Raw genomic sequence first — 57,671 nt, forward strand, 5'->3', positions numbered from 1 at the left:
CGCGTGGGTGCGGGACCGGTCGTCTCGACTGTCATCCGTCGACCTCCTGGGGCCGCGCCCAGAGCGGCATCACCCTGACGATCGGCGGCCGGCTGTCGGCCACGACCAGTGCCCTTCGCTCGTCCCTGCCGGCGTCCACCGCTTCGGCCCGCTCCCTGGGTCCGCTCAGCACATCGGTTGTCATGTCCCCACCCCCATCAGCTCGTTGTCACCGTCTCCCTGGTCGCTGTCGGCACCCCCTGGGCCGCCGCTGTCACCGCCGTGTCCGATCCCGTCGTCGTCCAGCCCCAGCAACAGCCGGACCACCGGCAGCACGGCATCCGCCCGCGCTGTATCGAGGTCCCCGGCGAACCCCGGTATGCCGGAACCACCGTCCGCCGCGCTCCCCCGCTGCCCCGGCCCCCGCCGCACCAGCTCGCCGAGCGTCCGCCGCACCCCCGGCTCGTACGCCGAGAACGTCCGCCGCAGCAACGGCAGTACATCCGTGAACGCCTCCGCCGGAACCCCGGTGAGCCACGCGTCGACGAGCCCGAGCAGCCGCTCGTCGTGCACGAGCAGCATCCCGCCCCCGGCCCCGCCCCCGACGAACCCCTCGATCCACGCGGCCGCATCCGCCGGCGGCGTCCCCGGCGACAGCACGAGCCCCATGAGCCGCGCCGCCTCGTCCTGCCCCAACTCCCCGTCATCCAGCAGCAACCGCACGGCCCGCCCCCGAATGACCCCGGGCACGGTGTCCCGCCCCGACAACACCCGCAGCACGGCCCGCCACCGGAGACGGAGATCACCGTGCGGGGAACCGACGGCACCGGCCGGCACGACGCCACCCACGCCCTCCCCTCCGGCCACGGCACCCGCGTCCGGCACGGAACGCCTGGCCGCGACACCCCCGTCCGGCACGGGCCGCCCGGCCACCGCATCCCCCTCCGGTACCGACCGTCCCGTCACCCCCGCGTCCCCGAGCAACCCCACCGCCCCATGCACCGAGTCAACGTGGCGCCGCATCTCCTCCGCCGCCTCCGTGTCGAGCGCGGCGCAGGCCGGAGGGAGGCCGACAAAGACCCGTTCGGCGAGGCCCGCGGCGACCTCCGTCAAGGCGTGGGTGTCCGTGCCGCGCACGTCGCCGTAGCGGAGGGAGCGGACCAGGGCGGGGAGGGCCTGGGCTAGGTGGCCGACGTCGGCGTCGAGGGCGGCACGGTCGGCGAGGACCTGCATCACGACCGGGAGGGCGTCGGGCAGTCCGGCCAGCAGGCAGCGTTCGGCGAGCGCCGTGACGTCGGCGAGGCTCGGGGCGGCGACGGCGTCCGCCTCCGCCTTGGCGGTCGCCGCGGCGAGCACGGTCGTGCCCCACACCCCTGCTTCCGCGATCCGCACGGACAGTTCGGGCTCCCACCGCAGCCGCCATGTCTCCCGGAACGTCCCCGTGCTCCCCCGCGACGCCACCGGCTCGCCCCAGCCGACGCCGAGCAGCCGCAGTCGGTGCAGCAGCCTGCTCCGCCCGGCGTCGGTCTCCTTGCGCAGGTCGAGCTCCAACTCCCTCTCCAGCGCCTCCGGTTTGAGCCGCAGCCGGCGTTGCGTCCGGTCCAGGTCCCGCTGCAACGGCACCGCGGGCGCCGTCCGCGGCACCTCCCCGAGCACGTCCCCCACGACCAGCCGGTCCCGCACCAGCGCCAGCGGCACGTCCGAGCCCTCGCACATCACGGCCCGCACCGCGTCGGTCGTCTCGCTCAGCCCGGCCAGCGGGCGGCCGCGCATCGCCGCGAGCGTCTCCGCCAGCCGCACCGCCTCGATGACATGGGCCGAGGAGACGATCCGGTCCTCCTGCCGCAGCAGCCCCGCCACCTTGGTCATCCACCGCTCGACCGGCCGGTCCGGCGCGCTGAACAGATGCCCGTACCAACCCGGCGAGTCGATCCCGGCCCCGTACCCGCTGACCCGGGCCAGCCGCCGGTACGTCCACGGCACCCACGTCATGTCCGTCTTGACCTTGGGCAGCCCCTTCAGCAACGCCCGGTCGGCGGTGACGGAGCTCTTCCGCCGCAGCGCGGGCACGTGCCACGCCCCGCACACCACGGCCACCCCGCCCCCGAACTCCCGCTGGGCCGCCCGCACCTGGAGCCGCATGTACGCCTCCCGCACGAGATCCCGCTCATGCCCACCGCTCCCGTAGGTCTCGCGCAACGCCCCCATGGCCTCTTCGAGCACGACGAACGGCGCGAACGCATCCCCGTCCCCGATCCCCCGATGCTCGACGACGTCCTCCCACCACCGCTCGGGGTCGTCATAACCGGCCGCGTCGGCGAGCACGGCGAGGGGGTCAATACGGACATCGGCATCGCACGCCGGGTCCGGGGCGGGTCCGTCGGCATCGCGTGCCGGAGCCGGGGCGGGTCCGTCGGCAACGCGCACCGAGACCGGGACACGTCCATCGGCATCACGCGCCGGATCCAGAGCGGCTCCATCGGCATCACGCACCGGGCCCGGGGCAGATCCGTCGACATCACGCGCCGGACCCAGAGCGGCTCCGACGGCGCCACGCGCCGGATCCGGAGCAGGCCCGTCCGCGTCACGCGCCAGGCCCAGGAAGGCTCCCCCGACATCACGCGGCCGCCCCGACGCAACTCCCTCGGCACCAGGCGCCACCTCCGACGCAACTCCCTCGGCACCACGCGCCACCCCCGGCGCGGTTCCTTCGGCATCGGGAGCGCGGGAGGCAGGCGCCCCGGCCAGCTCACCGACCGGCCCGCCGACCGCGACGGAGTCGACCGCGACAGAGCCGGCCCCACCGGCACCCGCTCCCCCCGGCCCACCGGTTCCCCCGGACACCGCCCCGTCGGCCCGCTCCCTCACCGTCTCGTCGGCCGCGCCCCTCTCCCACGCCAGCGAGTGCGTCGCCGGCAAGTCGATGAACCGCGCCGGGACTTCGTGCTCCAGCGCCCAGCGGATCGCCACCCACTCCGGGGAGAACTCGGCCAGCGGCCAGAACGCCGACCGGCCCGGCTCGTCCACGGCATGGGCGAGGAGGGCGACCGGCGGCCGCATGTCCTCCTCGGCGGCCAGCGGGATCAGGCCGTCGGCCTCGGGCGGGCCCTCGATCAGAACGACCCGCGGCCGCGCCGCGTCCAGCGCAGCCCGTACCGCCCGCGCCGAACCGGGTCCGTGATGCCGCACGCCGAGCAGCAACGGCTCCGTGCCGACAGCGTCCGAGCTCGCGCGACCCACGGCCGCCTCGCTCACGTCACCGACGACCGCCCCGTTGCGTCCATCGGTCACGCCCGCCCCGCTCCCGCCGTCGACAGTCGCCCCCTTCCAGCCGCCCGCAGTCCCCCCGGCCGCGTCCTCCACCGCATCCCCGCTTCCCCTGCCCCCGGTCACCCCGCGCGAGTCGCTCACGGGCACCCCAGCCGCGACCACGTCCCCGCCCCTCTCACGTCCCGTCACACCGTCCCCCGCCTCTCCAGAACCACCGGCCGCGACCACCGGCCCGCTGAGGGGCGAGGCCATCACCGCCGCCCCGACGCCCCCGGCCGTCATGCGGGCTAAGCCACCCGCCCCTGACCGCCGCCCGAACCACCCGAGCCGCCGGACCCGCCCGAGCCCTGGCCCCCTCCCGGGCGCCCCCACCCCAGGTCGTCCCCGCTCATACGCTGACCTCCCGGCAGGCGCGGTAGAAGTCCTTCCAGTCGTCCCGCTCCCGCACGACCGCCTCCAGGTACTCCTGCCAGATGACACGGTCCGCCGCCGGATCGCGGACGACCGCGCCGAGGATGCCCGCGGCGACATCGCCGGCCCGCAGCACGCCGTCCCCGAAGTGGGCGGCCAGGGCGAGGCCGTTGGTGACGACGGAGATCGCCTCCGCCGTGGAGAGCGTGCCGCTGGGCGACTTGACCTTCGTACGGCCGTCCGAGGTGATTCCGTCGCGCAGTTCGCGGAAGACGGTCACCACGCGGCGGATCTCGTCGATCCCCTCGGGGACGGCCGGCAGGTCGAGGGAGCGGCCGATCTGGTCGACGCGCCGCGAGACGATGTCGACCTCGGCCTCGACGCTCTCCGGCAGCGGCAGCACGACCGTGTTGAAACGGCGGCGCAGGGCGCTGGAGAGGTCGTTGACCCCGCGGTCGCGGTCGTTGGCCGTGGCGATGAGGTTGAAGCCGCGGACGGCCTGCACCTCCTGCCCCAGCTCCGGTATCGGCAGCGTCTTCTCCGACAGGATCGTGATGAGCGTGTCCTGCACGTCGGCGGGGATACGGGTCAGCTCCTCCACCCGCGCCGTCATCCCCTGTGCCATGGCCCGCATCACCGGGCTGGGCACCAGCGCGTCTCGGCTCGGGCCGTTCGCGAGCAGCTGCGCGTAGTTCCAGCCGTACCGGATCGCCTCCTCCGGGGTGCCGGCCGTACCCTGCACCAGCAGCGTGGAGTCGCCGCTGACCGCGGCGGCCAGATGCTCGGAGACCCAGGTCTTCGCGGTCCCGGGCACGCCGAGCAGGAGCAGGGCGCGGTCGGTGGCCAGCGTGGTGACGGCGACCTCGACGATGCGGCGCGGACCCACGTACTTCGGTGTGATCACCGTGCCGTCGGACAGGGTGCCGCCGAGCAGATACGTCGCCACCGCCCACGGCGACAGCTTCCAGCGGGCCGGGCGCGGACGGTCGTCCTGCACGGCCAGCGCGGCGAGTTCGGCGGCGAAGGCGTCCTCGGCGTGCGGACGCAACTCCTCGGTCGGCTCTTGCTCTTCGGAATCGACGGGTACCGCGGCTACGGACACAGACATGGCTGAGAGCCCCCTCCAGCTCGGCCGGTTCGGATCTGGTGTCCACCGTGCACCACGCCACTGACAACGCGATGTGACCTGCGAAAACGCACTTTCGCGGCCTCGCGCCGTCGCCGCTGCGAGGACGATTGTCAGTGGTGGGTTCTACCGTCGAAGACATGACTCAGCAGGGGGTGCGCTGGAGCGCGGACCAGGTGCTGGCACTGGCGCCTGACGCCGCGTCACGCAAAGCGGGAAGCAAACTCGGGGCGGCGGGGCCGTGGTCCGAGGCGGGGAGTTCCGACGAGGGGACGGTGTGGGGGCTGTGCAAGGGGAGCGGGAGCCGGCCGTATCAGACGGTCGTCGACATCGCGGACGTGTCCGGGCCCGCGTACAAGTGCAGTTGTCCGAGCCGCAAGTTCCCGTGCAAGCACGCGCTCGGGCTGCTGCTGCTCTGGGCGGGGGGAGACGAGGCCGTGCCGCAGGGGGCGGCGCCGGACTGGGCGGAGGAGTGGATAGAAGGGAGAAGGAAGCGCGCGGAGGAGAAGCGGACCGCCCCGACGTCCGGTGGCGGCAACGGCGATCCGGAGGCCGCACGGCGTCGCGCTGAGCGCCGCGCCGGGCTGGTCACCGCGGGGGCGACGGAGCTGGAGCAGCGGCTCGCGGACCTGCTGCGCGGCGGGCTGGCCGGTGCGGAGCAGGCGGGGTACGGGCTGTGGGAGGAGACGGCGGCCCGCATGGTCGACGCCCAGGCGCCCGGGCTGGCCGCACGGGTAAGGGAGTTGGGGGCGATCCCGTCGTCCGGTCCCGGCTGGCCGGTGCGGCTGCTGGAGGAGTGCGCCCTGATCCATCTCCTGGACCAGGGCTGGCTGCGGCGCGAGCAGCTGCCCGCCGGGCTCGCGGCGACGGTCCGTTCCCGGATCGGTCTGCCCGCCTCGGCGGACGGCCCCGCGGCACGGGACCGCTGGTTGGTGCTCGCCCAGTACGACACGTCGGACGCCAAGCTGACCACCCGCCGGGTCTGGCTGCACGGCACCGACTCCGGCCGCACCGTCCTGCTCCTCTCCTACGGCGCCGCGGGCCGCGCCCCGGAACTCGCTCTGCCGGTGGGCCTGGTCCTGGACGCGGAGGTGACCGCCTACCCGGGGGCCGGGCAGCTGCGGGCCGCGCTGGGCGAGCAGTTCACACCGCCCGCGCCCGCGGCGACCCGCCCGCCGGGGGTGACGACGGCCCAGGCTGCGGCCCGCTACGGGACGGCGCTGCGGGACGACCCGTGGCTGGACTCCGTCCCGGTGACCCTGGACCGGGTCGTCCCGGCCCCGGACGGCGACAGCTGGCAACTGGCGGACGCCGACGGGGAGTCGGCACTCCCCCTCACCCCCGCCGCCCGCGCCCGCCCGGGCCTCTGGCGCCTGGTCGCCCTCTCCGGCGGCGCCCCGGTCAAGGTCTTCGGCGAGTGCGGCCACCGCGGCTTCACCCCGCTGACGGCCTGGCCGGAAGGGCCCGGCGAAGGAATACCGCTGTGCTGAACCGCCAGGACCGCGCGGCGCGCCTGCGTACCGCCGCCCGCGCGATCCGGGCCGGGGCCGGGACGGGTCCACCGCGCTCGCCGGCGCCCACTCCACTGTCATCGACCTGGGAGCAGACACGCACACCAACGTCCACGCCACGCGAGCCGACCGAACGGCATACACGGACACGGACAGCAACACGCACGTCACTCGCATCACGGCCAGGAGCAGGCACACGGACACGAACGTCTACGTCACTCAGGTCACTCACGTCACCCGCGTCGGCCGACGTGGCCGCATCGCCTCCACCGCGCACGCCGCGCACATCTCACGCACCGCACACCCCGCCGACGCCCACACCCACACCCACACCCACACCCACACCCACACCCACAGGCTCACCCGCCGCGCAATCCGTCCCGCACTCCGGGGCGCCCTACGGAAAGGACCCGCATGAACAGCATGTCCACACCTGTGGATGCGTCCGCGCAGGGCGTCTGGGAGGAGCTCGTCACCACCGCCCTGCTCGGGACGGAGCGGCGCACCCCGCCAGGTGGTGCGGTGGGGCGGGAGGCGCCGGTCGTGCTGCTGGACGCGGCGGCGGCGGAGACCGTGCGGCGGCGGGCCGGGTTGCGGCCCGCCCGGGCGGCGGCGCTGCCTGAGCCGGCCCCCGAGGACCCGCGCCCGGCGCTGCCCCGGGCGGCGGCCCGCAGGCTGGCGTTGCTGCTGGCCGACCGTCCGGGTGCGGGCGGCGGTGGCCGTCGGGGCACCGCGCCGGATCTCATGGAACTGCTGCCGCAGTGGCTCGCGGCGGCGAACGGGCAGGGTTACGCGGCGCCCGCGGAGGCACTGCCCGCGTTGCTGGACGCGGCGCGGGGGCGTACGGATCTGCGGCCGGCGACGCTCGCGTTCGCAGGGCCGCGGGCCATGTGGCTGGCCCGGCTGAACCCGGACTGGCGGTTCGCCCTGCGGGCGGCGCCGGGCGGGGACGCTGCGCCGCCGCAGGACGCCGAGCGGGTCCGACAGCTGTGGCAGGAGGGCCTGTTCGCCGAGCGGGTCGCGCTGCTCGCCGCGATACGGGCCCGGGAGCCCGCCGCCGCGCGCGAGCTGCTGTCGACGACATGGGCGACGGAGCGGGCCGAGGACCGGCTGATGTTCCTCGACTCGTTGCGGACGGGGCTCGGGGCGGACGACGAGCCGTTCCTGGAGCAGGCGCTGGCCGATCGGAGCCGCAATGTCCGGGCCACGGCGGCGGAGTTGCTCTCCGCGCTGCCGGGCTCGGCGCTCGCCGGGCGGATGGCGGCCAGAGCGGCGGCCTGCGTGGCCGTGGACCGTACGCGGGAGACGCCGGCGATCACCGTTGAGGCTCCGCACGAGTGCGACGCGAGCATGGAGCGGGACGGTGTGGTGCCCAAGGCTCCGGCGGGACGGGGTGAACGGTCGTGGTGGCTCGGGCAGTTGGTGGAGGCGGCGCCGCTCGGGACGTGGCCGGGGCGGCTCGGTGGGCGGACGCCCGCGGAGATCGTGGCGTTGCCGGTGACGGACGACTGGCGGTCCGAACTGCATGCCGCGTGGTGCCGGGCGGCCGTACGGCAGCGGGACGCGCTGTGGGCCCGCGCGCTGCTGGGAGCGCCGGGAGCGCCCGAGGCGGGTGGCCCCGGGGCGGTGTCCCTGGCGGAACGGGCGAAGTTGCTCGGCACGTTGGGCTCCGCCGAGCGGGCCGAGTGGGTGGCCGGGTTCATCTCGGCGCACGGGTTGTCGGAGGCGTTCCAGCTGCTCGGGGGGTGTGCGGTGCCGTGGGCACCGCCGCTCGGGCGGGCCGTGGTGGACGCGCTCAACATCGCGCGGGACGCGGGGAGTTATCCATGGAGTTTCAGTGGGGTGATGGGGCTGGCCGAGCGGTGTCTCGACCCTTGCGAGGCGGGTCGGCTCGAAGGGCTGACAGCGGTGCCGGACGAGTCGGAGGACGCGAGTCCCGGGGCGGGGGGCTACTGGGCGGAGGCGTTCCAGAGGCTGGTCACGACGCTGCGGTTGCGGGCGACCATGGCCGAGGAGCTGGGGGTGTCCTGATCACGCCGGCCGGCGGCCCCCACCGGCCCGTCCGGCGTTTCAGGGCAAGGCCGTTCGGGTCGCAGCAGGGCTCTGGGGGCGCAGCCCCCAGCAGCGGCGGCCTCTGCCCGACCGCACGTCGGAGCGGCCTGAGCGGAGCCGGTGAAGTCGACTGCGGTGACAGCGCCCTGAAGGGGCGCGGGGCCGTACCGGATGTGCGGCTCCGCAGTGTGGGCCCGACCGGCCACGACGGCCCCGCAGCCGACCGACAACCCCTCGCCGTAGATCCGGCGGAGCGCTCAGGCCCCGGCCGGCTCCTGCACGTTCGCCCGGACCCAGTCCACGATCGACTGAGTGGTCGCGCCCGGCGTGAAGATCTCCGCGACCCCCTTCTCCTTCAGGGGCGCGATGTCCGCCTCGGGGATGATGCCGCCGCCGAAGACGAGGATGTCCGCCGCGTCCCGTTCCTTCAGGAGGTCGATCACCGCGGCGAAGAGGGTGTTGTGGGCGCCGGAGAGGATGGAGAGTCCGATGGCGTCGGCGTCTTCCTGGATCGCGGTGTCGACGATCTGTTCGGGGGTCTGGTGGAGGCCGGTGTAGATGACCTCCATGCCCGCGTCGCGCAGCGCCCGCGCGATGACCTTGGCCCCGCGATCGTGGCCGTCGAGCCCCGGCTTGGCCACCACCACGCGGATCGGACCGGCTGCCACACCCATCACTGCCTCCATGAAGCGACTACACACGTCCCCACCGACAAGTACCGCACGGCACGGACGTCCTCACACCCCATCGTGCAAGGAAGTGAACGAACGTTATCTCCAGCATCCCGTAACCGGCAGTTTCGCGGTGCGGACCGAGGGGGAAATCACACGGTGGGACACGTTCGCCGCGCACCGTTCCAAGTCTTTGCGGCACAGGGACCGCAGGAGACTGCGGCACCCGTACCGCAGCGGGAGCAAGCGCAACGGGAGCCGCAACGAGGTCGCCGCACCACCGCGCCGCGAGCCCCGCGTCGTGGTGGTGCGGCGCGTCGACGCCGGCACGAAGGGCACGCAGGGCAGGTAAGGCACGACAGCGGGGAGCCTCGTCGCCACACCGGCAGAGAGCCTCGTCATGTCGGCGGCGCACCACGCTCCACTCGCGCCGCACGCCGCGCTCACCCCACGCGCCCTCCGCATGCCGCGCCGACCGCCTCCGCCGCGGCCTCCCACGAGGGCACACGGGGGACAGAGCAGTCTCCACGTGTGCCGACTGGAGGTCGGCCATGAAGGTCACCAGGGCAATGGCGCCCTTTCTTCCGCTCTGTCAGCGGCTGCTCCCAAGCAGACTCGCGGGACTGTCCGTGGCGCTCCTGAAGGCGACCGCCCTGGAGTTCGCGATCCTCGCCGGCCATCTCCTCCTCTATCCCTCGGGTGTCATGCAGGAACGCCGTGCGCCGGCCGTCCCGCTCCCCTCCCAGGACGGCCCCGCACAGCTCCCGACGGAGACGATGCCGCCCGTCGTGCTGCTGCACGGCTTCATCGACAACCGCTCGGTCTTCGTCCTGCTGCGCCGCAGCCTCCTCCAGCACGGCCGCAGGCAGGTCGAGTCGCTCAACTACTCCCCGCTGACGTGCGACATCCGCACCGCGGCCGAGCTGCTCGGCCGGCACATAGAGGAGATCTGCGAGCGCACCGGCAGCAAGGAGGTCGATGTCGTCGGGCACAGCCTGGGCGGGTTGATAGCGCGCTACTACGTGCAGTGCCTCGGCGGTGACGTGCGCGTCCGCACCCTGGTCACGCTCGGTACCCCGCACTCCGGCACCCGTGTGGTGCCGCTGGCGAACGCGCACCCGATCGTGCGCCAGATGCGCCCGGGCTCGGACGTCCTCGAGGAGCTGACCCGGCCCGCGCCCGGCTGCCGGACGCACTTCGTGAGCTTCTGGAGCGACCTCGACCACTTGATGGACCCGTTGGAGACCGCCTGTATCGACCATCCCGACCTGATGGTGCAGAACGTGCGGGTGAGCGGGATCGGGCATCTCGCCCTGCCCGTGCACCCGGCCGTCGCGACGGGGATACGGCAGGCACTCGACTCGACACGGACAGGAGCCGAAGCCGCCGCCCACGCCGGCGGCCTGACAGTGGCGTGACAACCCTCGGACAGCCGACCGACATCGAACACTCTTCGAACACAAGGCCAAACCCGCGTCCGCAGTCCCCCGAAACACGGCCGAATGCCCGTTTCCTGAAAGCGCGAAACCTGCCGAAGATTGTCGTGCCCGCGTACCGCCGGGTACAGTCGCCGCACTGCTCTGGCAGCCCCTGTTGTCGAGGCGAAAGAGAAGTTGGTGAACGACCCGTACCCGTCGGGGACCATGACGACCCCGGCTCCGGCTTCCGATGCCTCGGCGCACTACGCGTCGTACGGCGCTCAGGAAGCTCAGTACGGTGACCACACCGCTTACGGCTACGACACGGGCGCCCACACCACCACGCACTTCGACACGGACCCCCTGTTCGGCAGTCTCCCCGGTGACAGCACCGGGTCGTACGACACCGGCCACTGGTCCACGGGCAGCCAGCAGACCCTGAACTACGACGCGTACGCGGCCCAGCACCACGCCGCCTACGACACCGGCGCGTACGACACCACGGGCTGGACCGGGGAGCATCAGCAGCTCTCCGCGATCCCCCCGCAGGCCGGTGCCGCGGACGCGAGCGGTTGGGGGTCCCCCCTCGGGGGGAGTGACGCGGGCGCCTGGCTCCAGCCCGACCAGTCCGGCAACGCGGCCGACCAGACCCAGCACTGGGAATGGGGCACGCAGGCCTTCGACACCGGCGCGTACGACGCCACGCAGTGGAACTCCGACGGCGGCACCGCGGCCACACAGCTCCACGAAGAGCCCGTCGACCACCAGTCGACAGCGATGTTCGAGCAGCTCTCGTACGAGGAACCGGCCGGTCACGACACCGAGTTGAGCGCCACCGGTGAGCTGCCCGCCCTCGCCGAGGACGACGTCGACCCTCTCCTCGACGGCCAGGAAGACGCCACCCCGGCCCCCGCCCCGGGCTCGCGCATGGCCACCCGCAACGCGAACCGCTCCCGGCGCCGCACGCCCGCCAAGCGCTCCGCGCTGATGAAGATCGCCGTGCCCTCCGCCTGCGTCATGGGTGTCACCGGGATCGCCGCGGCCTCCGTCGGCGGACTGAGCGACGACAAGGACACCTCGACGACCGCGTCCGACGCCACGACCAAGTCCGTCAAGCCGTCCGCCGCGAACAACAAGCTGGACACCCAGCTCGAGAGCCTCTCCGCGGGCGCCGACGACTTCGGCGACCGGGTCAGCCGTACGCAGGAGCGCATCGACCTCAAGGCGCAGCAGGAGGCCGAGAAGAAGAAGGCGGCGGAGGAGGCGGCCCGCAAGGAGCGGCTGCGCCCCAAGTTCGCCCTCCCGGTCGCGCAGAGGGGCCTCAGCGCCTACTACGGCCAGGCCGGCATCAACTGGATGTCCGTGCACACCGGCATCGACTTCCCGGTCTCGTACGGCACCACGGTGATGGCCGCAACCGACGGCGTCGTGCGCACGCAGTGGAACAGCGCCTACGGCAACATGATGATCGTGACCGCGAAGGACGGCACGGAGACGTGGTACTGCCACCTCTCCAGCTACCGCGTCGCCTCCGGTACGACGGTCAAGGCCGGCGACCCGATCGCGTACAGCGGCAACTCCGGCAACTCCACCGGCCCGCACCTGCACTTCGAGGTGCGCCCGGGCGGCGGCTCGGCGATCGACCCGCTGCCGTGGCTGCGCAGCCACGGCCTGGACCCGACGTGAGCGCCGACTCGACTTCCTTGTGAGCCCCCGCCCTTCACGGCGGGGGCTCACTTCGTACGGCTACAGCTTCTCCACGGGCGCATACCGCAGCAGCAACCGCTTCGGCTTGGCGTCCCCGAAGTCGATGGTCGCCTCCGCGTTCGCCCCCGTGCCCTTCACCGAAGTCACGGTGCCGAGCCCGAACTGGTCGTGGGTGACCCGGTCACCGACGGCCAGCGAGACGACCGGCTTGTCGGAAGCGCGGCTCGTGGCGAAGCCGGACGCGCCCCTGGCCGAGGAGCGGGAGCGGGACGAGGACAGCGAGGCGGCGACACCGGAGGCCGGGCCGCCGGACGAGGGCGCCGGAGCCGTGGCACCCGTCCGCTTCCAGTCGACGTGCTGTTCCGGGATCTCCGACAGGAACCGCGAGGGCGGGTTGTACGACGGCTGCCCCCACGCGCTCCGCAACGACGAGCGGGTCAGGTACAGCCGCTCCCGCGCGCGCGTGATGCCGACGTAGGCGAGGCGCCGCTCCTCCTCCAGTTCCTTGGTCTGGCCGAGGGAGCGCATGTGCGGGAAGACGCCGTCCTCCATGCCGGTGAGGAAGACGACCGGGAACTCAAGTCCCTTGGCGGTGTGGAGAGTCATCAGGGTGATGACGCCCGAGCCGTCCTCGTCCTCGTCGGGGATCTGGTCGGAGTCGGCGACGAGCGCGACCCGCTCCAGGAAGGCGGCGAGTCCGGGGGAATCCTCCCCCTCTGCCGTCTCCTGCTCGAACTCCAGGGCCACGGCGGCGAGTTCCTGGAGGTTCTCGATGCGGGTCTCGTCCTGCGGGTCGGTGGAGGCCTGCAACTCGGCGAGATAGCCGGTGCGTTCGAGCACCGCCTCCAGGACGGTCGCGGGTCCGGCGCCGGACTCGACGATCGTCCGCAGCTCCTCCATCAGCACGTTGAACCGCTTCACGGCGTTCGTCGACCGCGCGGCCATGCCGTACGCCTCGTCGACGCGCTTGAGCGCCTGCGGGAAGCTGATCTTCTCGCGCTGGGAGAGGGCGTCGATCATCGCCTCGGCGCGCTCGCCGATGCCCCGCTTGGGGACGTTCAGGATCCGGCGCAGCGGCACCGAGTCCTCGGGGTTGGCGAGCACCCGCAGGTAGGCCAGGACGTCCCGGACCTCCTTGCGCTCGTAGAAGCGGACGCCGCCGACGACCTTGTAGGGCAGGCCGACGCGGATGAAGATCTCCTCGAAGACTCGGGACTGGGCGTTGGTGCGGTAGAAGACGGCGACATCGCCGGCCTTCGCGTCGCCCGAGTCCGTCAGTCGGTCTATCTCCTCGGCGACGAACTGTGCCTCGTCGTGCTCGGTGTCGGCGACATAGCCGGTGATGCGCGCGCCCGCGCCCGCGTTGGTCCACAGGTTCTTGGGGCGGCGGGACTCGTTGCGCTCGATGACCGCGTTGGCCGCGCTCAGGATCGTCTGTGTGGAGCGGTAGTTCTGCTCCAGCAGGATCGTCGTCGCGTTCGGGTAGTCCTCCTCGAACTGGAGGATGTTGCGGATCGTCGCACCGCGGAAGGCGTAGATCGACTGGTCGGCGTCACCGACGACGCAGAGCTCGGCGGGCGGGACGTCGAACTCGTTGGGCGGGGTGTCCTCGTCGTGCGCGCCCGTCCCGACCAGTTCCCTGACCAGCGCGTACTGGGCGTGGTTGGTGTCCTGGTACTCGTCGACCAGGACATGGCGGAAGCGGCGGCGGTAGTGCTCGGCGACGTCCGGGAAGGCGCGCAGCAGATTGACCGTCGTCATGATCAGGTCGTCGAAGTCGAGGGCGTTGGCCTCGCGCAGCCGCGACTGGTACATGGCGTAGGCCTGGGCGAGGGTCTTCTCGAAGCCGTCGGTTGCCTGGGCGGCGAAGTCCTCCTCGTCGATCAGCTCGTTCTTCAGGTTCGAGATCTTGGCGCTGAAGGACTTGGGCGGGAAGCGCTTGGGGTCGAGGTCGAGGTCACGGCAGACCAGGGCCATCAGACGCTTGGAGTCGGCCGCGTCGTAGATCGAGAACGACGACGTGAAGCCGAGCTTCTTGGATTCCCTGCGCAGGATCCGCACACACGCGCTGTGGAACGTCATGACCCACATCGCGTTGGCGCGCGGACCGACGAGCTGTTCGACGCGCTCCTTCATCTCGCCGGCGGCCTTGTTGGTGAAGGTGATCGCGAGGATCTGGCCCGGGTGGACGTTCCGCTCGGCCAGCAGGTAGGCGATGCGGTGGGTGAGCACCCGTGTCTTGCCGGAACCGGCACCGGCCACGATGAGCAGCGGGGTGTCGGAGTGGATCACGGCCGCGCGCTGGTTCTCGTTGAGTCCCTCGATGAGCGCGGCCGCGTCCAGGACCGGGCGCGGGGCGCCGTCGCGGTAGTACGCGTCCCGGTCCGGCGGCACGTCGAACTTCCCGCCGAACAGATCGTCCGGAACGGGTTCCGGTCCGTGCTCGTCCTCGGGCGGTGGCGGGGGCTCCTCCTCGCGGCCCTTAGGGGCCTGGAGGTCCGCCAGGAAGCTGTCGTCAAAGAGGCTGCTCATCGCTCCCCGAGTCTAGGGCTCCCCACTGACACCCCGCCGCCGCCCCGAGAACATGGCCTCTTTTCCGAGGCCGCATCCCGGGCCGTCTCAGAACCCGAGGATCTTCCAGACCTGGCCGCCCGGCGTCTTCTCGCCCTCCAGAACCGTCCCGTCACGGTCCGCGATCGACCAGGCGGAGACGTACACCTTCCCGTCGTAGGGGTCGACGGTCACGCCCGCCGGGAACGGCACCTTCACATGCGTGCGCTGCCCGCCGGAGACCTTGGTCACGACGCCCTGGAGGAGCTGGCTGACGTACAGGTCACCACTGTTGTTGAAGGCGATCCCGGTGATCGGTCCGAAGCCCGATTTCCAGCCGAGGATCTTGCCGGTCCAGGGGTCGACCTTCCACACGCGCGCGGTGGGCTTCTCGGTGAGGCCGTTGAGCTCGCCGACGTAGAGGCTGCCGTCGGGGCCGAGGGCGAGGGAGGCGGGGACGGACTCGTGTTTGTCGTGGTCGGGGAAGACGGTGAAGGGGCGGGCCTTGCCGTGCGGGGAGACGACGACCAGGTCGTTCCCGGCGGCGTCGGCGACGATCTTGCGGCCGTCGGGGAGGGCGAGGACGGCGTACGGGTTGGATTCGACGTTCGCCTTGTGGGGGTTGTACTTCAGCTCCACGGCGGTGATGTCCGCGGCGGTCCTCGCCTTGCCGTGGGTGATCTTCAGGAGCTTGCCGAGCTTGTTCCAGGGCGGGCCGGTCGGGACACCGGCCTCGGGCGGGGCGAAGGTCTCCACGCCCCAGAGCTCGCCGTAGAGGGCGGAGACGCCGTCCACGCCGGTCGCGAAACCGCCGTCGGGGGCGGCGCCCGAGGGAAGACCCCGCACCACCCGGTAGTGCTTCCACGCGCCCCCGTCCCAGTAGATCTTGCTGACGGCGGAGGACAGACCGATGCAGGTCTCGCCCTCGGGGCCCTCCCCGATGCACTTCTTGCCGCCCCGGCCGGCCTCGGCGACGTACAGGTGTCCGCTGTCGTACGAGAGCTGGCGCGGGTTGTCGAGGCCGGTCGCGATGACGCGGACGGTCGGCTTGCCCGCGCCGCTTCCCCCCGAGGCGGTCGCGGGGGCGATGCCCGCGGTGGCGGTGAGTGCGACTCCGGTAGCGACGACGAGTGACATACGCAGCTTCATGGCCGTGTCCCCAATCCCCCTGGCACACCACGGCACCCGACCGTGGCTCAGCCGGCTCGACTGGAAGTTAGCGTCCGGAAGCGGGCGGACGTCGCCACTCCGGAAGACTCCGGTCGAAATACGTCTAACTCGCCGCAGATCCTTCCGTATTGACCACGACCGGCGAGGCCCTGACCTAAGGTCACGAAAATGTATCGGGCATATCGAACATCAACCTTCACAGGGGCCACACCCGTTGGCTACCGTGCTGGACAGGCCGTACGACCCCCACCGGCGAACATCGCCGGGTCGCGCGGCCTCCGCTCAATCCGGTCCGCCCCTCCAGGCGGCCCGGAGCCGGGGACCCACACCGACCTTGGGGTGAATCGGCCCGACTTCCCTTCGGGGAACGGCCGTAGGGCACACCTTCCGAACCACCCGCCCGAACCCGACAGCTAACTCGGTAGGCGGACCATTGGAAGGAGTCGCCAACCTTGGCGTCGCACCGCAAGTCGCCTCCAGCCGGTACGCGCGTGGCAGGCATACGCACCCCCGCCCTCGCCACTGCCGCCCTCACCTCGGTGGCCCTGCTCTCCCAGACGGCCACCGCCGCCCCCTCCACCGATGACAAACCGAGCATCGAGGAGGTGGAGAAGAAGGTCGGCGACCTCTACCGCCAGGCGGAGTCCGCGACCGAGACGTACAACTCGGCCAAGGAGAAGACCGCCAAGCAGCGCAAGGAGGTCGACGCCCTCCTCGACGACGTCGCCCGGCGCACCCAGAATCTCAACGAGGCCCGCGAGGAGCTCGGCACCTTCGCCGCGGCCCAGTACCGCACCGGCGCCTCCGCACCCGACACGGCGACCTTCCTGCTCGCGGACACCCCGCAGGACTACTTCGACCAGACGCAGCTGATGGGTCGTATGACGTCCCGTCAGAAGGGCGCGGTCGACGACTACATCACGCAGCAGTCCGCGACGATGAAGAAGCGTCAGGAGGCCACCAAGAGCCTCGAGACGCTCACCGAGACGCAGAGCGACCTGAAGACCGCGAAGGCGACCGTCCAGCAGAAGCTGTCCGACGCCCGCGAGTTGCTGTCGAAGCTGACCGCCGAGGAGAAGGCGCGGCTCGCGGCGATCGAGAAGCAGAAGCAGGAGGAAGCCGCCCGCAAGGCCGCCGAACTGGCCAGGCAGCAGCAGGCGGCCGAGCAGAAGGCCGCGGAGGAAGCGGCGGCGGCCGAGGCCGCGGAGAGCAGCACCTCGCCCTCGTCTTCCTCCTCGACGTCCTCGTCGTCCTCCTCGACGGCCACGGACTCCTCGTACGCCACCAAGGCCAAGAAGGCGCTCGCCTTCGCGCGCTCGCAGATCGGCAAGCCGTACGTCTGGGGCGCCACCGGACCCGACTCCTACGACTGCTCCGGCCTCACCCAGGCCGCCTGGAACGCCGCCGGCATCTCCCTCCCGCGCACCACCTACGACCAGGTGAACGCCGGCACCACGGTCTCCCTCGCCAACGCCCAGCCCGGCGACCTCGTCTTCTTCTACGACGACGTCACCCACGTCGGCCTCTACATCGGCAACGGGATGATGATCCACGCGCCGAAGCCGGGGGCGTACGTGCGCGAGGAGTCGATCTACTACGACGGTGAGTCCGCGATCCACAGTGTGGTGCGGCCCGCCTGAGCCGATCCGCCGACGGGTTTTCCAGGGGGCTCCTTGGAAAACCCGTCGGCGGGCAAAACCTGTTGGCGGACCGCGACGGCCGCTGCTAGCTTTCCGGAGGCCGTGCGAGAGAACGAGGAGGTGGTACCCGTGAACGCTGTTTCGACATGGGTGCTCCCCTCCGGGGTCACGGTCGGGCGATAGGTCGTCCGGGAGCGCCGTTCACGCGCACTCCCGAAAGGCACGACCATGCACTCCACTTCGCTGCATTCCACCCCCCTGCACTTCACTTCCGAGCAGCGCCTCGACGACGGCGTCCTCGAACGCGAGTTCACCCTCGGCGAGATCCCGGGCACCCTGTGGACACCCGAATCCACCGCACCGGTCCCGCTGATCCTCATGGCCCACAACAACGGCCTGCCCAAGGCACAGCCCCGGCTGGTGGCCCGGGGCCGGTACACCGCGGCGAACGGCTACGCGGTGGCCACCGTCGACGCCGCCGGATGCGGGGACCGGCCCCGTTCCGCCGCCGAGGAGCAGGCCCGCGCCGACATCCGCCGGGCGTTCCAGACCGGCGAGCCGGTCGAGCACATCGACGACATCTTCGAGTCCCTCGTCGGCCCGCTGGTCCACAAGGCGGTCCCGGACTGGCGGACCACCCTGGACGCCCTCCTCGCGCTGCCCGGGATCGGCGGCCCGGTCGGGTACTCGGGGTGGATGGCCCTCGGCGTCCACCTCGCGGCGATCGAGCCGCGCATAGTCGCCGCGAGCTTCTACGCCGGGGGTTTCGTGCCCCGCGCCCAGCGCGAGGAGGCCCGGCAGGTCACCATCCCGCTGCTGATGCTGCTGCAGTGGGACGACGAGGGGAACCCTCGGCAGCGCGCCCTGGACCTGTTCGACGCCTTCGGCAGCAAGGAGAAGACGCTGCACGCCAACATGGGCGGGCACACCGGTACTCCGTGGTTCGAGGGGGAGGACGTGAACCGGTTCTACGGCCGGCACCTGAAAGCGGTGAGCGGTAAGCCGTAGCGGAAGCCGTAAGCCACAAGCCGTAAGCCGTAATTGAGCGCACACGCGCGTGCGCGTGCGTCGGCGTCGGCGTCGGCTCGGGGCCCTGGGTCAGTGACCTCCCCGGTTCTCGACACAGGGCCCTTCGCCGGGCTGGGGCTCGGCGTAGACGCCGTGCACCTCGGAGGTCAGCTCGTCCTTCGTGACCCGCCCGGACACACACGCGATGCCGGTGTAGACGGCGTAGAACCCGCCCCCGACGGAGACGCCGTGCTCCTCTCCGCAGCCGAGCCGCTTGAGCGCCGCCTCGACCCGTGCGTCGGGAAAGACGCCGTACTCCCCCGAGCTGCCCTCTTCACGGACCTTCTCCAGTTCCTTCCGGATGAGCTCGGCCGACGCGAGCCCACTGGCCTGCCGCTCCGCGCTCAAGCCCGCCCGCATCCGGTACGCGTGGTTGTCGGCGTAGTTGGGCGGCGCGTCCACGGGCCCCTCCTGCCCGCTCCCGGCCGCCGGGCTCGAAGCGGGGGGTGAGGAGGGCGGGGGCGTGGGGGTGGAGGCGGCCTGGGCGCACTTGGGCGGAGGCGGGTAGGAGTAGGAGGGCGTCGGACCGGCGGCCCCCGTCTGCGCCCCTGCCCCCGCCTCCGCCTCCGTCTGCCCGGCCTTTTCGGTCCCGCACGCGGTCATGGTGAGTGCCGTGAGGGCGGCAAGGGTGGTCAGGGCAACTGATCGTCTGAAGGACATGACCGGAGTCTTCCGCCCTGGAGACGGCGTTGTCATGAGCGGAACTACTCAGTTCCGCTCCCCTGGGCCCGCGTGAGTTCGTCCACGCGCGCGTATCCGTTCCAGCACGCGCGCGTGTACTCCTTTCACGCACGCGCGCGTGCCCCACTCGCAACCCACCCCGCGCTCCTGAGCATCGGCCCATGCCCGGCCCCTCCCCCTTCCCTCCCCACACTCCCCTCGGCGCCTGGTGGTCGCAGCGCCCTCCCGCCGCCGGTGCGGCCGTGATGGCGACCGGCATCGTGTCGGTCGCGCTGCATCTGACGGACCACGAGCTCCTGTCCCGGATCGCCCTCGCGCTGGCGGGCATCGCCTGGATCGCGCTGGCCGCCGCCTTCGCCGTACGACTGCTGTGGGACCGCGGCCGCGATGGGGGGCGGAGGCCGAGACGCCGGGCGCGCTGACCGCCGTGGCGGCGACGACGGTGCTGGGCACCCGGCTCTCCGCGCTCGGTCGGCAGCCGCTCGCCGAGGCGTTGCTGGCGCTGGCGGCGCTGCTGTGGCCGGTGCTGATCGTGCTGGTCGTGGGGCACTGGAAGCGGCGGATGCCGGGGGCGGTGTTCCTGGCCTGTGTCGCGACGCAGGGCCTCGCGGTGCTGGGCGCCACGCTCGCCGCGGCGGAGGCGACGGCGTGGCTCGCCCACATGGCGCTCGTGTTCTTCTGGCTGGGCCTGGTCCTGTACGGCCTCGCCCTGGCCCGCTTCGACCTGCGCCGGGTGACGACGGGCGCAGGCGACCACTGGGTGGCCGGCGGCGCGATGGCCATCTCGACGCTGGCGGGGGCGAAGCTCATCTCCGCGGACAGCGCCCGGCTGTACCTCTGGAACGCCGACGACCGGGGCGTCCTGCGCGCGGTGACGGTGGCTCTGCTCGTGCTGGACCTGGCCTGGTACGCCGTACTGCTGGTGGCGGAGGCGGTACGCCCGCGCCTGCGCTACGACGTGCGCCGCTGGGCGACCGTGTTCCCGATGGGGATGACATCGGCGGCGGCACTGGCCGTCGCCGCCGCCCTGGACGTCTCCTGGCTCAGGACGCCGGGGCAGGTGCTGCTGTGGATGGCCGTGGCGGCGTGGCTGGCGGTGGCGGCGGGAGCGGTGGCGGCGGCCCGTACCGGTGTACGAACCCTCAGGTCCACAGCACCGCGATGAAGACGTTCGCCGTGGTGAGCGCGCCGACCAGCCCGAACAGCCGCTTGTCGACGGTCTCCTCGTCGCGCTGCACATAGACAAGTCCGAGGATCACGATCAGCAGCGCGAGCTTGACGCCGATCTTGATGTTGTTGACGGTCTGGTCGTCCGCCTGGTTGAGCCCGACCAGGATCACGCCGGTGACCAGCATGGTCAGCGCGCCGTGCAGCATCGCCGGGACGAAGCGGGCGGTGCCCTGGCCCATCGCCTTCATCTGGGTGAGGAAGCCGCCGAGCAGCGAGGCGATGCCGATGATGTGCAGGCCGACGAAGAGATGGATGAGTACGTCCATGAGGCCGGAGCCTAACCAATGGCAGCAGAGTGCATGTATGCGCCCCATAGCACTCAGCCGCCCACCCGTGTTGCTGAATCCCCACTTCGGTCATCACCCCGCGTGAAGTCGACGGCCCGCCCACGGCGGCGCGGTCAGATGCGGACACCCGGCGGTCCCCTGGGGCCAGTTCCGCGCAACCCGTTACCCCCACCGCACGGTGAGGTTTAGCGTCCTCCACCAGGTGACCGGCTCCCCACCGCCGCCCGGGCCAGGGGCGGCAGTCGGCCACCACCGCCGAGAAGGTCCGGCGGCGGCCCGCTCCCCCTGTGCGGGCCGCCGCCGGACGCGTAAACCGCCCCGGGCGGTCGTACGTCCACTCCCCCTGGTGGTCGTACGGCCACAGGTCGTCCGGGGCGGTCACACCGACCAGGCGGTCGTACGAAAGGACGTGACAAGTCCACGTGGCAGCGCACCGCAAGCCCAGGCAGCGTTCGGCCGGCGGCAACACGGCCCGCACGGCGACGACCATCGCCCTGGCGGGCGCGGCGACCGCGACCGGCTTCGCCGGAACCGGGCACGCCGAACCCGACCTGACACCAGCGCAGGTCAAGGCGAAGGTGGACAAGCTGTATCAGGAGGCGGAGGTCGCCACCGAGAAGTACAACGGCGCGAAGGAGAAGGCGGACGCGGCCGAGGAGCGGCTGAAGACGCTGCGGGACGAGGCGGCACGCAAGACGGACAAGCTCAACTCGGCGCGGGACGCGCTGGGTTCGATGGCGGCGGCGCAGTACCGCGACGGCGGCCTCGACCCCGCCCTCCAACTGGCCCTGTCCTCCGACCCCGACCGCTACCTCGACGGCGCCGAGTTCGTCGAACGCGCGGGCACCCGCCAGGCCGCTTCCGTCGCGAGCGTGCGCCAACAGCTGCGCGAAATAGAGCAGTTGCGAGGCGCCGCACATATCGAACTCGCCTCGCTCAAGTCGCGGCAGGCGGAGCTGAAGCGGCACAAGAAGACGATCACCGGGAAGCTGGACGCGGCGCGGCGGTTGATGGCGCAGCTGCCGGACGAGGAGCGGGCGGGAGACGTGCAGCGGGCGTCGCGCACCTCGGGCGCCGGAACTGCGCGGGACGCCCTGGCACCGACACCTTCCGGTGCGGTGAGCGCCCCCAACTCCCGTACCTCAGCCGCCATTTCGTACGCCTACTCCAAGCTGGGCAGCCCGTATGTCTGGGGCGCGACGGGCCCGGACGCCTTCGACTGCTCCGGCCTCACCCAGGCCGCGTACCGCTCCGCGGGTATCTCCCTGCCCCGCACGACCTACGCCCAGATCGACACGGGCCAACGGGTGTCACGGTCCGAACTGATGCCGGGTGACCTGGTGTTCTTCTACTCCGCGATCAGCCATGTCGGGCTCTACATCGGGAACGGCCAGATGATCCACGCGCCGAATCCGTCGGCGCCGGTCCGGATCGCGCCGATCGACGAGATGCCGTTCGCGGGGGCCACACGGGTGGTGTGAGGCTTGACCTCAAGCAAGGTTGAGTTCCTACGGTCGGACGCATGGAGTACTCACACAGCGACGCCGAACTGATCAAACAGCCCATCGGCTACTGGAGTTGGGCCGCCTGCAAAGCCGTCGTCACCCGCACCCGCACCGCTCTCGCCGAGATCGGCACGACCCAGCCGCAGTGGTGGGTCCTCGCCCAGGTCGCCCGCGCCGACACGGCCAGGACCCGCGACGAGGTGTCCCACCTCCTACGGAACTACCTGGACACCGGCCCGGAGACCATGGAGTCGGAGATCGACGCGACCATCGTCAGCGGATGGATCACCGAGGACCCGGACGGACACCTGAACCTCACTCCCGACGGCAGGGCCTTCTACGACAAGGCCGCGGCCCTCCAGGGCGAGTTGTGGACGGAGCGCCACGCGGACGTCTCCGACGAGGAGTACCTGACCACCCTGAAGGTGCTGCAGCGGTTCATCCACAACACGGGCGGGAAGGCCTGGCACCACTAGGAATCCGCGTCACACCAGCCGTCGAGCCGTCGCCCACCGAGTCAGCTCGTGCCGGTTCGACAGCTGCAACTTCCGCAGTACCGCCGACACATGGGACTCGACCGTCTTCACGGAGATGAACAGCTGCTTGGCGATCTCCTTGTAGGCATAGCCACGGGCGATCAGCCGCAGCACCTCCCGCTCGCGCTGCGTCAGACGGTCCATGTCCTCGTCCACCGGCGGCGCGTCCGTCGAGGCGAACGCGTCGAGGACGAAGCCCGCCAGCCTGGGGGAGAACACCGCGTCGCCGTCCTGGACGCGGAAGATGGAGTCGACGAGGTCGGTGCCGGTGATCGTCTTCGTCACGTACCCCCTCGCGCCGCCCCGGATCACGCCGATCACGTCCTCCGCCGCGTCCGACACCGAAAGGGCCAGGAACCGCACCGGCTCCTCCGCGTCGGCCATCAACGGGGCGCAGCGGCGCAGGACTTCGACGCCACCGCCGCCCGGGAGGTGGACGTCGAGAAGGACCACCTCGGGGCGGGTCGCGGTGATGACCGTGACCGCCTGGTCGACGTCAGCGGCCTCGCCGACGACCTCGACGCCGGTCTGCTCGGTCTGGCCGATCTCCGCCTGGACTCCCGTACGGAACATGCGGTGGTCGTCTACGAGGACCACGCGCACCCGGCGCTCACCTGCGCTGCCGGTGGCCTCCGTCGTACCGTTCGCCTCGTCGCTCATGACGTCGTCTCCGCCCTTTCCATCTCCAGCTCGACCTCTGTGCCGCCGTCCGGCACCGCGCGCAGTCGGGCCGTACCGCCGTTGCGCTCCATACGGCCGATGATCGATTCTCTGACACCCATGCGGTCGGCGGGTATCGAGTCGAGATCGAAGCCCGGGCCGCGGTCGCGGACCGACACGAAGACCGTCCGTCCCTCGACCTCGGCGTAGACCTGGACCGCGCCGCCCTCGCCACCGTACTTGGCGGCGTTCACCATTGCCTCGCGCGCGGCCTGCATCTGCGGGCCGATTTTCTCGTCGAGCGGACAGTCGCCGACGATGACGACCTCTATGGGGACGCCGTGCTTGTCCTCGACCTCGGCCGCGTTGCGCCGCACCGCGTCGGCCAGGGTGGTGGGCTCGTCGGCCTCGTCCTTGCCGGTGCCCTCCGGTTTGTAGAGCCAGGTGCGCAGGTCACGCTCCTGGGCGCGGGCGAGACGGCGCACCTCGTTCGCGTTCTCCGCGTTGCGCTGGATCAGGGTGAGGGTGTGCAGCACGGAGTCATGGACATGGGCGGCGACCTCGGCGCGCTCCTGGGCACGGATGCGCATCAGGCGTTCCTCGGAGAGGTCCTGGGTCATGCGCACCAGATAGGGGCCGGCGAGAAGCGTTATCCCGACGAGGACGGCGAGGGCCGCCTGGAGGACCGAGCCGAGGTGGGCGGCCGAGCCCTGCAGGACGAAGATGCCGGACGCACCGGCGGTGACCAGCAGGACACCGCCCGCGGCGCGCAGCAGGCTCAGGGTGCGTTTGCGGCGGCCGACCTCGACCCAGCGGGCCCGGCGGGCGTTGTCCGCCTGCCGCCAGACCAGGGCCACACCGGCGCCGACGAGCACGACGGGCCAGAGGTAGGCCTTGGCGCCGCCGCCGAGATTGACGTTGCCCACGAAGACCATGGCCACCACGACCATGAGCAGCAGGGCGACTATCTGCCCCTTGTCGGGCCTGCGCGCGACGAGTCTGCGGCGGCCGTCCGGCGAGGTCTCGGTGGAGACGAGGGACGGCGGCCGCTGCCCGCCGACGCCACCCACCCCGAGAGGTACGAAGAACCAGAACGCGGCGTACAGCAGCGCACCGAGCCCGTCCGCCATGAACAGACCGACGAACACGAGCCGCACCCAGATCACGGGCAGCCCGAGATGCCCGGCGAGCCCCCGCGCCACGCCACCGAGCCAGCGTCCGTCACTGCTGCGGTAGAGCTTGCGCGGCGGCCGCGGTTCGACGAGTGGCGGTGCTGCGGCTTCCGGCATGCCATCGATGTTCACACGGCGCGAGGGCCGGGGCATCAGGGTCGGCCCCCTAGACTCCCCTGATCTTCGAACCCCGCAGAAACGTCAGGCCGTCGAACGCTCCCCCGGCGCCGCCTCAGGGCCGATATCAGGGTCCGGCCAGGGTCGTTCCGACTCCCGCCGGGGCTCCTCGCCCGTCACCATGGACACATGACAGATCACCAGCACGCCGCGGACCCGGCGCCCGACGAGGGCACCTCGTCCGCCGCGCCCTCCACGGCCGCGGCGGGTGAGGAACCGCGCACACACGAGCGGGCGGGCGCGCGCACGGAAACGGGGGGCGGGACCTGGACGGCGGCCGACGTTCCGGCGGGGACCGGCGCTCCGGCCGGGACCGGTGCGCAAGCCACCGGCGCCGGCGCGCAGGCTGCGGGGCCGGACGCCCGGGCGGAGGCGGGTGCGGGCGCTCGGGCGGAGACGGGTGCGGGCGCTCGGGCGGAGACGGGTGCGGACGCCGCTCCCGCGAAGTTCCGCCGCGACCGGCGGTTCAAGATGCTGGCCGGGGTGTGCGCAGGGCTCGGGCGGCAGTGCGATCTGGACCCGGTGATCTTCCGCATCACGCTCGCCGTGCTCTCCGCGACCGGTGGCCTCGGCCTCATCTTCTACGGCTTCGCCTGGCTCTTCGTCCCGTACGAGGACGAGGAGGAGAACGAGGTGCGCAAGCTGCTGACCGGCCGCGTCGACGGCCAGGCCCTGACGGCCGTGCTGTTCGCACTGGTCGGCTGCGGGGTGTTCCTGACGATGCTGAACAACGGCGGGGTGCTGACCTTCGCCGTGGTCCTCTCCCTGCTCCTCGCGGGCGCCGGCTACTGGGCGCGGCAGCGCGGCGCCCCCGACACCGACCCGCTCACCGCGCAGGCCGTCGCCGACGCCCCGCCGGAGGCCCAGGCCCCGCCGGTCAGCTCCGGCTACCCCTCCTGGTGGCGCGACCCCATCGTCAAGGACGGAACGCACGAGGGCGGCACCGGCTACCTGTGGGGCCCGCGCGACTCCCGCGACCGGGACATCGCGGCCGCGGTCAACATCAGCCTCGGCAGATACGGCGAAGGCCGGGCGGACGTCCGCGCCGTGCGCCGCGCGCAGCCGCCCAAGCCCCGCGGCCCTCGCTGGATCGGCGGCTGGGTCTTCCTGTTCGCCCTGATCGCGGGCGGCCTCGGCACCAGCCTGACGTGGGACGGACACCCGCTCGGCACCAGCCTGCAGACCGGGCTGGCCTGCGCGCTCATAGTCATCGGCCTCGGCCTCACGATCAGCTCGTTCCTCGGGCGCACGGGCGCGGGGTCGATCTTCCTGGCGGTGATCACGGCGGGACTGCTCGCCGGCGCGGCCGCGCTCCCCAAGGACATCGGCACCCACTGGATCGAGGAGACCTGGCGACCGGCCGCGGTGACACAGGTCCAGCAGAAGTACGACCTCGGCACGGGCGTCGGCACGCTGGATCTGAGGGGCCTCGACCTCACCAGGAACCAGACGGTGACGGCCAGGGCCGAGGTGGGGGTCGGCAAGCTGAAGGTGATCGTGCCGAAGGACGTGACCGTGAAGGTGAGCATCGACGTGGGGGTGGGCGACATCCAGCTGCCCGGCGACGACCAGGAGGACGTGGACGTGGAACCGGGCAAGTACAAGGAGGTCACCCTGACCCCGCCCAAGGGCACCAAGCCCTCCGGCACCCTTGACCTCGACCTCCAGGTCGGCGTCGGCCAGGCGGAGGTGAGCCGTGCTGCGTCATGAGTTCCACCCCGGCAGACTCATCGCCGGCTTCTTCGTGACCCTCGCGGGCATCACCTACGCCGGCGACGCGGGCGGCGCCTGGGAAACCCCGTGGTTCGCGGTGATCCCCATGCTCACCGTCGGCCTCTGTCTGGCAGGAGCGGTGGGCCTCCTGACCCGCTCGGTACGCCGCCGACGCGCAGCGCTGGGCACAAGGGCCGGATCGGGGCCCGAGCCGGAGATACCTGGCTGACGGAGGGGGAGCCGCAGCGGACACGGCACCGCCCAAAGCCCAAAGCCCGCCCAGCGTCACGCACCGGCCGACGGCGCCCAGGGACCGGGGACCGGACGGGCGGCCCAGCCGCGCCGACTGCCAGGTTCGCTAGTAGGCCGCCGCCGCCCGTTCTCGTCGCCGCCCCCGGATCGCCGCGTCCAGGGAGAAGTACGGGGCGCCTGCCAGGACCAGGGGGAGCCAGGCCATCAGGTACGCGAGATCGTTGCCGTAGTAGTACGGATCGGAGGCCCAGCTCATCGTCAGCCACAGGCTCAGGGAGATCAGCGCTCCGCCGAGGGCGGCGAGGCGGGCGAGGAGGCCGACGAGGGTGCCGATACCGACGGCGAGTTCACCGAAGGCGATGGCGTAGCCGAAGCCGACGGGGCTCTTGAGGGCCATGTCGATCATGTCCGGGATCGCGGCGGAGTCGCGGACGTTGCGCATCTGGTCGCCGATGGAGCCGGTCCCGGAGGACTTCATGAAGGCGCTGTCGGTGAGTTTGTCCAGACCGGCGTAGATGAAAGTGACGCCGAGGAAGAGCCGCAGTGGGAGCAGGGCGTAGTGGGTGGCGTTGTCCCGCCAGCTCCGGCCGCCGTCGTAGTAGGGGGTGTGCGTGTCCGTACGGAAGCTGTGAGTCATCGCTCCGAGCCGCCTCTCGCCCAGCGTGCGTGCCGTGGCCCCTCAGAAGACGATACGCACGAAAGGGAGATGCCGCTCAATGCTGACGGGCCGAGTTTCAACGACTCGCCGGCGACGGCTCGCACGGTCGTCCTCCGACCACCGAAGCCCGCCGACACCTGGTCGACACCCCGTCGCCCCCCGCCGATCCCCACCCCTGTCGACACCCGTCGACGCCTATCGCCCCCACCGGGCCACACCCCCGTCGACACGTGCCGCCCCCCGCCGAGCCCCACCACCCCCCGTCGAACCCCGCCCCCACCCCCCACCGACACCTACGCCGACATATCAAGCGCCGCGACGCCCCTCCGAGTCCCCACATACACCCGCTCCCCCTCCACGCTCCCCCTCGCCGCGACCACCGGCCCCGCGGTCGTGGCGACCGTCGTCCCGGGGACGCGCACCGCCCGCTGTCTCTTGCCCTCGCGGTCCACGACGTACAGCGTGCCGGAGATGCAGACATAGAGGTGGTCGCCGTGAACGGTCGGGTCGGCAAAGGTCTGGCGGTCGTCGTCGCCGCGGAAGGTCCATGCCGTGGAACCGTCGTCGGGGTCGACGGCCACGACGAGCCCCTCGGAGGTGGTGACGGCCAGGTCCCCGAAGGCCGTGAAGATCGTGCGGAAGCCCGTGGTCCTGCCGACGCTGCCGATTCCGCCATAGCCGTCCCAGCGGCGCTTGCCCGTCACGCTGATGCCGTACAGGTGGCTGTCGCCGTCCGCCCCGACGACAAGGGATCCGTCGGCGAGTGCGGGCCGTCCGCAGGCGGTGCCGGCCCGGACGGTCCAGAGCGGGGAGCCGTCGTCGGCGTTCATCGCGGCCAGCAGGCCGGCGTCGGTGCCGACGTAGACCACGCCGTCCGCCACCAGGGGCTCGCTGGTCGGCATGCCCGAGACCACGGTCTCCCAGGCCACGGTGCCGTCGGGGCGGTAGGCCCGGACCGTGCCCTCGTCCACGGCCCGGCGGGAGGACACGAGGATCAGCTCGCCGGCCGCGACGGGGAACTCGCCGAACGTGTCACCCAGCGCGAGCCTCCAGCGTTCCCGGCCCGTCAGGTCGACCGCGCACAGTCCGGAGACGCTGCCGCCCACCACGCAGTAGGCGCCGTCGGCGGTGGCGAGCGGAAACAGGACCGGGCCGCCCAGGCCGGTCGCCCAGAGGCGCGTACCGTCCGGGGTCAGGGCGTGCAGGGAGCCGTCCGCGCCACCGACGTACACCTGGCCGCCGTCGGGGGACACCGCGGCGCAGGGGCCGTGCTTGCCGCCGATCCCGCCGGTGTCGTGGTCCCAGTCCACCACCGCGGGCTCGACCACCGGCACAGAGGCATCGCCGCCGCCCCCGTCCCCGTCCCCTTCCCCGTCCCGCAGCCACAGCCATCCGCCGGTGCCGGCCCCCGCCGCGACCAGGGCCCCGGCCGCGATCCCCCGTAGCAGCCGGCGGCGCGAGGGCACCGGGTGCGCAGAGGAGACCCCGGCCATGCGGCCGCCGAACAGCCGTCGCCGCGAGGGCGGTTCGGGGGTGACGTCCGTGACCGTCACCGGAGCGATGTACTCGACGCGGCTCTCCCCCTCCCCCGAGTCCCGTTCGGGCAGCCAGCGTTCGCTGTTCCGGGCGGCGTCGGGTTCCGGCCCGGCGGCGGTGTACCAGCCCGGCCGTAAGCTCTCGCGCAGCGATTCCGGCGTGTGTCCCACCGCCTCGGCGACCTCGGCCGGGGCGGGCCGCTCCCCCGGTTCGTGCGACAGACAGGGCTCGATCAGCCACCGGATGTCCTCCGGTACGGCGGAGAGGTCGAAGTCGCCGTTGAGGATGCGCATCAGGACGATCGCGTCCTTGCCCTCGCCGAAGGGTTCGCGTCCCGCCGCCGCGTACGCGAGGACCGCGCCGAGCGCGAACACGTCGCTCGGCGGCCCGACCCGGCCGTTGTTGCGGATCTGCTCGGGCGAGACATAGCCGACCGAGCCGACGACTGCCCCGGTGCGGGTCAGCGCGGTGGCCTCCAGGGCCCGTACGATCCCGAAGTCGATGACGCGCGGACCGTCCGGCGCCAGCAGGATGTTGGACGGCTTGAGGTCCCGGTGGACCATGCCTCGCGCATGGATCTCGGTGAGCGCCTCGCCGAGCGCGGCGGCCAGGAGGCGTACCGCGTCCACGGGGAGCGGGCCGTGGTCGAGGACGGCGTCGCGCAGGTTCGGTCCGTCGACGAACTCGGTGGCCATCCAGGGCCGTTCGCCGTCGGTGTCCGCGTCCACGACACGCGCGGTGTACGTCCCGGCCCCGCCGCCCACGGTCTGTGCCGCCCGCACCTCCTGCCGGAACCGGGCCCGGAAGGTCCGGTCCTCGGCGTGCTCGGCCCGCACCACCTTCACCGCGAGCCGCAGTCCGGTGCCGGACTCGGCGAGATAGACCTCGCCCATGCCGCCCGCGCCGAGTCTGCCGAGGACGGCGTACGGGCCGATCCACCGAGGATCCGAGTCGCGCAGCGTCTGCACTCCGTACTCCCCCTGCTCGCTCGTGCGATCAGTACGGTTGCCGTCTACGAGCGTATCCGCCGGGTCGGCAGCGGACACCGGCGCAGCAGAACCGACCCCAGAAGCAGAGGCAGGGGCCAAGGGAGTAGGGGGGCAGGGGCTGTCAGTCCGTCACGTCGATGGCGTACCGGTTCGTCTCCACCCCGGCCGCCGTGATCACCTGCACCTCGACCCGCCCCGGCTCGACGTCCGCCGGGACCGGGACGGTCAGTACCGCGTCCGTCGGGTTGCTGAAGCCCCCGGTCACCGGGACCAGCGGTACATGGACGTGGACCGGGCCGACGCGGACGGTCATGCGGGACAGCCGGTCCGCGCCCTGGGCGCCCGGCGGGACGAAACCGGCGCCGCGGATCTCGATGTCGTCGCCGGTGCGGATCGGGGCGTCGAGGTCGCCGGCCTCGCGGGCGCGGACGACGGAGAGGATGACGGGGCGGCCGCCCTCGGCGTACTTGCCGGCCACATAGGTCGCGGCCGAGATCAGGACCAGTACGGCCAGGCCCCAGGGGAGGTCGGGGAGTTGGTCGGGGCGGCGGGCCAGGCGGACGGCGGCGAAGAGCAGGGCGACGGTGCTGATCACGACGTACTGGATGTCGGCGAAGGTGCCCCGGCCGGCGTCGTCGGTCAGGAGATCCGCCGCGCGGGGGCGGTCGGCGCGTACCTTCTGCAGGCGCTGTCCGAGGACGCGCAGTCCGACCACTCGCCGCACCAGCACCGCGATCCCGCACACCACGGCGAGGACGGTCACCACACCGGCGCCGCGGGCGAGGTCGAAGCCGGAGAGGAGGGCGTCGCGTTCGGCGGGGGCGGAGGCGGCGGCGAGCCGGCCGACGAGGACCAGCACGGCGTACGCCACGAAGAGCACCCAGGAGACGGCCACCGCGCGGGAGGTGGACAGGCGGTTGTCCTCGCCGATCACGGGGGCGAGCGCGCCGCCGCGCGCCCGGTGGAGCCAGGACGCGGCCGTCAGCGCGCCCGCCGTGAGCAGGGCGGCCAGCAGGCCCGCGGTGCGGGCGGAGGTCCAGCCCGCGCCGATCGCGGTGAGCGCCTGGACGAGGAGGAGGACGATCACCGCGGCCCACACCGTGAACGCGGTACGGCTCCACAGCCGGGCGAGCCAGGCGTCGCCCTCGGCCCGGCCGCGTTCGGCGACGATCTCCGCGGACTGGGTCAGTTCCTCCGAGACCCACTGGCGGGAGGCCGAGACGGAGTGGGCGACGGCGGCCGGGAGCCCCTGCCCGGCGGCGAACTCGTCCCGTTTCAGGAGGAATGCGGCGACCGCCCGCCGGTGTCCTTCCCGCGCCCCGTGCGGACAGTCCCCGCAGGTGCAGCCGCCCTCGTGCACGCCCGTCTCCGAGCCGTGTCTCGCCTCCTGCACCGCCACGCCCGATGCCCGCCTTCCCTGCGCTCTCCACGATCCGCGGCCCTGCCGATGGCTCGGCGGCCGCCCTTTAACTCCCGTGCGATGACAGCGAATTGTGCCCTACGCCACTGGGTGCCCGTCCGGCAGGTCTGGTCAGGGCGGGGGGAGGCAGGCCCGCCGTGTTGACCCGGCTGCGAGAATTTCCCTATGGCCGAGATCATCCAGCGCGACGGGACCTGGGCCTTCGACGGCGCAACGGTCCGGATCACGCCGGGACTCCACCGCTCCGTGCCGCTGTTCCGGCAGACGTACGGGGAGATCGCCGTGCCTCTGGAGGCCGTGTCCGGCGTCGTCTACGAACCCGAGCGGAAGCGGGGGCGGCTGCGGATGCGACTGCGTGAGGGGGCGGATCCGCTGCTCCAGGCGACGGGCGGGCGGCTGCCGGACGCGGCGGACCCGTACCGGCTGGTGGTGGACATCGACCGGGCCGGGGTCGCCGAGTACGTGGCGGAGGAGATCCGCCGCGCGCTGCTGCTCGACCAGATCCCCAAGGACCCTACGAAGACCTATCTGCTGGCCGGGCCGCCCGTCCCGGTCTCCGTCCGCTCCTCCGACGGCACGGTGTCCTTCGACGGTCTCCAGGTCCGTATCGACTGGGCGGACACCTCCGACCGGGTCAAGCGGGCGACCGGCCCGCGGATCATCGCCCTGGGCGATCTCGTGGGCGTCGAATGGCTCCCCAACTCCGGTTACCAGGACGGCTTTCTGCGCTTCGTGACCCGGGAGACGGCCTTCTCCAAGCTCCCGCCGGAGAAGGACCCCTACGCCCTCGACCTCTGGGGCAGCGCCCGCCGCGACCTGCTCACCGCCCTCGTCGCCACCGCGGTCACCGCCCGGCTCCCCCACCCGTCCACGCGCACGGGCACCGACTACGCGGACCGGCCGGCCCAACTCCCGGCGGCCGTACCGCCGCAGGCCGACCATCACGACGTACTGCTGCGCAGACTGCGGGAGTTGGGCGAGCTGCACCGGGACGGGGTGCTGACGGACGAGGAGTTCGCGATGACCAAGGCGGCCGTACTGCGTGGCTTCTAGCGGACTGCGCAGCTTCCAGTGCCTGACGGAGCCCTCCCGTGAAGGATCCCGCTAGCTGAGCAGATCCGGTTCGCTGCGGCTGATGTCCTGCCACAACGGCTGATAGTTGATCCACGCCACCAGGTCCCCGCCCAGCTGCTCCCTGGTCGCCACCGCGGCCCTGTGCTCGATCAGTACCGGCCGCCCCGCCGCCCTGGCCGTCAGCTGGACCTGCGCGGAGCGTTCCATGGACAGGAACCACCAGGCCGCCGCGTCCACCGAGTCCCCGACGGTCAGCAGGCCGTGGTTGCGCAGGACCAGGGCCTTGCGGGAGTCCAGGGCGGCGGCGATACGGCGGCCCTCGGTGGCGTCGACGGCCACGCCCGAGTACTCGTCGTACACCGCGTGGTCCTCGTAGAAGGCGCAGCTCTCCTGGGTGATGGGGTCGAGGAGGTCGCCGAGGGCGGCCAGCGCGCGGCCGTGCACGGAGTGGCAGTGGACGACCGCGACGACGTCGGGGCGGGCGGCGTGGACCTGGGCGTGGACGGTGAAGGCGGCCTGGTTGACGTGGTAGCGGCCGTCGACGACCTGGCCGTCGGTGTTAGCGAGGACGAGGTCGCCGACGGTCACGTGCTTGAAGGGCATGCCGAAGGGGTTCACCCAGAAGCAGTCGGTGAACTCCGGGTCGCGTGCGGTGATGTGCCCGGACACTCCGTCCTCGAAGCCCATCCGCCCGAAGATCCGCAGCGCCCCGGCGAGCCTTTCCTTGCGGTGCCGGCGCTCGTCCTCGACCGCGTCGTGCATCGGCGGCATCGCGAACTGGAGGCTGTCCGTGGGCAGGGGTGTCGGCGGGTTGGGCCCATACGTCCCGTGCATCTGTCCTCCAGCACTGGGGTTGCTTTACGGGGCGGAAGTTACCGTCGGTCAGCGCAGGAGAACAGAGTCGTTATGAAAAGATGACGTACGTCATCACGACGGCCGATGCCACTCGTCGCGCAATACCGACAGCAGATGTCGGGTATCGGCGACAGACTCGCCGTATGACAGCGAACTGGGCAGCTTTCAGCACCGCCGAACCGGACCTCGCCAAGCAGGTCGAGGAGCGCTTCGGCGCCTTCACCCATCACACCCTCGCGACACTGCGCAAGGACGGCTCGCCGCGCACGAGCGGCCTGGAGATCCGTTTCCTGAACGGCGAGCTGTGGCTGGGCATGATGGCGGGCTCGGCCAAGGTGCTCGACCTTCTGCGCGACCCGCGCTTCGCGCTCCAGGCGAACCCCGGTGAGGGGCAGGGCATGGGCGGCGGGGACGTCCGGATCAGCGGGCGGGCGATCGAGGTGGTCGACGCGAAGACGAAGGGCGGATACGTCGAAGAGGTGGAACCGCCGGAGCCGTTCCACCTCTTCCGCACCGAGCTGACGGAGGTCGTACGGACCTACGTCGAGGACGACAAGTACCTGGTCGTCCAGGTCTGGAAGCCCGGTGCGCCGGTACGCACGATCAAGCGCACCTGAGCGACCTGAGCGACCTCAAGGGAGGGCTACTCCCACTCGATCGTGCCCGGCGGCTTCGACGTCACGTCGAGGACGACCCGGTTGACGTCCGCCACCTCGTTGGTGATCCGCGTCGAGATCTTCGCCAGCACCTCGTACGGCAGTCGCGACCAGTCGGCGGTCATGGCGTCCTCGGAGGACACCGGACGCAGCACGATCGGGTGGCCGTAGGTGCGGCCGTCGCCCTGGACGCCGACGCTGCGGACGTCCGCGAGCAGGACCACCGGGCACTGCCAGATGTCCCGGTCGAGGCCGGCCGCGGCCAGCTCCTCGCGGGCGATGGCGTCGGCGTCGCGGAGGAGGTCCAGGCGCTCCTTGGTGACCTCGCCGACGATCCGGATGCCGAGGCCCGGGCCGGGGAACGGCTGGCGCTGGACGATCTCCTCCGGCAGGCCGAGCTCCTGGCCGACCATCCGGACCTCGTCCTTGAACAGCTTGCGCAGCGGCTCGACGAGCTTGAACTCGAGGTCCTCGGGGAGGCCGCCCACGTTGTGGTGGGACTTGATGTTCGCCGTGCCGGTGCCGCCACCGGACTCGACCACGTCCGGGTAGAGCGTGCCCTGCACCAGGAACTCCACCGCCGGACCCGCGTCCGCGATGATCTCCGCCTGCGCCTGCTCGAAGACCCGGATGAACTCCCGGCCGATGATCTTCCGCTTCTCCTCGGGGTCCGAGACCCCCTTGAGGGCGGTGAGGAAGCGCTCCTCGGCGTCGACGACGACCAGCTTGACGCCGGTCGCGGCCACGAAGTCCTTCTCGACCTGCTCGGTCTCGTTCTTGCGCATCAGGCCGTGGTCGACGTACACGCAGGTCAGCTGGTCGCCGATGGCGCGTGCGACGAGGGCCGCGGCCACGGCGGAGTCGACACCGCCGGACAGACCGCAGATCGCGCGCTTGTCGCCGACCTGCTCACGGATCGCGGCGACCTGCTCGTCGATGACGTTGCCCGTGGTCCACGAGGGCTTGATCCCGGCGCCCCGGTAGAGGAAGTGCTCCAGGACCTGCTGGCCGTGCGTGGAGTGCATGACCTCGGGGTGGTACTGGACGCCGTAGAGCTTCTTCTCGTCGTTCTCGAAGGCGGCGACCGGGACGACGTCCGTGGAGGCGGTCACCGTGAAGCCCTCGGGGGCCTCGGAGCAGGCGTCGCCGTGGGACATCCACACCGACTGCTCGTCCGGGGTGCCCTCGAAGAGGGTCGAACCCGACTTCGATACGTGCAGTGGCGTACGGCCGTACTCACGCGCGCCGGTGTTGTCGACCGTGCCGCCGAGGGTCGTGGCCATCAGCTGGAAGCCGTAGCACATGCCGAAGACGGGGACGCCGGCCTCGAAGAGCTCGCGGCCCAGGCGCGGGGCGCCCTCCGCGTAGACCGACGACGGGCCGCCGGAGAGGATGATCGCCGCCGGGTTCTTGGCGAGCATCTCCGCGACCGGCATGGTGCTCGGCACGATCTCGCTGTAGACCCGGGCCTCGCGGACCCGACGGGCGATGAGCTGGGCGTACTGCGCGCCGAAGTCGACGACCAGGACGGTGTCGGGGGCGGCTGGGGTCGCTGATGACACGGGTTGCCTTCCGGCGGTGAGCGAGGTGTGTGTGGGGCCGAGTCTACCGGGGTGCGGCTCAGGCCCCTCCCGTCCGGTGGGCGGACCTCGGTTGGACAGGGCCCGGCGGGCGTGCATACTGACCCCATGCTCACGCACCCGACCTTCCTCTTTACCTATGGCATCCGGCCCGCCGGCTGCCATGGTCGTGCTGCTTGAGCTACTGACAAGCGACTTCCCAGGCGCCCCGGGCCGACAAGGTCCGGGGCGCCTGTCGTTTTCTCCGGTCCTTGCCGCTCCGGGGCACCCACCCCATCCAGGAGCCCTACGTGACCACCACCCCGGAAGCCACCACGACCGAAGTCACCGCGCCCGAAACCACCGCGCCCGAAGCCTCCACGCCCGAAGCGATCATCGCCGACGCCCGGGAACGCATCGACGCGATCGACGACCGGATCATCGGTCTCATCCAGGAGCGGACGGCCGTGTCCGCCGTCGTCCAGCAGACCCGGATCGCCGCGGGCGGCCGGCGCGTGAACCTGACCCGTGAGATGGAGGTCCTCAGCCACTACAGCGAGGCCCTCGGCAAGCCGGGTACGGCCCTCGCGATGACCCTTCTCGAACTGTGCAGGGGTCGCATCTGAGTTCGCCCCCCCGTCTCACCCGTACGGCGCGTGACCGCAGCGCGCACCGCTTCGTTGGTGGTGGTGTCCGTGCCAGCCAGGGGCGGGCCCGATAGAACCACGCGTGGCTCACTGGGGCGATGAGACGTACGGATCACGTTGTACGTCGTGGGACCTCGCTCCAGGTAAGTGACCGGACGGCAGGGGACAGCAGCCCGGTCACCCAAGAGAACGGTCGGCTCCGGGGACGCCCGGGGCCGACCGGCGGAAATTGCAAAAATGCACAATGCTGGACGGAACGGTTGCGGTGACCGCGTCCTTCCAGCACGATGCTGGAAAAGCCCCCAAGTCCCGCCGTAGACAACTGCATTGTTCTGCGTTGCCGTACTGCCAGAGGTCCAGACCTTCCGTGCGCCCCATGTGCGCCGGGGCGCCGACCCAGGGCACTCAAGGCAAGCGGCGCAACCCCCCGGCGCCGCTCCCAGGCACCGGCGCTGCCCTGACGCCGGTGCTGACGAAAGAAGGGCCCCGCGGTTCCGTCCCGCGGGGCCCTTCGCTTGCGGTCTGCTCTCTTGGGGTCTGCTCTCTTGCGGTCTGCTCAGACGCGGGACGCCGTCCCGCAGTCCTTCGAGTCCCTGATGTCCTTGCTGCGGTCGTACGGATCCGTCGTCGGACCGGACGAGGGACCGTCCGTCGGCGCGTCCGAGGGGAACTCCGGGTGGAACCAGCCGTCATGGACGCCGCAGGTCGAGTTGCCGGCGTCCCGGTCGTAGCGCAGGACGGTGAGCTTGCCGGGCGTGACCGCGTACCTGGCCGGATCGGAGACCTCGAGTTCGAGGACGCGGCGGACGATGGTGCGGGTCACCTCGGTCGAGCCGTCGGTGCGGACGACGGGGTAGACGAAGGTGTAGTCGGCGTGGACGGCGACCGCGGTGCCCTCGCCGGCCTTGAAGGTGATCCGGCCGCGGGTCTTCACGACATCGCCGACCGTGCGGATCCCGTTCGGGTCGAAGCGGGTGAACATCGCCAGCGGGTCGTTCTTCTCGCTGGGCTTGCTCAGGCCGGCCTTGAGCTCGGCGAGGACGCCCTTCTGCTTGGGTTCGAGGATGCCCAGCGCCGTCTCGGGCCGTTCGCCGCGCAGGGTGGCCGGGTTCAGGTTGGAGTCGATCAGCAGCTCCCGGGTCAGCCGCAAAGCCTGCGCGACCTCCGCCTTGCTCTTGCCCCCGACCGCTTTCGCCTCCGGCAGGACGATCCCGGCCGCGCCGTCCGCCCAGCGCTTGGCCGGGGAGCCGGCGAACGGGTCGTCCAGGGTGGGGGTCGCGGGGGCCGCCGCGGAGGGCGGGGCGGTGGGGGCGGCGGTCTCGTCGGGGAGCCGCTCCCCGGAGGCGGAGTCCGTGGAGTCGCCGCCGAGACCGGGCAGCAGGGACGGCTTCAGCGCCACGACGGCCACCAGGACCGCGAGCAGCAGGCCGAGCACCGGCCATATCCGCCGGCCGCGCCTCTTCTCCTGCAACGGCGGACCTGTGCGCCAGCCCTCCGGCAGCTCACCCCGCGCCTCCTGCTGCCGCAGCCGCTCGGTCACCATGCGGGCACGCGCGGAGGGCTCCTTGGGAGCGGCCTGCTCGTTGGCGCGGGCGAACTGTTCCCAGACGTCGTCGGGGACTTCGGAGTTCGAGGAGGAGTCCTCGGACGGCTTCTCAGACACGACGGTCAGTTCTAAGGGCTCAGAAAGGCCTTCCACAAGCGGAACCAGGATGTGACTCAGGCCACATAAGTTTTCTGTGAATGCCAGAGCAACCATTCACAGCGTTCACGAATCAAACCAGGCGAACCACGGGCCACACCCGCGCCCCACAAGCGGGGCCCACACCGCCCCACTCTTGTGCCGCACCACGCAGCACACCGGACTTCTCGAGGTCTTTCATGAAGCTTCGCCGTGCCATGGCCGCAGCGGCCGCGACGGCTGTCATAGCCCCGCTCGCGCTGCTGTCCGCGCCGGTCGCGTTCGCGGACGAGACGACGTCACCGAGCCCCACCGAGACGACCAGCTCCGCGCCGACCGAGCTGCCGAGCGACACGGCGACGCCGACCGCGACCGACTCCGCCTCGCAGTCGGCCACCTCGACGCCGAGCGACACCGCCACGCCCACCGCCACGGCCTCCGACACGACCTCGCCCACCGCCACGGCGAGCGAGTCGGACGAGCCCGAGCCCTCCGAGTCCGCCGAGCCGAGCGAGGAGCCGACCGACCCGGACGTCCCGACCTGCGAGGAGCTCGACGAGGACTTCGCGGACGCCAAGGTCGCCGCGGACATCAAGGGCCTCCCGGGCAAGATCGTCGCCGGTGACGGCTTCCACAAGTTCAAGCTGGTCGTCACCAACGACTCCAGCACCACGATCGACGGCGTCGCGTTCTACGCCGAGATCGAGAACTACGAACTCGACGAGGCGAAGTTCCTCAGCCCGTACGTCAACCTGCAGTTCAAGAACCCCGACACGGGCGCCTGGGACCGCATCGGCTCCGACGACTGGGCCGGCGACTACTTCTTCTACGTCGAGAGCCTGAAGGCCGGCAAGAGCAAGTCCGTCGACCTGCGCGTCAGCATCGACTCCAAGGCCCCGGCCGGCGACGCCTACTCCTTCGGCTCCGGCGCCTACCTCGACAACGTCGACGGCCAGGACTGCATCGCCGAGGGCTGGGCGCAGTACGACTTCGAGGTCCTGAAGGCCGGCACGCCCAACCCGAACCCGGGCACCGCCACGCCGAGCGACAACGGCTCCAAGGACTCCGTGAAGAAGCCGCAGGGCGATGTCTCCGAGCTGCCGACGGGCAACCTCGCCGACACCGGCTCCAGCTCCGCGCTGCCGGTCATCGGTCTCGTCGGCGGTGTCGCCGTCGTCGCCGGTGCCGGTGCCGTGTTCGCCGTGCGCCGCCGCAAGGCCGGTTCGAACGCGTAAAGCGTCACCGCAAGACAGAGAGAAGGACCTGCGTTCGGAGGGGGACGCAGGTCCTTCTCTCTTTGTGCACCCGGCGGGCTACGACTTGGGCGGCACCGCCGGCATCCCCAGGAACGGCAGCCGCAGCGCGCCGAACGCCTCCGCGGGGACCGCCGGCGCCTGCGGCTCGACCGGCTTCAGACGCTCGTACGCCGCTCCCTGGGCCGGACGCGGGTCGGTCTCGCCCTTGTTGGGCCAGAACGACATCGCCCGCTCGGCCTGGGCCGTGATGGTCAGGGACGGGTTCACACCGAGGTTCGCCGAGACGGCCGCGCCGTCGACGACCGAGATGCCGGGGTGGCCGTAGAGCCGGTGGTACGGGTCGATGACGCCCTCCTCGGCGTCGGCGCCGATCGGGCAGCCGCCGAGGAAGTGGGCCGTCAGCGGCGTGCCCATCAGCTCGCCGACGTTCGAACCCGCGAAGCCGTTGATCTCGGCCGCGATCGCCGACGCACCCTCCGAAGCCGCCTTGATCTGCTTGGGGTTGGGGGCGCCATGCCCCTGACGGGCCGTCAACAGGCCCTTGCCCACACCGTCCGGCTTCAGATACGTCGTCAGGGAGTTGTCCAGCGACTGCATGACCAGGCCGATGATGGTCCGCTCCGACCAGCGGCGGTTGGAGAGGGAGCGCAGCACGAGCAGGGGGTGCCGGGCCGCGTTCGCCAGCCAGGCCATGACCCTGGACGAGCCGTCGGCGTACGGGACCTGGAGGATGGAGAGGCCGCCCATCGAGTTGGAGCCCTTGCCGTAGCGGACCGGCTCGATGTGGGTGTCGGCGTCGGGATGGATCGAGGACGTGATGGCGACACCGCGGGTGAAGTCGACCTTCTTCTCACCGGTCGCCTTGCGGTAGCGCCGGTCGTCGGTCTGGGCGCCGACCAGGGCCTCGGAGTTGGTGCGGGTCAGCTCGCCCAGCCTCTCCGAGAGGTGCGGGAGCTGGCCTCCCGCCTTCATGCGGTGCAGCAGGGTCTGGGTGCCGTAGGTGCCCGCGGCGAGGACGACCCGGCGGGCCTTGAAGGTGCGGCCCCTGCCCTTCTTCCTCTGGTCCGTCGGGAGGGTGGCGATCGCGTACCCGCCCTGCGAGTCGTCGGTGACCGACACGACCGTCGTCATGGGGTGCACGACCGCGCCCGCCTTCTCGGCGAGGTAGAGATAGTTCTCGTTGAGGGTGTTCTTGGCGCCGTGACGGCAGCCGGTCATGCACTCGCCGCACTCCGCGCAGGCCTTGCGGGCCGGTCCGGCGCCGCCGAAGTACGGGTCCTCGACCTGCTCTCCGGGCTTCGCCTTCCCCGAGCCGTCGGCGTCCTGCCCGTCACCGAAGAACACGCCCACCGGCGCCATGTGGAAGGTGTCCCCCACGCCCATCCGCTGGGCCGCCGCCTTCAGATGGACGTCGGAGGGGGTCATCGTCGGGTTGAGCCGTACGCCGAGCATGCGCTGGGCCTGGTCGTAGTACGGCTTCAACTCCTCTTCCCAGTCGGTGATGTCACGCCACTGGGGGTCCTCGAAGAACGGCTTCGGCGGTACGTAGAGGGTGTTGGCGTAGTTGAGCGAGCCGCCGCCGACGCCCGCGCCGGCCAGGACCATGACGTTGCCGAGCAGATGGATGCGCTGGAGGCCGTACATGCCGAGCCTGGGGGCCCAGAGGTAGTTCTTCAGGTCCCAGGAGTTCTTCGGCAGGGTGCCCGGGGTGAAGCGGCGGCCGGCCTCCAGGACTCCTACGCGGTATCCCTTCTCGGTGAGGCGAAGGGCCGTGACGGAACCGCCGAAGCCGGACCCCACGACGATGACGTCATAGTCGTAAGCGTCTTTGCTCACGCGCTCTCTCCTCTTACGCCTCTTACGTCTCTTGCACTTCGTACGCCTCGTACGCCTCGTACGCCTCGTACGCCTCTTACCGGAACCGGAATGCCTTCATCAGACGCAGGCTGCGGCTCATGAACTGCGCGTACGCCTCGTCGCCCATCCCCAGCGACGGTGCCATCGGCAGCAGCCGCTGCTGGGCCACCGTCTGGGCCTCGGTGTACTTGAGGATGCCCTCGGAGCCGTGGCGGCGGCCGAGCCCGGAGTCCTTCATGCCGCCCATCGGGGACTGGACGCTGCCGTAGGCGGACGCGTAGCCCTCGTTGACGTTGACCGTGCCGGTGCGCAGCCGGGCGGCGACCTGGCGGCCGCGCTTGCCGTCCTTCGTCCAGACCGACGAATTGAGGCCGTACGCCGTCGAGTTGGCCTCCGCGATCGCCTCGTCGTCGGTCTTGAAACGGTAGATGGAGACGACCGGGCCGAAGGTCTCCTCGGCGCAGATCGCCATGGGCTCGGTCACGCCGTCGAGGATGGTCGGTTCGAAGAAGTACGGGCCGATGTCGGGGCGGGCGACCCCGCCGGCGACGACCTTGGCGCCCTTGGCCACGGCCTCCTCGACATGCCGGGTGACGGTCTCCAGCTGGCGCTCGCCCACCAGGGAGCCCATGTCGGCGCCGTAGGCGAGGGACTTGCCGAGCCGCATGGCCTTGGTGCGGGCGGCGAAGCGCTCCAGGAAGGCGTCGGCGATCGACTCGTGGACGTACAACCGCTCGATGGAGATGCAGAGTTGGCCGGCGGAGGAGAAGCAGGCGCGGACGGCTCCCGCCGCCGCCTTCTCGATGTCCGCGTCCTCCAGGACCAACATGGCGTTCTTGCCGCCGAGTTCGAGGGAGACTCCGACGAGTCGGGCGGCGGCGCCCTGGGCGACCTCCCGGCCGGTGCGGGTGGAGCCCGTGAAGGAGACGTAGTCGGCGTGCCGGACGACCTCGGGGCCGACGACGGGGCCCTCGCCGAGGACGACCTGGAAGACATCGGCGGGCAGCCCGGCCTCGATGAGGAGGTCACGCGCCCAGAGCGCCGTCAGGCAGGTCTCGGTGTCCGGCTTCATGACCACCGCGTTGCCCGCGACGAACGCGGGGAGCGCGTCGCCGACGGACAGCTCCAGAGGGTAGTTCCAGGGGGCGATCTGGCCCACCACCCCGCGCGGGTGGCGCAGTTCGGTCACCTTGGTGAGGGTCGGCATGGCGCCCGCGTGCCGCTTGGGCCGCAGATAGGAGGGCGCCTTGCGGCCGTAGTGGCGGGCGGCGACCGCGACGGCCTGCACTTCCTCGTGGGCGTGGAGACGGGCCTTGCCTGTCTCCAGCTGGATCAGGTCGAGGACCTCTGCCTGGCGTTCCAGGACGAGGTCGTGGAAGCGGAGTAGGACGGCCGCGCGCTGCCGTACGGGCATCTGCTCCCACACCGCCTGCGCCTTGCGGGCCGCCGCGAAGGCCTTCTCGACGTCCTCGGGCGTCGACTCGGGCAGATCGGCCAGCTTCTCACCGGTGAACGGCGTGTGGTTGGCGGTGCGACCGGAGCCGACCACACCCTTGGTGAGCTGGGCGACCAGCTCCGGGGTGACCACGTCGGCGGCGGTACGGGCGCCCTCCGGGGCGGGGGCGAGGGGGTTGGTGGCCTGCTCCGAAGCCTTCGTGTCCGTCATGACGCGCAGAGTATGCCGGGGCGGAGACTTTGGGTACCCGTCGGTAATCGGGATTCACCGAGTACTCACACGCTGCCAGTACTCACTGGCGGAAAAGCCGCTGATCAGCGTGTTGAGCGATGACGATCACCGGCTGCTCAGCCTTTTCCGATCACAAGCCGGTCGCGGGCCTCCTTGAACAGCGCCATACCCTCCTTCTCCTGCGTCGTCCCCTTCGGCATGTCGACGCGGAGCTCGTAGAGCCGGCCGTCGTCGGTGCTGACGATCACCTGCATGACCCGGCTGGGACTGCTCCCGTCGTCGTCATAGGTGGTGTCGGCCTGGTATGCGCTCAGGCCCTGGAGGCTGGTCTCCGTGATCCGGGTCTCGGCCTCGTCCTGGGCCGCCCAGGCCGTCTTCACCTGGTACGCCCGGCCCATGGCCGAGACGGAGGGGTTGTCCCACACGCTGAGGCGGAGCTCGATGTCACCGTCCCCGTAGATCACCATCCGGGGCTGGTCGGTGGCGCTCCCCTGTCGATGGTCCTCCTGGTACCGGCTCGGCACGGACAGCGTCGCGTTCATCGCCTTCTCGGTGTGCTTCTCCCAGGGCTCGTCGGCGATGTCCGTCTCGGCGGGCCTGAGGGGGGCCGAGGTGTACGTCGGCTCGCGGACCGCGATGGGCTCGGGCTCGGCGAGGACGTAGGAGATACCGAACCAGGCACCGCCGACGAGGGCGGCACCGAGCAGGGCGGCGGGGAGGGGGCGGCGCAGGAGGTGGGGTCTGGGGGGTGCGGTCGTCGGTACGAAGGTGGTGTCCGGCCCGGGTACGGGGGCGCGGTCGGGGTCGCGGTCCAGGTCGGACCTGCGCTCGGACGCGAGGGCAGGCTTGGGCTCGGGCCTGAGCTCCGGCTTGCGCTCGGGCTTGAGGTCGGGCCCGGCGTCCCGCAGGCGTACGGTTCCCGAGTCCTCCCCCAGCTCCCGTATGCGGTCGGGCACCTGCTGGGCCTGCGGCTCGCTCAGCGGCGGGACCGGCCACCCCTCGGCCGCCGCTTCCAGGATCTTGGCGGCCTCCTCGGCGTCCGGCCGCAGGTCCGGGTCCTTCCCCAACAGCCCGGTGATCAGGGGGCCGAGGGGGCCCGCCTGCTTGGGCTCGGGCGGGTCGAAGGAGAGGATGGCGGCGAGGGTGGACTCCAGCGTCGTACGCCGGAAAGGCGGTTCGCCCTCGACGGCGGCGTAGAGCAGGACGCCCAGGGACCACAGGTCGGAGGAGGGTCCGGCACCCCGCCCTGACATCCGCTCGGGGGCGACGAAGTCGATGGAACCGACGAACTCGCCGCTGACGGTGAGGGATTCCTCGCCCTGGACATGGGCGATGCCGAAGTCGGTGAGGACCACCCGGCCGTGCGAGCCGAGCAGCACATTGGCGGGCTTCACGTCCCGGTGGACGATCCCCACGGCGTGCGCGGCCCGCAGGGCGCCGAGGACGGCGAGCCCGATCCGGGCGGTCTCGGCGGGGTCCACGGGCCCTCGCCGCAGCACCTCGTGGAGGGACTCGCCCCGGACCAGCTCCATGACGATCCAGGGGAGTCCGTCCTCCACGACCACGTCATGGATGGAGACGGCGGCGGGATGGTCGACGCGGGCGGCGGCACGAGCCTCCCGGTAGAGCCGGTGGGAGGCCCGCTGATGCGCCTCGGCCTCCGGGTCGCCGGGCAACCGGGGCTGCTTGACGGCGACTTCGCGGTCGACGAGTTCGTCGTGCGCCCGCCAGACGGTGCCCATGCCCCCCGAGCCGATGCGCTCGACCAGTCGGTAACGGCCGCCTATCAGTCGGCCCTTGGGGCTGGTGCCGCCCCCGTCGTTGCTCATGTCTCATGAGTACCTTGTGGGGCGGGGGATTGTCGACGCGGGGCGGCACGCGGTCATCGGCGTCAGGTGATGTCGACTCCGCCGAGCCGCAGCATCCCGACCTGGGTGCGGCTGAGGACCCCGGCATAGGTGTGGATGTCGTCCACCTCGCCCGCGAGGTCCTGGGTGCCGTCGGTGAGCGTGCGGCCGACCTGGAGGTCACCGTTCGGCGCCCAGGTGTTCAGGCCGGACACGCTCGCGGTGGCGGCGGGGTGGTCGTAGTCGACGTAGAGCCGCAGTTCGTCGGTCTTCTCGTCGTACACCACCGCGAGGAACTGGTCGTCGGCCGTCCAGTCCAGGTCGAGCGGCGCGCTGACCGTTGTGGTCGGCGCGTCGGCCCGGTCCTCGTGGGCGACGACCGCCTGCCAGGTCCGCGAGGCGGCGAGATAGCGCAGGGTCAACAGGTCGGTGCGCTCGCCCGGCTGGGACAGGACCGTCATGTCACGGGTCGCGGTGTCGGGATCGATGCGGACCTGCGCGGTCACGGAGAAGCCCGCGTCGGTCGGCGTGAGGGCGGTCGGCGTGGTGGCGTAGTCGCCGTCGCCGTCGAGCAGCAGGTCGCCGTTGCCGACGATCGGATAGGTCACCGGGACGCAGTCGGGGTTCCAGGGGCAGTCGTCGGTGGCCGCGTAGATCGACGCGTCGCCCGCCAGGGTCAGCGGCTCGCCACCCGCGTACGCCGGGCTCCGGCCGTCGGTCGCCGACTCCAGGTCCCAGTAGCCCAGGCGCTGGGCCTTGCGGGTCGCCGCCTCGGTGATCTCCCCGGGCGCGTACACGCGGTCCCAGACGTTCACGTCGGTCAGGAGACCCTGCCAGTGGTCGCCGATGCGCAGAGCGCCGGAGCCGCCCGCCGTGACAAGGTTGTCGGCCGTGTCGGTGAGCTGCCCGTCGACGTACAGGCGGACCTGGTCCTTCTCGGCGTCGTACACGCCCACGAGGTGCGCCCACTCGCCGGGCTCGGGCGTGCCGCCGCTGATGGTCGCCGTGCCTCCGTCGGCGGCCGGGAGGGAGAAGGACCACTGCACACCTCCGGCGGCGCCCGTGGTCGTGCCGAGGGTGAAGCCCTCCTGGCTGACGACCGGCGAGCCGCCGACGAGCTCGTCGGGGCGCACCCAGGCGTCGACGGAGAAGTTCCGCGCCGCGTCCACGGAGGTGTCGAGGGTCGCGTACGCCTCGTCCGTGCCGTCGAAGGCGGCCGCGGAGCCGACGGTCGTACCGGACGGCCCGGAGGCGCCCGGGGTGACGCCGGAGCCGGTGTCCGCGCCGGACTGCTGGTCCGGGTCCCAGTGTGTGACGGCCGGGCGGCCGGTCGTGACCAGGATGTCGTGCGTGGTCCTGGCGCTGATGTTGCCGACGGCGTCGACCGCCTGGACCTGGAGATAGGTGACGCCCGTCTTCTCCGGCATCCAGCGCACGGACACCGGCCCCCCGGGCTGGTCCGGCGTGATCGTGCTGGTCGGTCCGCCGAGCCAGGAGTAGCGGTACGACACCACGTCGTCGGACGCCGAGTCGATCACGAACGTGCCGTAATTGCCCACGCCGTCGTGCCAGTTGTCGTCGTCCGGATACTCCTGCGACGTGACGACGGGGGCCGCCGGTGCCTCGGCGCCGGCCGCCGATGCCACGCCGCTCGCACCGGCGACGGTGAGCGCCGCGGCGGTGCACACCGGCGCGACGCGTCTCCATACGTACTGCTTCAAGACGTACTACTTCAAGGTCCCCTCCCAAGATCGGTCTCAGAGGAGGATGACCTCAACTCCCGTCACCGGCAACGTAATTCAGCGACGGTAGAACTCAGAGCGCATCGACGTCCAGGTTGGCGATGGCGGTCTTCGCCACCTCCCGCCCCCGGTCCGTGAAGTCGCTGCCTTCCCCGGGGTAGCTGATGGTGAGCTTGTACATGTCGCCCTTGGAGGTCTTGTAGTAGAAGATCTGCATCTCGCGGGGGCGCTTCTCGTTGTCGTCGGTCTCGTACGTGATCGTGTTCTTGGCGGCCGGCTTCCCCTGAAACGTGGCCCCGTCGTCGGTCCTGGTCTTCGGGTTCTCCGGCATGCCCAGGCCGTAGTCGCCGTTCTCGGTGAAGGCCTTGTCGTCCTCGTACATCTCGGCGGCCGCCGAGCCCGCGATGCTGTTACCCGTGTCCTCGGACTTCCTGTCGAGCCGCAGCCCGATCCAGATGCTGCCGCTCCAGTCGGTGTACGTGACCCAGTGCGCCTTGTCCGTCTCCCGGTCGGGCACGCCCTCCTGGTAGTTCTCGGGCACCGCCGGCGTCGCGGCGACATCCTTCACGTGTTTCGTCCTCCAGCCGTCCGGCAACGGCCCCGCGAACGGATCCACGATCACCAGAACCGCCGCCACCGCGGCCGCGACGACCACCGCGCCGAGCCCGATCAAGGTCCTGCGGCCGATCCGGATGCCGCCCTTGTCGCCCCCTTGCGAAGCCTCGCCGACCTGCACGACCTGGGTCGGCGCCGGGGCCAGGACCGGCGGATTCGCCGCCGCCTCCAGCAGCGCACGCACCTGGGCGGCGTTCGGGCGGCGCCCGGGGTCCTTCTGGAGCAGGCCCGTGATGACCTCGGCCAACGGCCCGGACGCCGAAGCGGGCGCCGCCGGGGCCGCGTTGAGGACCGACTGCAGCGTCGCCGGGGTGTTGCTGCGCCGGAACGGCGAGACGCCCTCCGTCGCCGCGTACAGCACCACGCCCAGCGACCACAGGTCCGAGGCCGGTCCGGGCCGCTGCCCGAGGACCCGCTCCGGGGCGATGTACTCGGGCGAGCCGACGAAGCCGCCGGTGTCGGTCAGATTGGTCTCGCCCTCGATCTGGGCGATGCCGAAGTCGGTGAGGACGACGCGGTCGTGGCGGCCGAGGAGGACGTTGTCCGGTTTGACGTCGCGGTGGAGGATGCCCGCGGCGTGCGCGGCCTCCAGCGCGCCGAGCACTTCGAGGCCGATTCTCGCCGCTTCCCGTGCCCCGAGCGTGCCCTCCTGGAGCGCGTCGCCGAGCGAACGGCCCTGCACCAGCTCCATGACGATCCAGGGCTGGCCGTCGACGACCGCGACGTCGTGCACGTTCACGACAGCGGGGTGATCGAGCCGGGCCGCGGCACGGGCCTCGCGGCGCATCCGTTCGAACGCGTTGGCACGTTCGCGGTCGGGAAGGTGATCGGGTACGCGCGGTTCCTTGACGGCGACCTCGCGGTCCACCGTCTCATCCTTCGCCCGCCACACCGTACCCATCCCGCCGTGCCCGAGCTTGGCGAGCAGACGGTAGCGACCTGCGATCAACCGGCCGGTTCCCGGGTCCTGTTGAGGCGCGGCCGGCTGCGGGACGACCTGCGTGGGCGCCGCGTACGGGTTGCCCGGATGCGGCACCGCCACGGGCGGCTTCGGCGGTTGCAGACCGAAACTCGTTGGCTCGTCAGACCCGTAAGGGGTTCCCCCGTTGCTGCTCATGGGTCCGTTCATATCGCGCCAGGCACGTCCGGTTCCACCCGGAAGGCGTTCCGGTAGCAGACCCGTGACTCAGCAGGCCGGTCATCTCCCTTTTGCGGACGCCTTCGTGGACGCCTTCGCCGACCTTCTTCATTGGCGCCTTCGCCGACCGCTTCATGGGCGCCGCCGCCCCCGCAGCACAGCCGTCAGCGTGCCCCGCAGCGAACGCCTCTCGGGGGCGGGCATGTGTCCCGTCTCCAGAAAGGTCCGCAGCATGCGCTCCGCCTGCTCCGCATCCAGCCGCCGCTCCGGATTCCGCTCCAGCAGCCCCCGTACGACGGGCAGGATCGGCTCGGCCTGCGCGGGCGGCCGTATCTCGCCCTCGAGGACCGCGTGCACGATCCCGCCCAACGAGTCGCGCCGGAAGGGCGATTCACCGCTCACGGCCGTACACAGCAGCGCCCCCACCGACCACAGGTCGGAGGCGGGACCGGTCCGCAGCCCCGACATGCGCTCCGGCGCGGTGTACTCGGGCGATCCGACGAAGGAGCCGACTTCCGTCACCGTCGTCGCGCCCGCGACCTGCGCGACCCCGAAGTCGGTGAGGACGACCCGCCCGGTACCGCCCTCCAGCAGGACGTTCGCCGGCTTGATGTCCCGGTGCAGGACCCCCGCCTCGTGCGCCGCCCGCAACGCCCCCAGCAGGTCGATGCCGATCCGCGCGGCCTCGGCGGGCACCACGGGTCCGTGCACGGCGATCCGGTCGGCGAGCGAGCCGCCGTCGATCAACTCCATGACCAGGTAAGGACGTTCATCGTGCTCGACGACATCGTGCACGCCGATGATGTGCGGATGCCTCAACTGCGCGACGGCACGCGCCTCCCGCAGCGTCCGGTCCCGCTGCCAGCGGGCCTCGGCCTCCGACAACGTCTCGTCCAGGGACAGTTCCTTGACCGCCACCCGCCGCCCGAGCAGCAGATCGGTGGCCCGCCACACCACCCCCATACCGCCCCGCCCGAGCCGCGCCTCCAGGCGGTAACGGCCCGCTATGACACGGAAGTTGTCCCCCGGGGTCCCCATGCGCCCCATGATGCCGCGCCGGACGGATCTGCTCCGGGGGGTGACCGGCCAAGTTGTCAGGGGGTTTTCGGCTGCCAGCTCTGGAGGATCCAGTTGAACTGCTTACGGGTGGTCGCCCAGTCGGCGGCCGGTGAGGCGGCGTAGATGGCGTACTCGGTGCCGTCGCGGTCCATGTACCCGACGTCGATGGCCCGGTAGGGGGCCGTGACGTAGTGCGGCGGATCCTTGGCCAGCGCGTCCCAGGTGTACTCCCAGCGGGCGCCCGGCAGATCGCGGAAGAGCGCCTCCGTCAGGCTCAGCCGCTCGTAGTTCTGAAGCCCTGAGAGCTGGGGCTCCAAGTCCTTCATGTGGGCATACGAAGTGGGGAAGTCCGGGGAGGTGTCGACGGCGACGCGCACCACGTGTCTGCCGTTGTCGGGCGAGTAGTCGAACTGCTTGATGCCGTCCTTGTCGATGGTGACGGACTGCTTCCACCCCTCGGGCAGGCGGATGCTGGAACCGCCGGGACCGTCGTAGGGCACCCAGTCGGCGGGAATCGTGCCCTGGCCGCCCGTCCCGCTCGGCGTGGCACTTGCGCTCGGGCTCGGGCTCGGCGTGGCACTGACGCTCGGGCCCGACGAGACGGAGTCGCTGGGAGTGCTGCCCGCCCCGAACTGCTGCAGCGCGACCGCGCCGGCCCCGCCGACGATCGCCGCGAGGGCGACGACCAGGGCGAACGTCCGCAGCCGGTGCCGCTTCCGCGGCGCGGTCGGGGCCGGAAACGGAGCCGGTGCCTGCGCCTGCGCCTGCGCCGAGACCGGCGGATACGGCGTGGCGGCGGCCGTCTGTGCCGTCGTACCGGAGCCCGTGGGAGGCCCGGTCGGGGAGCCTGTGGGAGGCCCTGTCGGGGAGGTTGCGGGAGGCCCGGTCGGGGAACCTGTGTGCGGCCCGGCCCGGAAGCCCGCTCCGCTCCCCGTCCCGGTCTCGTACCGCACCCGCGCCGTCGGGGCATACGCCTGCGCCCCGCTCGGCCACCGCCCCTCCACCGCCTCGGCGAGCATCTGCTCGGCCTCCGCGGCGGCGGGCCGCTCGGCCGGATCCTTGCGCAGCAGCGCCGCGAGGACGGGCCCCAGCGCGCCGGCGTTGACCGGCTCGGCGGGCTCCTCCTCGACGACGGCCTGCATGGTGCCGAGCGGCGAGGTGCGGCGGAAGGGCGAGCGGCCCTCCACCGCGGTGTAGATCGTCGCGCCGAGCGCCCAGAGGTCGGAGGCCGGGCCCGGATCATGGCCGCGCACCCGCTCGGGGGCGAGGTAGTCCACCGAACCCACGACCTCTCCGGTGCGGGTGATGGTCGTATCGCCCTCGATCTGGGCGATGCCGAAGTCGGTGAGGAGGACCCGGCCGTCATGGGACAACAGGACGTTGCCGGGCTTCACATCGCGGTGCAGCACCCCGGCCGAGTGCGCGGCGCGCAGCGCGCGCAGCACCCACAGCCCGATCCTGGCCGCCTCGGCGGGCTCGATGCGCCCCCGCTCCTTGACCGCGTCCGCCAGCGAACCGCCCTCGACCAGCTCCATCACGATCCACGGGCGGGCGTCGTGGTCGAGCACGTCGTGCACGGTGACGACGGCGGAGTGGTTGATACGGGCCGCCGCGCGGGCCTCGGCGCGGGTGCGGTGGAGCAGCCGCTCCTGGTCGCTCTCGGACACATACAGAGCAGCGGTGAGCTCCTTGATGGCGACGGCCCGGTGGAGGACCTCGTCATGCGCGCGCCACACCCGCCCCATGCCGCCGCTGCCGATGGTGTCGGCAAGCCGGTAGCGGCCCGCGAGGAGCAGGCCCTGCATCTGATTCACGTTGCCCCGCAATGCTCTTGACTGGCTCAGATTAAGGACCGGCCCGGGCACGGGGAACCACGGGGGTGCCAAGGTTTCGCGGTTGTGACAGTTGTTGTGCTTGCTGTGACTGTCGTTGGGACGGTTATCGCCCCGGCGGCCGGAATCACCCGTCACCCGACGTGAGGGCCCGCGCTCAGCCCGTGACCTCGTACGTCGCCGACGCCTGCTCGAACAGCCGCGTCACCTCGTCCCGCTCGGCCTCGGGCCCGCGCACCTGCACCACGTGGTACTTCCCGGCGACCAGCATCGCGAGATTACGTACGAAGAGCTCGCGCCCGGAGTCGTCGGTCCAGGTGAACTGTCCCTCGGCCATGGTCCGCCCGCCCACCTGGATCGTCTTCAGCCCACTCGCACTGGCCCAGCTGGAGTCCCGGTACGGCTGCAACTCGGGCTCGTCCTCCCGCTGGTACGCCATCGGGTCCTCGCCGTACTCGTCCGCGCTGTCGCGCCCGGGTACGACGATCAGGTCGAAGTCGCCGTGCGAGAACACGACTTGCCCGCGGCCGTTCTCGGCGGTGTGCGTCCAGCCGTTCGCGACGGCGACGCGGAATCCGGCGGAGTCCGAGCGCAGGGTGAAGCCGTCGGGGACGGCGGGCCCGGAGGGCGGCCGGGTCTCCGGGGGCTCCGTGGACTCCGACGGGCTCTCCTGCGCCTTGGGCGAGGTCTGATCGGGCCGCGGCTCGCTGCTCACGGTCGGCGCCGCACTGACCTCACCGGCGTTGCCGGTCCGGTCGGCGTCGCCCGCTCCGCCCGTCGACTCGTCGGCCTTGGGCATGAACAACACGGCGTACGCGATCGCCGCGGCCATGAGCAGCAGCACGAGCAGCAACAACGTACGGCCGAGGCGTCTGGGCGAGTGCGAGACCTCCTGCCTGGCCCGCTTGTGCCGCCCGTGCGCACTCGTCGCGGGCAGCCCGGCCCGCCGCCTGCGCACCAGCTCGCCCCGCCGCCGTATGACGGGCAGCCGGCTCCCCTCGACCGGCGGCGCGGCCACGACATGCGTCCCGACGTCGGGTTCGGGCGCGGACCGCACCAACGACCGCAGCCAGCCCCGCAGTTCCTCGAAGTCCAGCCGCTCGGTCGGGTCCTGACGCAGCAACGACTCCACGACCGGCCGGAGCGGCCCGCACTCCTCGGCGAAGGCGGGCGGCTCGGCGCACACCATCTGCACCAGCTCGGCCGTCGACTCCTCGGGGTAGGGGGCGTGCCCCTGCACGGCCCGGAACAGCAGCGCCCCGAGCGCCCACAGGTCGGTGGCGGGCCCGATCGGTGCCGCCAACTGCCAGTTCTCATGCACCGGCCCGGCCTGCTCCGGCGCCCACCGCTCGGTCACCGGCCCGACCACGGCCATCCTGGCCTGCCGCGCCCGCTCGGCGGCGAGCGCGGTGGCGGGTCCACGAGGCACGGGAGCCTCGGCGGCGAGTTCGTCCCAACGGCTGGGGGCGGGCGCGGGGTTCGCGCCACCGGCGGGCAGCGCGGCGGCGCCTGGGGATGCCTGGGCGCCGGGCGGGAGTACGGCACCGCCCGACGGCTGCTGAGCACGCTGGACCGCCCCACCGGCACCGCCGCGGGGCGCGGCACCATGCCAGTCGGCGCGCACGCCATAGGGGTCGGCAATCTGCCCCGGGGGCGTGGACCGGGAGTGATCGTCCCGCCCGCCCTGCACATTCCCGCTCACGGCCCCGGCCCCTGGCGGAACCTCAACGCCGTGGCCATGGGCCCCCGGCCCAACGCCGCCGGCCGGAAGCCCGACGCCGCCGGGGCCGTAGCCCGGCTGCCCGGCACCGCCCACCCCGACGCCGTTGCCTGTCGGGTACGGCCCCTGCTGCCCCTCGACGCCCGAGTCGTACGGCGGTGTCGCTCCGCCCGCCCGCGCCACCGGGTCGCCCTCGGGCGCCGGCCGGGCTCCGGGCAGGGCCGCGCGGCCGTTCTGCTGCGCCTCCTGGACCCTGGCCGCGGCACGGGCACCCGCGCGATACGCGGCGATCGCCCCGGCCCGCGCGGCCCTGACGTCCCCGCCGGTCTCCACGGCCCTGCGCTCGATCGCGCCCGCCGCCGTACCCGTACCGTTCGTCGCCTCGCCACCGAGCCCCGGCAGCCCCCCGGCCTCCCGCGCCTCGATGGCAGCCCGCCGCGCGGCCTCGGGATCGACGGCACCCGCCTGAACCCCGACGCCACCGAGCCCGACCACTCCACCGTTCGCCGAACCACCGGCACCACCAGGCCCGTGCCCGGCACCACCAGGCCCGTGCCCGGCACCACCAGGCCCGTGTCCGGCACCACCAGGCCCGTGTCCGGCACCACCAGGCCCGTGCCCGGCACCACCAGGCCCGTGCCCGGCACCACCAGGCCCGTGTCCGGCACCACCGGAGCCGTACCTGGCACCGCCAGGCGCCTGCCCAGCACCACCGGCCCCGTACCCGCCACCGCCAGGCCCCTGCCCGACACCGCCGGCCGCGCCGACGGAACCACCGGGTCGGCCCGGACCAGCTGCACCACCACGCCCGGCTCCGCCGAACGTCCCAGCGCCACCGGCCCCTTGCCCGCCACCGCCACTGCCACTGCCACCCGGACCAGCGGATCCACCGGGCCCGCCCAGACCGCCCGGCCCGACGGGGCCCCTGGCACCGCCCGGACCAATCGGACCACCGGGCCCGCCCAAACCGCCAGGACCGACCGAGCCGCCCGGCCCGGCGAACGTCCCCGGGACACCCGTCCCCCGCCGGTCCCCGAAGCCCGCGCCACCGTCGTCGGCCGGCACCGGGTCATAGCCGCACAGTGCCTCTTCCGCCGCCCCGACCGCGAGGCCGGTCAGCATCACACGGCCGTCGTCGCAGACGAGGACCGTGCGGGCGGTGATGTTCCGGTGCACCCAGCCGTGGGCGTGCAGCACCCGCAGGGCCATGAGGACGTCGGAGGCGACCTCGGCCGCCCGGTACGGCGTCAGCGGCTTCTCCGCGAGCAGCGCCGCCAGCGGCCGCGCGGCCACCAGCTCGCTCACGATCCACAGCGACCCGCCCTCGGCGAACACGTCGAAGACCTGGTCGAGCCGAGGGTGGTCGGGTATCGAGGCGGCGGCCTGCGCGGCCTCCACGGCCCGCCGCACCGCCGGATCGGTCGGCCGCCGGGTGCTCGTACGCGCCGCGGACGCCGACCGGCGAACTCCGCGCTCCCGCGAGTCCCTTGCCGTGAACCCGTCGGGCAGCCCCTCCGCGTCGAGCACCTCCGCCTCGACGACCTCGGGCAACGGCACCTGCCTGACGAGGACTTCCTGACCGCTGTAGGTGTCGAAGGCCCGCGTCTCGGTCAGTTCGTACTCATCGGAGGGCGGCAGCGGCAGGCGGTAGCGGTCGGCGAGTACCCGTCCCGCATAGTCGTCCACGTTGCCTCCCCCGGCCCTCCGGATCGGTCAATTCCGCTCGCCTCGCGTGCCGTTCCGCCCCATACCTGGATGCGTACGGTCCGCAAGCATTCACGATACGTGCCGAAGGCAACCTGCAAAGAGGGGATGCCAGATCTCACGCCTCAAACGCGGATCCGTCGCTTCACTGCTTCGGCTCGAACGTCTCCGCGAGCGTCTGCCACGTGTCCTTACGCAGCTCACTGCCCCAATTGGCCGCTTTGGCCGTGTACATCAGCGCATATCCGAGGTTGTCGTCGACCACGAACCCCCGGTCGATCGTCCGGTACTTCGTCCCGCCCTCGACATAGGTGAACTCCCAGTCGGCCGCCGGCCAGCCCCGGTAGTCCACCCCCGCTATTCGCACCCGCTCGTACTGCGCGCGCCGCATGTCCTGCTCCTGGTTGCGCCAGTCCGCCACCGGGTCGCCCTTCGGCGTGGACGTCCAGGCGACCAGCAGCCGCTGCCCGTCGGGCCCGGTGAAACGATCCCCCGCCGACCCCGAGGTCTGGAACTTCCACCCCTTGGGCAACCCGATCGAGTACCCCTGGCTCCCCTCGTACGTCTGCTCGGCGATGCTGTCGCCGTCGGCGGAACCCCCGGCCTCGCTGCCACCGGTCGCCGTCGGGCTGTTGCTCGGCGTGTTCTCGGACGCGGCCCCGGACCCGGCGGACTCGGTCGCCCGACCGTCCGTCTGGGCACCGTCCTCCTTGTCCTCCTTGGTGGAGGGGGTCGCGTCGGCACTGGCGGACGCCTTGGCGCCACCGCCACCCGCCGAGCTCTTGGAGTCGCTGTCGTCGCCGCTGAACGCGACGGCCAGCACCACCGCGATCACGGCGAGCGCCACGACCACCGCGATGATCACCAATGTCCGCCTCGGCACCACATCGGTCAGCGGCGCCCTCGGCACGGGCCGCGGCGGCAGATCCTCGGGCGGCGTCATCACGGGCCATCCCGAACTCCGCCCACCACCGGCGGCGTTGGCCCCGGAGCCCGCCCCACCGGCAGCACCCGGACCGACAGCCCCCGAACCGGCCGTACCGGAACCGGAGACACCGACACCGCGGGAACCGGCGACCGCCGCTCCCGAACCGGAAGCCGCACCGGCACCAGATCCCGCTCCCGAGCCCGAGCTCGAGCTCGACGGACCACCGACCGACCCCGAGGTGGCCGTAACGCCGGACGACCCCGAAATCCCCGTCCCGCTCCCGGACTTGGCCCGAGAAGCCGCCGCCGTACCGGCCGCCCCCGCCGCCACGGCCGCCTTCCGCACGGAACGCAGCGCCCCGCGGAACCGCTCCCCGGCCTCCTCGCCGCGCTTGCTCCCGCCGCCCGGACCGCCGTCGCCCGCGCCCCGGTCGGGCTGCGGAGGCAGCGGCACGACCCGCGTCGCGTCCGGTGCCGGCTCGTCCTTGGGCTCGGGCGCGTGGATCACGGCGTTGAGCATGACCCGCGCACCGGCGTCGTCGAGCCGCTTCTCGGGGTCCTTGGTGAGCAGTCCGTAGATGACGTCCTTCAGCGGACCCGCGTTCTTCGGCTCCTCCATCGGCTCGGTCATCACCGCGGTCAGGGTGGCGATCGCCGAGCCCTTGTCGTAGGGCGGCACCCCCTCGACCGACGCGTAGAGCAGACCGCCCAGCGACCACAGGTCGGCCGCCGGACCCGGCTTGTGCCCGCGGGCACGCTCCGGGGAGATGTAGGAGGGCGCGCCGACGAGCATGCCGGTCGAGGTGATGGACGGGTCGCCCTCGACCTGGGCGATGCCGAAGTCGGTGAGCACGACCCGGCCGTCGTCGGAGATCAGCACGTTGGACGGCTTCACGTCACGGTGCAGGATGCCCTCGCGGTGCGCCGAGCGCAGCACGTCGAGAACGGCGAGCCCGACCTCCGCCGCGCGCTTCGGCTCCAGCAGGCCGTCCTCGCGGATGACCTCGGCGAGCGACTTGCCCTCGACGAGCTCCATCACGATCCACGGCCGGTCGTCCTCGTCGACCACGTCGAAGACGGTCACCGCGCTGTTGTTGCGGATCCGCGCGATCGCCTTCGCCTCACGCAAGGTCCGCGTGATCAGCCGGCGCTTCTCCTCCTCGTCGATGTTGGAGGGGAACCGCAGCTCCTTCACGGCGACGATCCGGCCCAGGGTCTCGTCCTCGGCACGCCACACCGTGCCCATGCCGCCGCGGCCGAGCACTGCTCCCAGCCGGTACCGCCCGGCGAGGAGACGTTCGCTCTCGTCCTGACGGGATGTCCCCGCCCGCTCCGCCTCCGACATGCGTCCCCTCATACAACCCGCCCTGACAGAGCCTCCATTGTCCCTCACCCGACAAGTGCCCAACGCCCAGGGGCCCCCTCCGGCCGAGCCGACCACCACACTTCTCACCCGGGACGACCACAACAACCACAGCCCGCCCCACCCCCTCCACACACGGTGACGACAAACCACCCCGAGCCACGCACACCCCCGCCACCCGGGCCACCTACGCCCCAACTCCCGGGCCGCGGACAAACGGCTCCCGCCCAGACGGCGCAACCGCGCATCCGCCACTCAAACCTCGGCCGTTCGCGCCGCCCAGGTCGGTGAGGGTGGGCGCGCGCGGCGCCTCGTCAGCGCGGAGTCGCACGCCCTATCCGACCCCGGCCCCGCCCCTGGCCCCGTCCTCGGCCCCGGACGCCCTTCAGACACCGCCTCTCAAGTCCCGCCCAACCCCGGCACCCGGGCCGCGGACAAACAGCTCCCGCCCAGGCAGCGCAACCGCGCATCCGCCCCTCAAACCTCGGCCGTTCGCGCCGCCCAGGTCGGTGAGAGCTGGCCCGGCCAGCGCCTCGTCAACGCGGAACCGCACGCCCCATCCGACCCGGCCCCAACCCCAACCCCGGCTCCGACGCTGGCCCCAACCTCATCCCCGGCTCGAAACCCAGCCCCAACCCCGACCCCGGCCCCAACGCCAGACGCCCTTCAACCACCACCTCCCAGGTCCCGCCCACCCTCCCTGCCCCGCAGCCCCACCGCCCTGCATGATGGGCCGCGACAACGAGCACCCCGATCAGGCCAAGGGAGGCACCGCGATGCCGACGCTTCGGACACTCCTGGCCGCACCGCTGTCCCTGGCGCTCCTCGTCGTGGCCCCGGCCGCCTCCTCGGCCCCCGCGGCACCCCCGGCGGACACGGCCCTCCTCCTGCTGGTCGCCGAAGGCCGGGCCCCCGCCGCCGCCCTGCTGGCCCGCGAGCAGTCCGGTATCCGCTACACCGACACCGGGTCCGGCATCGCCCGCGCCGACCACTTCCGCGCCGGCAGCATCACGAAGACCTTCATCGCAACGGTCGTGCTCCAACTGGCCGAAGAACACCGGCT

39 protein-coding genes, 2 pseudogenes and 1 riboswitch (1 of these 42 running past the window's edge) are annotated in these 57,671 nt (G+C 71.9%); of the genes and pseudogenes, 16 read left to right on the forward strand and 25 right to left on the reverse strand.

Translation table 11 applies throughout. From position 1 onward, the window contains the following. Window positions 1-31: 31 nt before the first annotated feature. The 3 genes from PH203_RS22005 to PH203_RS22015 all read right to left on the reverse strand — a co-directional run bounded on the left by PH203_RS22005 (window position 32) and on the right by PH203_RS22015 (window position 4,768). The gene (locus tag PH203_RS22005) at window positions 32-184 is read right to left on the reverse strand and encodes a hypothetical protein (protein WP_289922069.1); all 153 of its coding nucleotides are present in this window, start codon (window positions 182-184) and stop codon (window positions 32-34) included. After that, complete coding sequence (locus tag PH203_RS22010; protein WP_289922460.1) at window positions 181-3,219, reverse strand: DUF5682 family protein; 3,039 nt, start codon at window positions 3,217-3,219, stop codon at window positions 181-183. The genes PH203_RS22005 and PH203_RS22010 overlap by 4 nt, the downstream gene beginning before the upstream one ends. Window positions 3,220-3,637: 418 nt before the next feature. Beyond that, window positions 3,638-4,768 carry an AAA family ATPase gene (locus PH203_RS22015; RefSeq protein ID WP_289922070.1) on the reverse strand — a complete coding sequence of 377 codons (1,131 nt, stop codon included), beginning with the start codon at window positions 4,766-4,768 and terminating at the stop codon, window positions 3,638-3,640. 158 nt (window positions 4,769-4,926) lie between these two features. Between PH203_RS22015 and PH203_RS22020 the strand changes: the two genes are divergently transcribed. Both PH203_RS22020 and PH203_RS22025 read left to right on the forward strand, forming a co-directional pair. Then, entirely contained in the window at window positions 4,927-6,276 is a 1,350-nt protein-coding gene (locus tag PH203_RS22020; RefSeq protein WP_289922071.1) for an SWIM zinc finger family protein, read from the forward strand. 444 nt (window positions 6,277-6,720) lie between these two features. Further along, window positions 6,721-8,328: a DUF5691 domain-containing protein gene (locus PH203_RS22025; protein WP_289922461.1), complete on the forward strand. Its 1,608-nt coding sequence runs from the start codon at window positions 6,721-6,723 to the stop codon at window positions 8,326-8,328. Between the two features lie 278 nt (window positions 8,329-8,606). On the opposite strand, the gene PH203_RS22030 is transcribed toward PH203_RS22025, so the two are convergent. Next, complete coding sequence (locus tag PH203_RS22030) at window positions 8,607-9,023, reverse strand: cobalamin B12-binding domain-containing protein (RefSeq protein ID WP_289922072.1); 417 nt, start codon at window positions 9,021-9,023, stop codon at window positions 8,607-8,609. A 548-nt stretch (window positions 9,024-9,571) separates the two neighbouring features. On the opposite strand from PH203_RS22030, the gene PH203_RS22035 reads away from it, so the two are divergent. Further along, a complete protein-coding gene (locus tag PH203_RS22035) occupies window positions 9,572-10,438 on the forward strand; it encodes an alpha/beta fold hydrolase (protein ID WP_289922073.1) in 867 nt (288 codons plus the stop codon). 225 nt (window positions 10,439-10,663) lie between these two features. Beyond that, window positions 10,664-12,124, forward strand: a complete 1,461-nt coding sequence (locus tag PH203_RS22040) for a M23 family metallopeptidase (protein ID WP_289922462.1) — start codon at window positions 10,664-10,666, stop codon at window positions 12,122-12,124. A gap of 60 nt (window positions 12,125-12,184) precedes the next feature. Here the strand turns inward: PH203_RS22040 and pcrA are convergent, their stop codons facing one another. Next, on the reverse strand, window positions 12,185-14,677 hold the full coding sequence (pcrA, locus tag PH203_RS22045; RefSeq protein WP_289922074.1) for a DNA helicase PcrA: 2,493 nt from the start codon (window positions 14,675-14,677) through the stop codon (window positions 12,185-12,187). Window positions 14,678-14,764: 87 nt separating this feature from the next. After that, the gene (locus PH203_RS22050) at window positions 14,765-15,844 is read right to left on the reverse strand and encodes a ScyD/ScyE family protein (protein WP_289922076.1); all 1,080 of its coding nucleotides are present in this window, start codon (window positions 15,842-15,844) and stop codon (window positions 14,765-14,767) included. 304 nt (window positions 15,845-16,148) lie between these two features. Further along, window positions 16,149-16,310, forward strand: a riboswitch (cyclic di-AMP (ydaO/yuaA leader). 7 nt (window positions 16,311-16,317) lie between these two features. Between PH203_RS22050 and PH203_RS22055 the strand changes: the two genes are divergently transcribed. Then, entirely contained in the window at window positions 16,318-17,505 is a 1,188-nt protein-coding gene (locus tag PH203_RS22055; protein ID WP_289922077.1) for a C40 family peptidase, read from the forward strand. Window positions 17,506-17,763: 258 nt separating this feature from the next. Beyond that, window positions 17,764-18,513: an alpha/beta hydrolase gene (locus PH203_RS22060; RefSeq protein WP_289922463.1), complete on the forward strand. Its 750-nt coding sequence runs from the start codon at window positions 17,764-17,766 to the stop codon at window positions 18,511-18,513. A gap of 90 nt (window positions 18,514-18,603) precedes the next feature. Here the strand turns inward: PH203_RS22060 and PH203_RS22065 are convergent, their stop codons facing one another. Then, window positions 18,604-19,233: a hypothetical protein gene (locus tag PH203_RS22065; RefSeq protein WP_289922078.1), complete on the reverse strand. Its 630-nt coding sequence runs from the start codon at window positions 19,231-19,233 to the stop codon at window positions 18,604-18,606. A gap of 182 nt (window positions 19,234-19,415) precedes the next feature. Here PH203_RS22065 and PH203_RS22070 point away from each other — a divergent pair. After that, window positions 19,416-20,419, forward strand: a pseudogene (locus PH203_RS22070) (tellurite resistance/C4-dicarboxylate transporter family protein). Here PH203_RS22070 and PH203_RS22075 read toward each other — a convergent pair. Beyond that, window positions 20,397-20,750 (reverse strand): hypothetical protein, encoded by a 354-nt coding sequence (locus PH203_RS22075; RefSeq protein ID WP_289922081.1) that lies wholly within the window; start codon window positions 20,748-20,750, stop codon window positions 20,397-20,399. The pseudogene PH203_RS22070 and the gene PH203_RS22075 overlap by 23 nt on opposite strands. A 443-nt stretch (window positions 20,751-21,193) precedes the next feature. Here PH203_RS22075 and PH203_RS22080 point away from each other — a divergent pair, with 443 nt between their 5' ends. Continuing rightward, on the forward strand, window positions 21,194-22,252 hold the full coding sequence (locus PH203_RS22080; protein WP_289922082.1) for a C40 family peptidase: 1,059 nt from the start codon (window positions 21,194-21,196) through the stop codon (window positions 22,250-22,252). A gap of 41 nt (window positions 22,253-22,293) precedes the next feature. Further along, window positions 22,294-22,752 (forward strand): MarR family winged helix-turn-helix transcriptional regulator, encoded by a 459-nt coding sequence (locus tag PH203_RS22085; RefSeq protein ID WP_289922083.1) that lies wholly within the window; start codon window positions 22,294-22,296, stop codon window positions 22,750-22,752. Between the two features lie 9 nt (window positions 22,753-22,761). Here the strand turns inward: PH203_RS22085 and PH203_RS22090 are convergent, their stop codons facing one another. Beyond that, the gene (locus PH203_RS22090) at window positions 22,762-23,472 is read right to left on the reverse strand and encodes a response regulator transcription factor (RefSeq protein WP_289922084.1); all 711 of its coding nucleotides are present in this window, start codon (window positions 23,470-23,472) and stop codon (window positions 22,762-22,764) included. After that, window positions 23,469-24,797 (reverse strand): ATP-binding protein, encoded by a 1,329-nt coding sequence (locus tag PH203_RS22095; RefSeq protein ID WP_289922085.1) that lies wholly within the window; start codon window positions 24,795-24,797, stop codon window positions 23,469-23,471. The genes PH203_RS22090 and PH203_RS22095 overlap by 4 nt, the downstream gene beginning before the upstream one ends. 153 nt (window positions 24,798-24,950) lie before the next feature. Between PH203_RS22095 and PH203_RS22100 the strand changes: the two genes are divergently transcribed. After that, a complete protein-coding gene (locus tag PH203_RS22100) occupies window positions 24,951-26,531 on the forward strand; it encodes a PspC domain-containing protein (RefSeq protein WP_289922086.1) in 1,581 nt (526 codons plus the stop codon). Beyond that, window positions 26,518-26,763 carry a hypothetical protein gene (locus tag PH203_RS22105; RefSeq protein ID WP_289922087.1) on the forward strand — a complete coding sequence of 82 codons (246 nt, stop codon included), beginning with the start codon at window positions 26,518-26,520 and terminating at the stop codon, window positions 26,761-26,763. The genes PH203_RS22100 and PH203_RS22105 overlap by 14 nt, the downstream gene beginning before the upstream one ends. Window positions 26,764-26,892: 129 nt before the next feature. On the opposite strand, the gene PH203_RS22110 is transcribed toward PH203_RS22105, so the two are convergent. The 3 genes from PH203_RS22110 to PH203_RS22120 form a co-directional block, all read right to left on the reverse strand. Continuing rightward, entirely contained in the window at window positions 26,893-27,423 is a 531-nt protein-coding gene (locus PH203_RS22110) for a DoxX family protein (RefSeq protein ID WP_289922088.1), read from the reverse strand. 314 nt (window positions 27,424-27,737) lie between these two features. Continuing rightward, entirely contained in the window at window positions 27,738-29,948 is a 2,211-nt protein-coding gene (locus PH203_RS22115) for a serine/threonine-protein kinase (RefSeq protein WP_289922089.1), read from the reverse strand. A gap of 142 nt (window positions 29,949-30,090) precedes the next feature. Continuing rightward, on the reverse strand, window positions 30,091-31,368 hold the full coding sequence (locus PH203_RS22120; protein ID WP_289922090.1) for a hypothetical protein: 1,278 nt from the start codon (window positions 31,366-31,368) through the stop codon (window positions 30,091-30,093). 186 nt (window positions 31,369-31,554) lie between these two features. Here PH203_RS22120 and PH203_RS22125 point away from each other — a divergent pair, with 186 nt between their 5' ends. Continuing rightward, window positions 31,555-32,442, forward strand: coding sequence for a DUF4429 domain-containing protein (locus PH203_RS22125; RefSeq protein ID WP_289922091.1), 888 nt, complete (start codon window positions 31,555-31,557; stop codon window positions 32,440-32,442). 51 nt (window positions 32,443-32,493) lie between these two features. Here PH203_RS22125 and PH203_RS22130 read toward each other — a convergent pair whose 3' ends face one another. Beyond that, on the reverse strand, window positions 32,494-33,297 hold the full coding sequence (locus tag PH203_RS22130; protein WP_289922092.1) for a class II aldolase/adducin family protein: 804 nt from the start codon (window positions 33,295-33,297) through the stop codon (window positions 32,494-32,496). Between the two features lie 164 nt (window positions 33,298-33,461). Between PH203_RS22130 and PH203_RS22135 the strand changes: the two genes are divergently transcribed. Then, window positions 33,462-33,935: a pyridoxamine 5'-phosphate oxidase family protein gene (locus tag PH203_RS22135; protein WP_289922093.1), complete on the forward strand. Its 474-nt coding sequence runs from the start codon at window positions 33,462-33,464 to the stop codon at window positions 33,933-33,935. Window positions 33,936-33,961: 26 nt separating this feature from the next. Here PH203_RS22135 and guaA read toward each other — a convergent pair whose 3' ends face one another. Beyond that, window positions 33,962-35,536, reverse strand: coding sequence for a glutamine-hydrolyzing GMP synthase (guaA, locus tag PH203_RS22140; protein WP_289922094.1), 1,575 nt, complete (start codon window positions 35,534-35,536; stop codon window positions 33,962-33,964). A 308-nt stretch (window positions 35,537-35,844) separates the two neighbouring features. On the opposite strand from guaA, the gene PH203_RS22145 reads away from it, so the two are divergent. Continuing rightward, window positions 35,845-36,159, forward strand: coding sequence for a chorismate mutase (locus tag PH203_RS22145; protein ID WP_289922095.1), 315 nt, complete (start codon window positions 35,845-35,847; stop codon window positions 36,157-36,159). A gap of 577 nt (window positions 36,160-36,736) precedes the next feature. Here the strand turns inward: PH203_RS22145 and PH203_RS22150 are convergent. Further along, on the reverse strand, window positions 36,737-37,843 hold the full coding sequence (locus PH203_RS22150) for a hypothetical protein (protein WP_289922096.1): 1,107 nt from the start codon (window positions 37,841-37,843) through the stop codon (window positions 36,737-36,739). 218 nt (window positions 37,844-38,061) lie between these two features. On the opposite strand from PH203_RS22150, the gene PH203_RS22155 reads away from it, so the two are divergent. Continuing rightward, window positions 38,062-39,096 (forward strand): LAETG motif-containing sortase-dependent surface protein, encoded by a 1,035-nt coding sequence (locus PH203_RS22155; RefSeq protein ID WP_289922097.1) that lies wholly within the window; start codon window positions 38,062-38,064, stop codon window positions 39,094-39,096. A gap of 78 nt (window positions 39,097-39,174) precedes the next feature. On the opposite strand, the gene PH203_RS22160 is transcribed toward PH203_RS22155, so the two are convergent. From PH203_RS22160 to PH203_RS22200, 9 genes and pseudogenes are all read right to left on the reverse strand, one after another. Then, window positions 39,175-40,953: a GMC family oxidoreductase gene (locus PH203_RS22160; RefSeq protein ID WP_289922098.1), complete on the reverse strand. Its 1,779-nt coding sequence runs from the start codon at window positions 40,951-40,953 to the stop codon at window positions 39,175-39,177. A 76-nt stretch (window positions 40,954-41,029) separates the two neighbouring features. After that, window positions 41,030-42,640, reverse strand: a complete 1,611-nt coding sequence (locus PH203_RS22165; protein WP_289922099.1) for a succinic semialdehyde dehydrogenase — start codon at window positions 42,638-42,640, stop codon at window positions 41,030-41,032. A 137-nt stretch (window positions 42,641-42,777) separates the two neighbouring features. Then, window positions 42,778-44,490, reverse strand: a complete 1,713-nt coding sequence (locus PH203_RS22170) for a serine/threonine-protein kinase (protein ID WP_289922100.1) — start codon at window positions 44,488-44,490, stop codon at window positions 42,778-42,780. A gap of 62 nt (window positions 44,491-44,552) precedes the next feature. Further along, window positions 44,553-46,229, reverse strand: coding sequence for a LamG domain-containing protein (locus tag PH203_RS22175; protein ID WP_289922101.1), 1,677 nt, complete (start codon window positions 46,227-46,229; stop codon window positions 44,553-44,555). A 94-nt stretch (window positions 46,230-46,323) separates the two neighbouring features. Further along, window positions 46,324-47,982: a serine/threonine-protein kinase gene (locus tag PH203_RS22180; protein ID WP_289922102.1), complete on the reverse strand. Its 1,659-nt coding sequence runs from the start codon at window positions 47,980-47,982 to the stop codon at window positions 46,324-46,326. A gap of 228 nt (window positions 47,983-48,210) precedes the next feature. Continuing rightward, a pseudogene (locus PH203_RS22185) lies at window positions 48,211-49,041 on the reverse strand (serine/threonine-protein kinase); the annotation flags it as partial. Between the two features lie 56 nt (window positions 49,042-49,097). Continuing rightward, window positions 49,098-50,867 carry a serine/threonine-protein kinase gene (locus PH203_RS22190; RefSeq protein ID WP_289922103.1) on the reverse strand — a complete coding sequence of 590 codons (1,770 nt, stop codon included), beginning with the start codon at window positions 50,865-50,867 and terminating at the stop codon, window positions 49,098-49,100. A 184-nt stretch (window positions 50,868-51,051) separates the two neighbouring features. Next, window positions 51,052-54,300: a protein kinase gene (locus tag PH203_RS22195; RefSeq protein ID WP_289922104.1), complete on the reverse strand. Its 3,249-nt coding sequence runs from the start codon at window positions 54,298-54,300 to the stop codon at window positions 51,052-51,054. 163 nt (window positions 54,301-54,463) lie between these two features. Further along, window positions 54,464-56,590, reverse strand: coding sequence for a serine/threonine-protein kinase (locus PH203_RS22200; protein WP_289922105.1), 2,127 nt, complete (start codon window positions 56,588-56,590; stop codon window positions 54,464-54,466). 794 nt (window positions 56,591-57,384) lie between these two features. Here PH203_RS22200 and PH203_RS22205 point away from each other — a divergent pair. Further along, window positions 57,385-57,671, forward strand: the 5' portion of a protein-coding gene (locus PH203_RS22205) for a serine hydrolase domain-containing protein (protein ID WP_289922106.1). Its footprint extends 757 nt past the window's final position; the window shows 287 of its 1,044 coding nt (coding positions 1-287); the start codon lies at window positions 57,385-57,387; its stop codon lies beyond the right edge, outside the window.

It is taken from the genome of Streptomyces sp. S.PB5 (genome assembly GCF_030403745.1).
Lineage (GTDB): Bacteria > Actinomycetota > Actinomycetes > Streptomycetales > Streptomycetaceae > Streptomyces.

Coding starts and splice junctions, on each gene's coding strand:
- PH203_RS22035 (WP_289922073.1), top strand. CDS start 9,572: ATGAAGGTCACCAGGGCAATGGCGCCCTTTCTTCCGCTCTGTCAGCGG.
- PH203_RS22155 (WP_289922097.1), top strand. CDS start 38,062: ATGAAGCTTCGCCGTGCCATGGCCGCAGCGGCCGCGACGGCTGTCATA.
- PH203_RS22200 (WP_289922105.1), bottom strand. CDS start 56,590: ATGTCGGAGGCGGAGCGGGCGGGGACATCCCGTCAGGACGAGAGCGAA.
- PH203_RS22040 (WP_289922462.1), top strand. CDS start 10,664: ATGACGACCCCGGCTCCGGCTTCCGATGCCTCGGCGCACTACGCGTCG.
- PH203_RS22025 (WP_289922461.1), top strand. CDS start 6,721: ATGTCCACACCTGTGGATGCGTCCGCGCAGGGCGTCTGGGAGGAGCTC.
- PH203_RS22190 (WP_289922103.1), bottom strand. CDS start 50,867: ATGCAGGGCCTGCTCCTCGCGGGCCGCTACCGGCTTGCCGACACCATC.
- PH203_RS22165 (WP_289922099.1), bottom strand. CDS start 42,640: ATGACGGACACGAAGGCTTCGGAGCAGGCCACCAACCCCCTCGCCCCC.
- PH203_RS22085 (WP_289922083.1), top strand. CDS start 22,294: ATGGAGTACTCACACAGCGACGCCGAACTGATCAAACAGCCCATCGGC.
- PH203_RS22100 (WP_289922086.1), top strand. CDS start 24,951: ATGACAGATCACCAGCACGCCGCGGACCCGGCGCCCGACGAGGGCACC.
- PH203_RS22005 (WP_289922069.1), bottom strand. CDS start 184: ATGACAACCGATGTGCTGAGCGGACCCAGGGAGCGGGCCGAAGCGGTG.
- PH203_RS22020 (WP_289922071.1), top strand. CDS start 4,927: ATGACTCAGCAGGGGGTGCGCTGGAGCGCGGACCAGGTGCTGGCACTG.
- PH203_RS22180 (WP_289922102.1), bottom strand. CDS start 47,982: ATGAGCAGCAACGGGGGAACCCCTTACGGGTCTGACGAGCCAACGAGT.
- PH203_RS22030 (WP_289922072.1), bottom strand. CDS start 9,023: ATGGGTGTGGCAGCCGGTCCGATCCGCGTGGTGGTGGCCAAGCCGGGG.
- PH203_RS22065 (WP_289922078.1), bottom strand. CDS start 19,233: ATGTCCTTCAGACGATCAGTTGCCCTGACCACCCTTGCCGCCCTCACG.
- PH203_RS22075 (WP_289922081.1), bottom strand. CDS start 20,750: ATGGACGTACTCATCCATCTCTTCGTCGGCCTGCACATCATCGGCATC.
- PH203_RS22170 (WP_289922100.1), bottom strand. CDS start 44,490: ATGAGCAACGACGGGGGCGGCACCAGCCCCAAGGGCCGACTGATAGGC.
- PH203_RS22050 (WP_289922076.1), bottom strand. CDS start 15,844: ATGAAGCTGCGTATGTCACTCGTCGTCGCTACCGGAGTCGCACTCACC.
- PH203_RS22110 (WP_289922088.1), bottom strand. CDS start 27,423: ATGACTCACAGCTTCCGTACGGACACGCACACCCCCTACTACGACGGC.
- PH203_RS22015 (WP_289922070.1), bottom strand. CDS start 4,768: ATGTCTGTGTCCGTAGCCGCGGTACCCGTCGATTCCGAAGAGCAAGAG.
- PH203_RS22130 (WP_289922092.1), bottom strand. CDS start 33,297: ATGCACGGGACGTATGGGCCCAACCCGCCGACACCCCTGCCCACGGAC.
- pcrA (WP_289922074.1), bottom strand. CDS start 14,677: ATGAGCAGCCTCTTTGACGACAGCTTCCTGGCGGACCTCCAGGCCCCT.
- PH203_RS22095 (WP_289922085.1), bottom strand. CDS start 24,797: ATGCCCCGGCCCTCGCGCCGTGTGAACATCGATGGCATGCCGGAAGCC.
- PH203_RS22125 (WP_289922091.1), top strand. CDS start 31,555: ATGGCCGAGATCATCCAGCGCGACGGGACCTGGGCCTTCGACGGCGCA.
- PH203_RS22090 (WP_289922084.1), bottom strand. CDS start 23,472: ATGAGCGACGAGGCGAACGGTACGACGGAGGCCACCGGCAGCGCAGGT.
- PH203_RS22135 (WP_289922093.1), top strand. CDS start 33,462: ATGACAGCGAACTGGGCAGCTTTCAGCACCGCCGAACCGGACCTCGCC.